The organism is Oleiagrimonas sp. C23AA, from assembly GCF_011759385.1.
Taxonomy (GTDB): Bacteria; Pseudomonadota; Gammaproteobacteria; order Xanthomonadales; family Rhodanobacteraceae; genus Oleiagrimonas.
The window spans coordinates 1-56360 of sequence record NZ_JAARLY010000013.1 but is presented as its reverse complement, the minus strand read 5'-3'; the positions used below and the strand labels follow the sequence as shown (position 1 = coordinate 56360).

The 56360-nt window shown below is 65.3% G+C and carries 48 protein-coding genes and 1 pseudogene; 20 read left to right on the top strand and 29 right to left on the bottom strand.

The features are described 5' to 3' along the window. Positions 1-64: 64 nt before the first annotated feature. The gene (polA, locus tag HBF24_RS16710) at positions 65-2800 is read right to left on the bottom strand and encodes a DNA polymerase I (RefSeq protein ID WP_167175634.1); all 2736 of its coding nucleotides are present in this window, start codon (positions 2798-2800) and stop codon (positions 65-67) included. A gap of 108 nt (positions 2801-2908) precedes the next feature. Between polA and HBF24_RS16705 the strand changes: the two genes are divergently transcribed. Together HBF24_RS16705 and HBF24_RS16700 are read left to right on the top strand one after the other, a co-directional pair. Beyond that, positions 2909-3394 (top strand): DUF2782 domain-containing protein, encoded by a 486-nt coding sequence (locus HBF24_RS16705; RefSeq protein WP_167175631.1) that lies wholly within the window; start codon positions 2909-2911, stop codon positions 3392-3394. Then, positions 3363-3791 carry an NUDIX domain-containing protein gene (locus HBF24_RS16700; RefSeq protein WP_167175628.1) on the top strand — a complete coding sequence of 143 codons (429 nt, stop codon included), beginning with the start codon at positions 3363-3365 and terminating at the stop codon, positions 3789-3791. Before HBF24_RS16705 ends, HBF24_RS16700 begins: the two co-directional genes overlap by 32 nt. Positions 3792-3869: 78 nt before the next feature. Here the strand turns inward: HBF24_RS16700 and purH are convergent, their stop codons facing one another. The 10 genes from purH to cutA form a co-directional block, all read right to left on the bottom strand. After that, on the bottom strand, positions 3870-5456 hold the full coding sequence (gene purH / locus HBF24_RS16695; RefSeq protein ID WP_167175625.1) for a bifunctional phosphoribosylaminoimidazolecarboxamide formyltransferase/IMP cyclohydrolase: 1587 nt from the start codon (positions 5454-5456) through the stop codon (positions 3870-3872). 124 nt (positions 5457-5580) lie between these two features. After that, positions 5581-5868: a helix-turn-helix domain-containing protein gene (locus HBF24_RS16690; protein WP_167175622.1), complete on the bottom strand. Its 288-nt coding sequence runs from the start codon at positions 5866-5868 to the stop codon at positions 5581-5583. A gap of 245 nt (positions 5869-6113) precedes the next feature. Next, positions 6114-6899, bottom strand: a complete 786-nt coding sequence (locus HBF24_RS16685; RefSeq protein WP_167175619.1) for a zinc-ribbon and DUF3426 domain-containing protein — start codon at positions 6897-6899, stop codon at positions 6114-6116. Positions 6900-6962: 63 nt separating this feature from the next. Next, positions 6963-7862, bottom strand: a complete 900-nt coding sequence (gene prmA, locus HBF24_RS16680) for a 50S ribosomal protein L11 methyltransferase (protein ID WP_167175616.1) — start codon at positions 7860-7862, stop codon at positions 6963-6965. 59 nt (positions 7863-7921) lie between these two features. Continuing rightward, positions 7922-9289 (bottom strand): acetyl-CoA carboxylase biotin carboxylase subunit, encoded by a 1368-nt coding sequence (accC, locus tag HBF24_RS16675; RefSeq protein ID WP_167175613.1) that lies wholly within the window; start codon positions 9287-9289, stop codon positions 7922-7924. A gap of 119 nt (positions 9290-9408) precedes the next feature. After that, positions 9409-9891 (bottom strand): acetyl-CoA carboxylase biotin carboxyl carrier protein, encoded by a 483-nt coding sequence (gene accB, locus HBF24_RS16670; protein ID WP_167175611.1) that lies wholly within the window; start codon positions 9889-9891, stop codon positions 9409-9411. Positions 9892-9934: 43 nt separating this feature from the next. After that, positions 9935-10375 (bottom strand): type II 3-dehydroquinate dehydratase, encoded by a 441-nt coding sequence (gene aroQ / locus HBF24_RS16665; RefSeq protein ID WP_167175608.1) that lies wholly within the window; start codon positions 10373-10375, stop codon positions 9935-9937. A gap of 150 nt (positions 10376-10525) precedes the next feature. After that, on the bottom strand, positions 10526-11146 hold the full coding sequence (locus HBF24_RS16660; RefSeq protein WP_167175605.1) for a TlpA disulfide reductase family protein: 621 nt from the start codon (positions 11144-11146) through the stop codon (positions 10526-10528). Then, entirely contained in the window at positions 11146-13335 is a 2190-nt protein-coding gene (locus tag HBF24_RS16655) for a protein-disulfide reductase DsbD (RefSeq protein ID WP_343162791.1), read from the bottom strand. The genes HBF24_RS16660 and HBF24_RS16655 overlap by 1 nt, the downstream gene beginning before the upstream one ends. 73 nt (positions 13336-13408) lie before the next feature. Further along, positions 13409-13744: a divalent-cation tolerance protein CutA gene (gene cutA / locus HBF24_RS16650; protein WP_167175599.1), complete on the bottom strand. Its 336-nt coding sequence runs from the start codon at positions 13742-13744 to the stop codon at positions 13409-13411. Between the two features lie 275 nt (positions 13745-14019). On the opposite strand from cutA, the gene groES reads away from it, so the two are divergent. Then, complete coding sequence (groES, locus tag HBF24_RS16645) at positions 14020-14313, top strand: co-chaperone GroES (protein WP_167175596.1); 294 nt, start codon at positions 14020-14022, stop codon at positions 14311-14313. 61 nt (positions 14314-14374) lie between these two features. Further along, complete coding sequence (gene groL / locus HBF24_RS16640) at positions 14375-16027, top strand: chaperonin GroEL (protein WP_167175593.1); 1653 nt, start codon at positions 14375-14377, stop codon at positions 16025-16027. A 303-nt stretch (positions 16028-16330) separates the two neighbouring features. Here groL and HBF24_RS16635 read toward each other — a convergent pair whose 3' ends face one another. The 3 genes from HBF24_RS16635 to HBF24_RS16625 all read right to left on the bottom strand — a co-directional run bounded on the left by HBF24_RS16635 (position 16331) and on the right by HBF24_RS16625 (position 21727). Further along, a complete protein-coding gene (locus tag HBF24_RS16635) occupies positions 16331-17563 on the bottom strand; it encodes an FtsX-like permease family protein (protein WP_167175590.1) in 1233 nt (410 codons plus the stop codon). An 11-nt stretch (positions 17564-17574) separates the two neighbouring features. Then, the gene (locus HBF24_RS16630; protein WP_167175587.1) at positions 17575-18888 is read right to left on the bottom strand and encodes an ABC transporter permease; all 1314 of its coding nucleotides are present in this window, start codon (positions 18886-18888) and stop codon (positions 17575-17577) included. Between the two features lie 919 nt (positions 18889-19807). Beyond that, positions 19808-21727: an LTA synthase family protein gene (locus HBF24_RS16625; RefSeq protein ID WP_167175584.1), complete on the bottom strand. Its 1920-nt coding sequence runs from the start codon at positions 21725-21727 to the stop codon at positions 19808-19810. 180 nt (positions 21728-21907) lie between these two features. On the opposite strand from HBF24_RS16625, the gene glnE reads away from it, so the two are divergent. Next, entirely contained in the window at positions 21908-24763 is a 2856-nt protein-coding gene (gene glnE / locus HBF24_RS16620) for a bifunctional [glutamate--ammonia ligase]-adenylyl-L-tyrosine phosphorylase/[glutamate--ammonia-ligase] adenylyltransferase (RefSeq protein ID WP_167175581.1), read from the top strand. Here glnE and HBF24_RS16615 read toward each other — a convergent pair. Beyond that, a complete protein-coding gene (locus HBF24_RS16615) occupies positions 24730-25713 on the bottom strand; it encodes a mitochondrial fission ELM1 family protein (RefSeq protein ID WP_343162790.1) in 984 nt (327 codons plus the stop codon). The genes glnE and HBF24_RS16615 overlap by 34 nt on opposite strands. Before the next feature lie 196 nt (positions 25714-25909). On the opposite strand from HBF24_RS16615, the gene HBF24_RS16610 reads away from it, so the two are divergent. From HBF24_RS16610 to HBF24_RS16590, 5 genes are all read left to right on the top strand, one after another. Continuing rightward, positions 25910-26494, top strand: coding sequence for a YceI family protein (locus HBF24_RS16610; RefSeq protein ID WP_167175575.1), 585 nt, complete (start codon positions 25910-25912; stop codon positions 26492-26494). 123 nt (positions 26495-26617) lie between these two features. Beyond that, complete coding sequence (locus HBF24_RS16605) at positions 26618-26827, top strand: zinc-finger domain-containing protein (protein ID WP_167175572.1); 210 nt, start codon at positions 26618-26620, stop codon at positions 26825-26827. 162 nt (positions 26828-26989) lie between these two features. Then, complete coding sequence (locus HBF24_RS16600) at positions 26990-28138, top strand: glycosyltransferase (protein WP_167175567.1); 1149 nt, start codon at positions 26990-26992, stop codon at positions 28136-28138. 61 nt (positions 28139-28199) lie between these two features. Next, positions 28200-29465 carry an O-antigen ligase family protein gene (locus tag HBF24_RS16595; protein ID WP_167175565.1) on the top strand — a complete coding sequence of 422 codons (1266 nt, stop codon included), beginning with the start codon at positions 28200-28202 and terminating at the stop codon, positions 29463-29465. Next, a complete protein-coding gene (locus tag HBF24_RS16590; protein WP_167175562.1) occupies positions 29462-30229 on the top strand; it encodes a glycosyltransferase family 2 protein in 768 nt (255 codons plus the stop codon). The genes HBF24_RS16595 and HBF24_RS16590 overlap by 4 nt, the downstream gene beginning before the upstream one ends. Here HBF24_RS16590 and lpxL read toward each other — a convergent pair. Then, positions 30223-31149: an LpxL/LpxP family Kdo(2)-lipid IV(A) lauroyl/palmitoleoyl acyltransferase gene (gene lpxL / locus HBF24_RS16585; protein WP_167175559.1), complete on the bottom strand. Its 927-nt coding sequence runs from the start codon at positions 31147-31149 to the stop codon at positions 30223-30225. The genes HBF24_RS16590 and lpxL overlap by 7 nt on opposite strands. A gap of 337 nt (positions 31150-31486) precedes the next feature. Between lpxL and waaA the strand changes: the two genes are divergently transcribed. Beyond that, entirely contained in the window at positions 31487-32755 is a 1269-nt protein-coding gene (waaA, locus tag HBF24_RS16580; protein ID WP_167175556.1) for a lipid IV(A) 3-deoxy-D-manno-octulosonic acid transferase, read from the top strand. Positions 32756-32848: 93 nt separating this feature from the next. Here waaA and HBF24_RS16575 read toward each other — a convergent pair whose 3' ends face one another. From HBF24_RS16575 to HBF24_RS16565, 3 genes are all read right to left on the bottom strand, one after another. After that, the gene (locus HBF24_RS16575; protein ID WP_167175553.1) at positions 32849-34219 is read right to left on the bottom strand and encodes a TolC family outer membrane protein; all 1371 of its coding nucleotides are present in this window, start codon (positions 34217-34219) and stop codon (positions 32849-32851) included. Between the two features lie 43 nt (positions 34220-34262). Next, positions 34263-34922, bottom strand: a complete 660-nt coding sequence (locus tag HBF24_RS16570; RefSeq protein WP_167175550.1) for a protein-L-isoaspartate O-methyltransferase — start codon at positions 34920-34922, stop codon at positions 34263-34265. A 166-nt stretch (positions 34923-35088) separates the two neighbouring features. Beyond that, the gene (locus HBF24_RS16565; protein WP_167175547.1) at positions 35089-35418 is read right to left on the bottom strand and encodes a hypothetical protein; all 330 of its coding nucleotides are present in this window, start codon (positions 35416-35418) and stop codon (positions 35089-35091) included. A gap of 88 nt (positions 35419-35506) precedes the next feature. Between HBF24_RS16565 and HBF24_RS16560 the strand changes: the two genes are divergently transcribed. The 3 genes and pseudogenes from HBF24_RS16560 to HBF24_RS16550 all read left to right on the top strand — a co-directional run bounded on the left by HBF24_RS16560 (position 35507) and on the right by HBF24_RS16550 (position 38178). Further along, on the top strand, positions 35507-36157 hold the full coding sequence (locus tag HBF24_RS16560) for a TetR/AcrR family transcriptional regulator (RefSeq protein ID WP_167175544.1): 651 nt from the start codon (positions 35507-35509) through the stop codon (positions 36155-36157). A 142-nt stretch (positions 36158-36299) separates the two neighbouring features. Beyond that, positions 36300-36863: pseudogene (locus HBF24_RS16555) on the top strand (DUF892 family protein); the annotation flags it as partial. Positions 36864-37131: 268 nt separating this feature from the next. After that, positions 37132-38178, top strand: a complete 1047-nt coding sequence (locus tag HBF24_RS16550) for a DUF2333 family protein (protein WP_240922650.1) — start codon at positions 37132-37134, stop codon at positions 38176-38178. 75 nt (positions 38179-38253) lie between these two features. Here HBF24_RS16550 and ppa read toward each other — a convergent pair whose 3' ends face one another. The 5 genes from ppa to HBF24_RS16525 all read right to left on the bottom strand — a co-directional run bounded on the left by ppa (position 38254) and on the right by HBF24_RS16525 (position 45414). Beyond that, entirely contained in the window at positions 38254-38787 is a 534-nt protein-coding gene (gene ppa / locus HBF24_RS16545) for an inorganic diphosphatase (RefSeq protein WP_167175533.1), read from the bottom strand. A gap of 98 nt (positions 38788-38885) precedes the next feature. Next, positions 38886-39743: a 2OG-Fe(II) oxygenase gene (locus HBF24_RS16540; protein ID WP_206064401.1), complete on the bottom strand. Its 858-nt coding sequence runs from the start codon at positions 39741-39743 to the stop codon at positions 38886-38888. A gap of 63 nt (positions 39744-39806) precedes the next feature. Next, complete coding sequence (locus HBF24_RS16535; protein ID WP_206064400.1) at positions 39807-41927, bottom strand: prolyl oligopeptidase family serine peptidase; 2121 nt, start codon at positions 41925-41927, stop codon at positions 39807-39809. 96 nt (positions 41928-42023) lie between these two features. Then, positions 42024-44057 (bottom strand): sodium-translocating pyrophosphatase, encoded by a 2034-nt coding sequence (locus tag HBF24_RS16530; protein ID WP_167175530.1) that lies wholly within the window; start codon positions 44055-44057, stop codon positions 42024-42026. A 100-nt stretch (positions 44058-44157) separates the two neighbouring features. Next, positions 44158-45414, bottom strand: coding sequence for a 6-phosphofructokinase (locus HBF24_RS16525; protein ID WP_167175527.1), 1257 nt, complete (start codon positions 45412-45414; stop codon positions 44158-44160). A gap of 214 nt (positions 45415-45628) precedes the next feature. On the opposite strand from HBF24_RS16525, the gene HBF24_RS16520 reads away from it, so the two are divergent. Both HBF24_RS16520 and mpl read left to right on the top strand, forming a co-directional pair. Next, positions 45629-46213: an adenylate kinase gene (locus tag HBF24_RS16520; RefSeq protein WP_167175524.1), complete on the top strand. Its 585-nt coding sequence runs from the start codon at positions 45629-45631 to the stop codon at positions 46211-46213. Between the two features lie 73 nt (positions 46214-46286). Further along, positions 46287-47657 carry a UDP-N-acetylmuramate:L-alanyl-gamma-D-glutamyl-meso-diaminopimelate ligase gene (mpl, locus tag HBF24_RS16515; protein ID WP_167175521.1) on the top strand — a complete coding sequence of 457 codons (1371 nt, stop codon included), beginning with the start codon at positions 46287-46289 and terminating at the stop codon, positions 47655-47657. A 21-nt stretch (positions 47658-47678) separates the two neighbouring features. On the opposite strand, the gene HBF24_RS16510 is transcribed toward mpl, so the two are convergent. Beyond that, entirely contained in the window at positions 47679-49070 is a 1392-nt protein-coding gene (locus tag HBF24_RS16510; RefSeq protein WP_167175518.1) for a hypothetical protein, read from the bottom strand. Then, positions 49067-49954, bottom strand: coding sequence for an ABC transporter ATP-binding protein (locus HBF24_RS16505; RefSeq protein ID WP_167175514.1), 888 nt, complete (start codon positions 49952-49954; stop codon positions 49067-49069). Before HBF24_RS16505 ends, HBF24_RS16510 begins: the two co-directional genes overlap by 4 nt. An 85-nt stretch (positions 49955-50039) precedes the next feature. On the opposite strand from HBF24_RS16505, the gene HBF24_RS16500 reads away from it, so the two are divergent. The 3 genes from HBF24_RS16500 (at position 50040) to HBF24_RS16490 (ending at position 52428) form a co-directional block, all read left to right on the top strand. Next, complete coding sequence (locus tag HBF24_RS16500; protein ID WP_167175511.1) at positions 50040-50645, top strand: LON peptidase substrate-binding domain-containing protein; 606 nt, start codon at positions 50040-50042, stop codon at positions 50643-50645. Between the two features lie 93 nt (positions 50646-50738). Next, positions 50739-51980 carry an acetylornithine/succinylornithine family transaminase gene (locus HBF24_RS16495; protein ID WP_167175508.1) on the top strand — a complete coding sequence of 414 codons (1242 nt, stop codon included), beginning with the start codon at positions 50739-50741 and terminating at the stop codon, positions 51978-51980. 25 nt (positions 51981-52005) lie between these two features. Next, complete coding sequence (locus HBF24_RS16490) at positions 52006-52428, top strand: VOC family protein (RefSeq protein ID WP_167175505.1); 423 nt, start codon at positions 52006-52008, stop codon at positions 52426-52428. An 8-nt stretch (positions 52429-52436) separates the two neighbouring features. Here HBF24_RS16490 and HBF24_RS16485 read toward each other — a convergent pair whose 3' ends face one another. From HBF24_RS16485 to thiE, 3 genes are read right to left on the bottom strand one after another with little or no spacing between them, the layout of a single operon-like run. Further along, the gene (locus HBF24_RS16485) at positions 52437-53294 is read right to left on the bottom strand and encodes an ion transporter (protein WP_343162789.1); all 858 of its coding nucleotides are present in this window, start codon (positions 53292-53294) and stop codon (positions 52437-52439) included. Between the two features lie 14 nt (positions 53295-53308). Next, positions 53309-54604 carry a glutamate-1-semialdehyde 2,1-aminomutase gene (hemL, locus tag HBF24_RS16480; RefSeq protein ID WP_167175499.1) on the bottom strand — a complete coding sequence of 432 codons (1296 nt, stop codon included), beginning with the start codon at positions 54602-54604 and terminating at the stop codon, positions 53309-53311. Between the two features lie 12 nt (positions 54605-54616). After that, entirely contained in the window at positions 54617-55240 is a 624-nt protein-coding gene (thiE, locus tag HBF24_RS16475; RefSeq protein WP_167175496.1) for a thiamine phosphate synthase, read from the bottom strand. Positions 55241-55323: 83 nt separating this feature from the next. Between thiE and HBF24_RS16470 the strand changes: the two genes are divergently transcribed. Next, entirely contained in the window at positions 55324-55518 is a 195-nt protein-coding gene (locus tag HBF24_RS16470; protein WP_277344558.1) for a rubredoxin, read from the top strand. Positions 55519-56360 lie beyond the last annotated feature (842 nt).

Sequence of the window (56360 nt, the reverse complement as noted above, 5' to 3'; positions counted from 1 at the left end):
TAGATTGTATTCACTTTGAGGTCGTTTGTGCAGTCGATTTTGGCATGTGCGCCTACATTCTCATTCAATGCGCCTCATCCCAATTGGCCCCGACGCCGGCTTCGACCAGCAGCGGTACCGCCAGCGTCGCCGCGTTCTGCATGCGTTCGACGATGCCGGCGCGTAGTTCCTCGGCGTGCCCGGCGCGCACTTCAAACACCAGTTCGTCGTGTACCTGCATGAGCATGTGTGCGTCATCACGATCGCGCAGCCAGCTGGCCACGGCGATCATGGCGCGCTTGATAATGTCGGCGGCGGTGCCCTGCATCGGCGCGTTGATTGCCGCACGTTCCGCACCGGCGCGACGCGCGCCATTGCGCGAGGCGATCTCGGGCAGATAAAGGCGGCGCCCGAACAGGGTTTGCACGTAGCCATCGCGATGGGCCTGCTCGCGGGTGGCTTCCATGAAATCGCGCACGCCCGGGTAACGGGCAAAATAGGTGGCGATGTAGTCCGAGGCCTCGCCGCGGCCCACGCCCAGCTGGCGAGCAAGGCCGAATGCGCTCATGCCGTACATCAGGCCGAAGTTGATGGCCTTGGCGGCGCGGCGCTGGTTCGGCTCCACCTTCTCGGGCCCCACACCAAACACTTCCGCAGCGGTAGCGCGATGCACGTCGGCGCCTTCCTGGAAGGCTTTCATCAGGCCCTCGTCGCCGGAAAGATGCGCCATGATGCGCAGCTCGATCTGCGAATAGTCAGCTGCCAGTACCTGCCAGCCAGGTGGCGCCACGAAAGCCTGGCGAATGCGACGGCCTTCCTCGGTGCGCACCGGAATGTTCTGCAGGTTCGGTTCGGACGAGGAAATACGCCCGGTGGCCACTGCGCCCTGGTGATAGCTGGTGTGCACGCGACCGGCGGCGTCGGCGATGCCGGCCAGCTTGTCGGTGTAGGTGGAACGCAGCTTGGCCATGCCGCGGTACTCCAGGATCAGCCGCGGCAGCGCGTGGTCGTCGGCAATCGCGGCCAGCGCCTCCTCGTTGGTGGAGGGCTGGCCCTTGGGCGTTTTTACCTTGGCGGTCAGGCCCAGCTCGTCGAACAGCACGCCCTGCAGTTGCTTGGGCGAGTCCATGTTGAACTCGTGCCCGGCGGCGGCGTAGGCGGTGTTCTGGATCTCCAGCATGCGCTTGCCCAGTTCCTGGCTCTGGCGGCGCAACACGTCGGTATCGATCAGCACGCCGGTACGCTCCATCGCTGCCAGCACCGGCACCAGCGGCATCTCGATGTTCAGATACACATCGCGCAGGCCCGGTTCGGCCTCCAGCCTGGGCCACAGCACGTGGTGCAGGCGCAGGGTGATGTCGGCATCCTCGGCGGCGTAGGTGCAGGCGGTGTCCAGATCCACCTCGTCAAAGCCGATCTGCTTGGCACCCTTGCCCGCGACCTGCTCGTACTTGATGGTCTCGTAGCCCAGGTACAGTTTGGCCAGCGAGTCCATGTCGTGGCGCGTGGCGGTGGCGTTGAGCACGTACGATTCGAGCATGGTGTCGTGCGCCACGCCGCGCACGGCGATGCCGTGGTTGGCCAGCACGTTGATGTCGTACTTGGCGTGCTGGGCAAGCTTGGGACGTGATGCGTCTTCCAGGAACGGCTTCAGCGCGGCTAGTGTGGCCTCGCGATCCAGTTGCTCGGGCGCGCCGGGGTAGATGTGCTTGAGCGGGATGTAGCAGGCCTTGCCGGCCTCCACCGCCAGCGACACGCCGACCACCTCGGCCACCATCGCGTTGAGCGAGGTGGTTTCGGTATCAAAGGCCACCAGCGGCGCCTGGCTTATGCGTTCGAGCCAAGCGTCGAGCTGTGTCTGCGTGGTGACCAGCTCGTACTCGCCCTTGGCCGCCAGTGCCGCATCGGGCGCCGCCATGGCCGCTTCCAATGTGCGCGTGGCCGGCGGCTCGGCAGCCGCCGGTGCCGGCGCGGCAGCCTCGCCGTCCAGTTCCTTCAGCGCAGCCTTGAACTCGTAGCGCGTGTAAAGCTCGCGCAGTGCCTCGACATCGGCCTCGCGCAGGCCCAGGTCGTGCGGGCCGACATCCAGCGCCACGTCGGTCTTGATGGTGACCAGTTCGCGCGACAGCGGCAGCTGTTCCAGCGCATCGCGCAGGTTCTGCCCGATCTTGCCGCCGACCTCGTCGGCGCGCGCCATCAGCGTGTCCAGATCGCCAAACTGGCTCAGCCATTTGGCGGCCGTTTTCGGCCCGCACTTGGTCACGCCGGGCACGTTGTCGATGGCATCGCCGGTCAGCGCCAGGAAGTCGATGATGCGCTCGGGCGGCACGCCGTATTTCTCGACCACCGCGTCGTGATCGGTGCGCGTGTTGGTCATGGTGTTGACCAGCGACACGTGGCCGTCGACCAGCTGTGCAAAATCCTTGTCGCCGGTGGAGATGATCACCTCGATGCCTTCGGCGGCGGCCTGGCGCGCCAGGGTGCCGATCACATCGTCGGCCTCCACGCCCGGTACGCGCAGGATCGGGAAACCCAGCGCGCCGACGATGGCCAGCATCGGCTCGATCTGGCTGCGCAGCTCGTCGGGCATCGGCGGGCGGTTGGCCTTGTACTGCTCGTACATCTGGTCGCGGAAGGTGGGCCCGGGCGCGTCCTGCACGAAAGCCACGTAGGTGGCGCCGGCCTTCAGCGTGGCGCGCAGCATGTTGACCACGCCAAACAGCGCGCCGGTGGGTTCGCCCTGGGCGTTTGTCAGCGGTGGCAGCGCGTGGAAGGCGCGATACAGGTAGGAGGAGCCGTCAATCAGGATCATCGATTTCATGCGCCTGATTTTCGCACGGCTGGCGCCTTCGCGCGTGGGCCAAGCATTCACGCTGTGTGGTCGGCCCGCGCTGCTATGCTTGCCGCCACGCCAACGCGGAGATGTCCCATGAAATTGAGCTACCTGTTCATTGCCGGCGTCACCGCCGCCCTGGCCACCACGCCGGTACTGGCGCAGCAGGATACCCAGCCGGCACCGCCTCCGCCGGGTCTGAACGATCCGGGCGTGAAGGCCAAGGCGCCGCCGCCGCAGCACACGCATACGCCACCCCCGCAGAGCGCGCGGCAGATCCAGAAGCAGTCGCTGCAGCCGGAACTGCCGGCCAAGATCAAGAGCGGCCAGCCGATGCCCGATGTGAAGGTGCACAACGAGGGCGACAAGACGGTCGAGGAATACAGCCGCAACGGTCAGGTCTACATGGTGCGGGTGACGCCCAAGCACGGCGTGCCGTACACCTACATGGTCGGCAACGACGGCAGGCTGCATGGCCAGAACGGCGCGCCGCCGGTCACCCCGACCATGTACAAGGTGCTTGAGTGGGGCAAGCCGCCCAAGCCGGTCGATGACGGTGATCAAGGCGACGGCGATCAGTGAGAGCGCGACACCGCTGATCCATACCGTGGCCGCGGTCATCCGCGATGCGTGCGGTCGCGTGCTGCTGGTGCAAAAACACGGCAGCGACTACTGGATACAGCCTGGCGGCAAGTGCGAACGTGGCGAGTCGCCAACGCAAACCCTGCGCCGCGAATTGCTCGAGGAACTGGGCTGCGCGCCACGGGAGGCCTCGGTGCGTGCACTGGGCCAGTTCGAGGATGCGGCGGTGCATGAACCGGGCTGGCGCGTGCGCGCGCAGGTATTCGAGGTGGTGCTGGATGGCGAGCCACGCGCCGCGGCGGAAATTGCCGCCCTGCACTGGGTCAGCTTGCCGCCTGATCCGGCGTTGCCGATTGCGCCATTGAGTCGCCGGCACATTCTGCCGCGCCTGGCCTGAGATCTCATTGCCAGTGACAAAAAAGCCCGCCGGATGAAGGCGGGCTTTGTTTTGCGTCGATTGGCCGCAGGCCGCGCCTTAGTGACGGAAGTGACGCATGCCAGTGAACACCATGGCCATGTCGTGCTCGTCGGCGGCGGCAATCACCTCCGCGTCGCGCATCGATCCGCCAGGCTGGATCACCGCGGCAATGCCGGCCTGCGCGGCCGCGTCGATGCCGTCGCGGAACGGGAAGAACGCATCGGACGCCATCACGCTGCCGGGTACGGTCAGGCCGGCCTCCTCGGCCTTCATGGCGGCGATCCTGGCGCTGATCACGCGGCTCATCTGGCCGGCGCCAATGCCGATGCTCTGGCTGTCCTTGGCGTAGACGATGGCGTTGGATTTCACATACATCGCCACATGCCAGGCAAACAGCAGGTCCTTGAGCTGCTCGGCGCTGGGCACGCGGTTGGAGACCACCTTCAGGTCGTCGACCAGCAGCGTGTCGCGATCGGTATCCTGCACCAGCAGGCCGCCGGCCACGCGCTTGTACTCGAAGCTGTGCGCCGGCTGCTCCGGCCAGGCGCCGGTGGCCAGCACGCGCACATTGGGCTTCTTGGCGAAGGCGGCCAGGGCATCGTCGGCCACGCTGGGCGCGATCACCACTTCGACAAACTGGCGCGACAGGATGTGCTGGGCGGTCTCGGCGTCCAGCGCATGGTTGAAGGCGATGATGCCGCCGAACGAGGACACAGGGTCGCAGGCGAAGGCGCGGTCGTAGGCTTCGCGGATGTTGGCGCCCAGCGCCACGCCGCAGGGGTTGGCGTGCTTGACGATGACGCAGGCCGGCACGCGCTGGAATGCCTTCACGCACTCCAGTGCGGCATCGGCATCGGCAATGTTGTTGTACGACAGCGCCTTGCCGGCCAGCACGCGGGCGTTGGCGATGATGCCCTGCGCCGGTGCGTCCGCTTCCAGGTACAGCGCGCCGCCCTGGTGCGGGTTTTCGCCGTAGCGCAGCGTCTGTGCGCGCTTGAGCGCCAGATGCAGGGTCGGCGCGAACGGCGAGGCCTGCTCTTCTTCACCCACCCGCGCGCCCAGCCAGTCGGCGATCATGCCGTCATACTTGGCGGTGTGCGCATAGGCCTTGGCCGCCAGGCGCCGGCGCAGCGCCTCGGTGGTGCCGCCGTGCGTGCGCAGGGTGTCGATCAGTTCGGCGTAATCGCCCGGATCGACCACCACCAGCACGCGATCATGGTTCTTGGCCGCCGCGCGCAGCATGGCCGGGCCGCCAATGTCGATGTTCTCGATGGCATCGCCATAGCTGCAATCGGGCTTCGCCACGGTCTTGGCGAACGGGTACAGGTTGACCACCAGCAGGTCAATCGGCTCGATGCCGTGCTCGGCCATGACCGCATCATCGGTCTGGCGTCGGCCCAGCAGGCCGCCGTGGATGGCCGGGTGCAGCGTCTTGACGCGCCCGTCCATGATCTCGGGAAAACCGGTGACGGCGCTGACATCGGTGACCGGCACCTCGGCCTCGCGCAAGGCGCGGGCACTGCCGCCGGTGGAGATCAGGCTGACACCCAGGGTGTCCAGGGCGCGACCGAGATCGGTCAGGCCGTGCTTGTCCGAGACGCTCAAGAGGGCGCGGCGAACCGGGATGATGCGCTGGTCGGTCATGGAGGCTTCCCGTTGGAAAGCGCGAAATTATAACCGCATGCGCTGCCGTGCTGGTGGATCGATATCGCGTGGTGGTCACAAAAACGGACGGCCAAACGCGATTCGCCCACGCCAGTAGCGGGATTCAGATGATGCCGTACAGCGCCAGCTTCTTGCGCAGCGTGGCTCGGTTGATGCCCAGCGCGGCGGCGGCGCGGCTCTGGTTGCCCTCGTGCCAGGCCAGTACCTCGCGAAGCAGTGGCGCCTCGACCTCGCTCATGACCAGCGAGAACAGGCCTTCGCTGCATTCGGTATCCCCGATGTCGTCCAGATAGCGGCGCACGGTACGGGTGACACACTCACTGAGCACGCTCTGCGTCGAGGTCTCGGCCTCATCCCCGGCATGAGGCAGTCTGACGGCATTCACTCCCATATCCCTTCAAGTTCTTGCGCTGCTGCCGGCACGATGGATGTGTGCGGCGCGCGCTTGTTGTTGTGTGAGACGGCGATGGTGGTTCGGTCGGTGCACACCCGACGCCAACGGCCGGGCGAAGGATCGAGTTTACCCGCCCGGGCGCCGGTTTTTAAGTGCCGCGTCGTCGATGGCTGTGACATGGACGGCCAAACGCACCCGTTCGGGCATGCCCAAAGCGCCCGCTGGTGCGGCAAACAAGCCCTTTAGCGGAAGGCAAATTCGAAGGCCACGGCGCGGTGGCCGGGGTCCTTGACCTCGAACACCAGTGCCGCGCTGGCGCCCGGTGCCAGCCCGGCCGCCCGCACCTGCGGGTCGGCGATGTATTCGCTTGGCCTGAAGCGGCGCATGGCCACCCGGTGTTCGTTCAGGTCGGACAGGGTGATCGAGACCACCGGGTAGGGCTGGGTGAAGCCGGCATCGTTGCGCATGGTCGCGCTGATGATCAGCGCGCCGGGCACCGAGGGGTGTGGGCGGATGTCGCGCGAGACCATCTGTAGCTGCGCCAGATCGCGTGTGGGCGGCAGGTTGCAGCCCAGGCGGTCGCACAGCTGCTGGGCAAAGCCACGTGCGGCGGGAAATTCGCCCCAGTGCGCACGTTCGGCCCAGGTCAGTTGTGCCGTCAGCACCAGGGTCAGTACAAGGCAGCCGAGAGCCCAGCGCATCCCGGAACCCGCCCGCCTGCGGCGGGTTCGGCGCGCGAAGGAGGGGTGCATCACGCCGGATCCATCCGACGCCGCCGGGAGGGGCTCGGCCGGCGTGTCCTGCGCGGCGCCGGGCCGATAAACCGCCGATATCAGCATCGCCGGTGACGGGCTGCCCGGATGGCGTTCCAGTGCGTCAAACGGTTCCGGCGGCAGCGCCTCGGCCAGGCTGGCCAGGCCGTCAAAGGTGGCGCCGCAATGCCCGCAGGCCACGCTGCCGCGCGCTTGCGCCAACTCGGAGGCGGTCAGCGCATAGATGGTCTGGCACTCGGGACACTGCGTGTACATGGGCCGATTCTAAGCGCAGCCGGTGGCTGCTGGCATGTCGGCGCAGGTCGCGCCGTGTGGACGTCAGGCCTTGCGCCGGCCGCTGATACGCACCCAGTCCTCGCGCATCTCGGTGGAAAGATCCTCAAACCACGGCGCGTAGGCTTCCAGCAATTCCTCGTGCTGGCCGTTCAGGATGCCCGACAGCGCGAACGGCGCGCCGGCACCGGTCAGCTCGGCAAAGCGCGGCACCAGCTCCAGTAGTGGGCCGGCCAGGATGTTGGCCACGAACACATCGGCCGGCTCGGTCGGCGCGTCTTCCGGCAGATACACCGACAGGCGCTCGCCGACACCGTTGCGGCTGGCGTTGTCGGCCGAGGCCGATAGTGCCTGCGGATCATTGTCGACGCCGATGGCTTGCGCCGCGCCCAGCTTCAGCGCCGCCAGCGCCAACACGCCCGAACCGCAGCCATAGTCGATCAGACGCTTGCCGGAAAGCGCCAGGCCATCGAGCCATTCCAGACACAGCGCCGTGGTCGGATGCGTGCCGGTGCCAAAGGCCAGGCCCGGGTCCAGATGCACCACCACTGCGCCTTCGGCGGTGTCGCCCTCGTAGTTCCACGGGTGGATCCACAGCCTGTGGCCAAAGCGCATGGGCTGGAACTGGTCCATCCAGGCGCGTTCCCAGTCCTGGTCCTCGACGCGGCGAAAGCTGATCTGCTCGGGTGAAAGCCCGGCTACCTGCGCGCCCAGGGCATCGCTCAGGGCGCGCTGATCGGCATCGGCGTCGAACAGCGCGTTGAGCACCACGCCCTGCCACAGCGGCGTTTCGCCCACGCCCGGCTCGAAGATGGCGCGCTCGTCCGGTGTCTCGGCGTCGGCATCGGCCAGGGTGATGGCCTGCGCGCCCAGTGCTTCCAGGGCAGATTCCACCGCCGGTTGCTGCGCCGCGGTCACGGTGAGGGAAAGTTCAAGCCAGGGCATGGTATCGGCCAGTATTGCGTGCGAAGCGGGGCGACCAGGGAAGCCGCCCCGCGTGTCCATCAACCTAGGTTGATGGCCTTTTCCTGCTGTTCGGCGATGCGCTTTTCCAGGTAGTGGATGTTCTGGCCACCGGCCTGGAAGCCGCCGTCATTCATGATGCGCTGCTGCAGCGGGATATTGGTCTTGATGCCTTCCAGCACCATTTCCGACAGCGCGATGCGCATGCGCGCGATAGCCGTTTCGCGATCCTGCCCGTGCACGATCAGCTTGCCGATCATCGAATCGTAGTTGGGCGGAATCTTGTAGCCGTCGTACAGGTGCGTATCCACGCGCACACCGGGGCCGCCGGCGGCCTCGAAACGCTTCACCGTGCCCGGCGAGGGCATGAAGGTGTCCGGATCCTCGGCGTTGATGCGGCACTCGATGGCATGACCGGTGATGGTGACATCCTCCTGGCGGATCGAGAGTTTCTCGCCGCTGGCCACCAGCAGCTGCTCGCGCACCAGGTCGACGCCGGTGATCAGCTCGGTGACCGGGTGCTCGACCTGGATGCGAGTGTTCATCTCGATGAAGTAGAAGCGCCCGTCCTGGTACAGGAACTCGAAGGTGCCGGCACCGCGATAGCCGATGCGCAGGCAGGCGTCGGTGCAGACCTTGCCGATCTCGGCGCGCTGCTCGGGTGTGATGCCCGGCGCCGGCGCTTCCTCGACCACCTTCTGGTGACGACGCTGCATGGAGCAGTCGCGCTCGCCCAGATGGATGGCGTTGCCCTGGCCATCGGCCATCACCTGGATTTCCACATGGCGCGGATTTTCCAGGAATTTCTCCATGTACACCTGATCGTTGCCGAAGGCCGCCTTGGCCTCCTGCTTGGTCAGGGTGATGGCGTTGTGCAGGTGTGCCTCGGTGCGCACCACGCGCATGCCGCGCCCACCGCCGCCGCCGGCCGCCTTGATGATCACCGGGTAGCCGATGTCACGGGCGATGCGGCCGTTCTCGTCCATGTCCTCGCCCAGCGGTCCGCCGGAGCCGGGCACGCACGGCACGCCGGCCTGCTTCATGGCGCGGATGGCTTCGACCTTGTCGCCCATCATGCGGATGGTGTCGGCCTTGGGGCCGATGAATATGAAGCCGGACTGCTCCACCTGCTCGGCAAAGTCGGCGTTCTCGGAGAGAAAACCGTAGCCGGGGTGGATGGCGGTGGCGTCGGTGACTTCGGCCGCGGCGATGATGGCCGGAATGTGCAGATAGCTCTGCGCGCCGGCCGGCGGGCCGATGCACACCGACTCGTCGGCCATGCCGACGTGCTTGAGATTGCGGTCCACGGTGGAATGCACGGCCACCGTCTTGATGCCCAGCGCATGGCAGGCACGCAAAACGCGCAGTGCAATTTCGCCGCGATTGGCGATGAGTACTTTGTCTAGCATGGGAGATCAGGCCTCGCTGTGGCAGTGCCAGTCCGCGTTGCGCCATTTCGGCGCGAACCGCGCTGCGCCAGCCGTGTCATCGGTGGCGCGAGCGCTGGCAGACGGCCGTCATGTCGTGATCAGGCAATAACGAACATGGCTTCGTCGAATTCGACGGGCTGGCCGTTTTCCACCTGGATGGCGACGACCGTGCCGCTGACCTCGGACTCGATCTGGTTGAACATCTTCATCGCTTCGATGATGCCCAGCGTATCGCCGGCCTGGACCTTCTGGCCGACCTCGACGAACGGCTCGGCGTCCGGCGAGGACGATGAGTAGAACGTGCCGACGATCGGCGCACGCACCACGGTGCCGGCCGGCAGGTCATCACCCTTGGCCGGTGCGGCCTCGGCGGTGGCCGGTGCTTGCGCCGGTGCGGCGGCGGGCTGGGCCTGCGGCGCGACCTGCTGCGGTGCCATCGCGGCCGGCTGTGCGGCAACGGCGACGCCGCCCTTGGGCACGCGCGACAGGCGCACCACTTCCTCGCCTTCCTTGATTTCCAGCTCGGCGAGGTTGGATTCCTCGAGCAGGTCGATCAGCTTCTTGATCTTGCGTAGATCCATGGGACAGGGCCTTGAGAATGTCAGTGGATACGAAAACCGTGCGTCAGACCGACAGACGGTTCAGCGCCGCTTCCAGTGCCAGCCGGTAGCTGTCGGCACCGAAGCCTGCGATCACGCCGATGGCGAGATCGGAAAAATACGAGTGGTGGCGGAACGGTTCGCGCGCATGCGGGTTGGACAGGTGGATTTCCACAAACGGAATATCCACCGCCGCCAGCGCATCGCGCATGGCCACGCTGGTGTGGGTGAAGGCGGCCGGGTTGATCAGGATCACCGCCACGCCTTCGTCGCGCGCCTGGTGGATGCGGCTGATCAGCTCGTGCTCGGCATTGGACTGGTACCAGCCCAACTCGTGCCCGGCCGCTTCGGTGCGACCGGCTAGCGCGGCGTTGATCTCGGCCAGGTTCTCGCGGCCGTAGATCTCCGGCTCACGCACGCCGAGCAGGTTCAGGTTGGGTCCGTGCAGGACAAGGATCTTGGCCACGGGCACTCACTTCACGTCAGGCGGAGGGGCCGCCAAAGTGCAGAGTGTGCGCGCGATGATTTCGATTGTCCAGATCGGCGCAGATCGGCGACGTTCATTGACGTTCGAACCATTGTTTGAATTTGGGCGGCCAAATGGTCTCGCTGGGCATCAATCCAGCCACCAGTGCAACTGCACGGCCACCAGCGGACCGTAGTGGGTCGCCTTGATGCGTCCGTCCGGGGCCACCAGCACGCTGAAGGGCAGTGCGCCCATGGTGTCGCCGAAGCGGGCGCTGAGTGCGCTGTTGCCGGTGCCACCCAACAGCACCGGGTAGTTCAGCGGGTGGGTGGCCAGAAAAGCGTGCACCGCCTGCGGCGTATCCAGGGCGATACCGACGATCTGCACCGATCCGGCCAGGCGCTTCTGCGCCGCGATCAGATGCGGCATCTCGCGCCGGCACGGCTGGCACCAGGTGGCCCAGAAATTGATGAGCACGGTCTTGCCATGCCACTGGTCCAGCCGGTAGCGCCGCCCGTCGGCGCCGGTGAAGGCAAGTGCCGGCAGCCGGTCGCCCTTGCCGAGCATGGTTGTGCCTTTCGGGGCGGCCGGTTGCTGATGGCGCAGCGCCGCCTGCAGCAACTGGTCGCCGAGGCGGGTCTGGACAAGCAGCCGCATCAGTGCCGGCGGCGGCCCGCCATAGTGTATCCAGCTGCCGGCGAAAGCGACGGCGCCACCCACCACGACCGCGGCCAGCACGATCAGCAGGTGACTGTGGCGCCGCCAGCCCATCAGTGTGCCGCGGCCTTGGTCAGCGCCTCGCGCACGATGCCCATGGTCAGCACGTTGGGCAGCTTGGTGCCCTCGCTACCATCGGCCGGAAACACCACGTACACCGGCACGCCGGGCGAGTGATAGCGCTGCAGGAAGGCGGTGATGGCCGGATCTTCATTGGTCCAGTCGCCCTTCATGTAGATGGCGCCGGTCTTCTTCAGCAGCTGTTTGAAGCCATCGGTATCGAGCACCGCGTGTTCGTTGGCCTTGCAGGTGATGCACCAGTCGGCGGTCATGTCCACGAACACCGGCTTGCCACTCTTGCGCAGTTGCGCAAGCTTGGCCGGGGTGAAGGCGACCACGCCCTGCTGCGCCGCCTGCGTGTGGCTGGGTGCCGGCATGCGCGCGATCATCACCAGCGGCACCAGCGCGATCAGCAGCAGCACGCCAGCAGTCACCTTGCTGCCCGCACCGCGATGGCGCGAGCGCTCGAACCACCACAGGCCCAGTGCCAGTAGCACCGAGCCGACCAGCAGCAAACCGACACCGTCGGCGCCGCGCTGGTGGGTCAGCACCCAGGCCAGCCAGGCCGCCGTCAGGTACAGCGGGAAGGCCAGGATCTCCTTGAGCGTTTCCATCCAGGCGCCCGGCTTGGGCAGCCAGCGGCCCAGTGCCGGCACAAAGCCGATCAACAGGAACGGCAAGGCCAGGCCAATACCCAGGGCCAGGAACACCAGCAGCGCGTACAGCGGCGGTGCGGCGAAGGCGAAGGCCAGCGCCGTGCCCATCGCCGGCGCCGTGCAGGGGCTGGCCACCACCACTGCCAGCACGCCGGTGAAGAAATCACCCGAGGCGCCCGAGCGCGAGGCCAGTGATTGGCCGGTGCCGGCAAGGCCGGCGCCAAACTGCACCACACCCGAGAACGACAGGCCCATGGCCAGGATGATGTAGGCCAGAATGGCCACGAACACCGGTTGCTGCAGCTGGAAGCCCCAGCCGTAGGCCATGCCGGCGGCACGCAGGCCCAGCACGGCCAGACCGACCACGGCGAACGAGACCATTACGCCGGCGGTGTAGAACAACGCATGGCGGCGCGAAGCGGCCTTGCCTTCACGGCTTTCCAGCAGGCCAATGGCCTTGATCGACAGCACCGGCAACACGCACGGCATCAGGTTCAGCAGCAGGCCGCCGCCCAGGGCCAGCAGCAGTGCGCTGAGCAGTGAAGTTTGCGGCGCGGTGGGCGCGGTCTTGGCGTTGGCGGGGGCCTTGCCGGCGGCCATGGCGCTGCCGCCATCCAGCGGCACCGAAACCTGGCGCGTCATCTGCGGATAGCAGGTGCTGTGCTCCAGGCAGCCCTGGAAGGTGGCCTGTACGGTCACGGCCTTGGCCGCATCGGCGCTGCGGGTCAGCTTCACCGGCACATCTACCTCGTTGAAGTAGACGATGGCATCGCCGTTGAATTGATCGTGGTGTGCCGTGCCCGAGGGCCACTGCAGCTGGCCCAGGGTGATGCCCTTGCCGGCCAGCTTGATGATCTGGGTCTTGTCGCGATACAGGTAGTAGCCCGGCGGCATCACCCAGCGCAGCATCAGCTGGGTGGGCGAGGTGGCGATGGCGTCGAACTTGAAAGCCTGGTCGGCCGGCAGTGGCTGGCCATTGCCGGCTTGCGTGCTGCGCGCCGGCAACAGGCCCGCACCGGATGACTTGCCCGCGTCCTGCTTGTTGGCGGCGTCCGTCCCGGCGCCAGTAGCCGGCAGCTTCAGCGACAGGTGCATGGTGTACGGCGGGTAGCAGATCTTCGGATCGACCTCATGACAGCCTTGCACGCGCACATCCAGCTTGGCCGTGCGCACGCCGTCTTGGGCGACCGTGTACGGCAGCGTGGCGTCGATCTGGTGGTGATAGATCTCGATATTGCCCAGGTACTCATCGTGCTCTTTCTGCCCGTCGGGCAGCTGCAACTTGCCCAGCTTGAGCACGTCATCGGGCGAGCTGACTGCAAAGCGCGCGCGGTACAGGTAGTAGTGGTCGGCCAGCGTGAAGTGCAGGGCGATGCTGCCCGGCTTCTCGATCTTGGCACTGACCTTGTAGGCCTGTTCGACCGGCAGCAGGCCATCTTGCGCCTGCGCCGGCAGCGCGACGGCGAGCAGGCCCACGATGGCGGTGACAGTGAGCAGCGCGCGGCGGCTCCAGGTGGTGAGACTCATCATGACTCCAGGGCGAGACCATCGCGGGCGATGATCGACGGGGACGGCAAGCATCGACGGGCGTCAATGGCGCTCATGTGGGGTTGCCGACAGCGGCCTGCAACCAGGCCAGATACGGCGTGTGACCGGCCTCGATGGGCAGCGCGATCAGCTCCGGCACATCATACGGATGCAGCGCCAGCACGGCCTTTTCGAGGGCTTCAAGACGTGCGGCGGTGGTCTTGATCAGCAGCAGGTGCTCGGCGTCCTCCTCGATCTGACCCTGCCAGGCGTAGGTCGAGACCAGTCCCGGCACGCGGCTGACACAGGCGGCCAACTGCCGCTCCACCAGGGCGCGCGCCAGCGTGGCGGCCGAGTCCTGGTCCGGGCAGGTGCAAAGCACCAGTTGTGCGCGATCGCTCGATGACATGCAGGTGTTGATTCACAGGGACGGATGGACGCCGAGCATAGGCATGGTGGGTCCGGAACGGCAAAGGTCGAAAGTTCAGGTCATCGTTCCAGACCGGCCTTTTCGGCAAAAAATTTCACCCTGTGCTCTTGAAAGGGCTCGGCGCGTCCGCATCTGCCATGTCAGACACGGATCTTGCGAAGATCTCGTGCGCGACTAAAATTGGCACTCAGCACCATCGAGTGCTAACAAGATGGTCTTTTTTCTTTAAACCTCAGACTGTTGGTGGAATTGTCATGAGCAAACTGCGTCCGTTGCACGATCGCGTCATCGTCAAGCGCCTGGAAGAAGAGAAGGTCTCGGCCGGCGGCATCGTCATTCCCGATTCGGCCACCGAGAAGCCGATCCGCGGCGAAGTGCTGGCCGCCGGTGAGGGCAAGATCCTGGATGACGGCAAGGTGCGCCCGATGGCCGTCAAGACCGGCGACAAGGTCCTGTTCGGCAAGTACTCGGGTACCGAGGTGAAGGTCGAAGGCGAAGAGCTGCTGGTTCTGCGCGAAGACGACATCGTGGCGGTGATCGAGGGCTGAGCGTCCGCTCGCCGCATCGCCGTTGAACCTGTTCTCATCCAAGATTTGAAGGAATCATCCCATGGCAGCTAAAGAAGTACGTTTTGGCGAAGACGCCCGCGCCCGCATCCTGAAGGGCGTCAACACCCTGGCCAATGCGGTCAAGGTCACGCTGGGCCCGAAGGGTCGCAATGTGGTGCTGGAAAAGAGCTTCGGTGCTCCCACCATCACCAAGGACGGCGTTTCCGTCGCCAAGGAAATCGAGCTTTCGGACAAGTACGAGAACCTGGGCGCGCAGATCGTCAAGGAAGCTTCGTCCAAGACCTCCGACGTGGCCGGTGACGGCACCACCACCGCCACCGTGCTGGCGCAGGCGTTCATCCGCGAGGGCCTGAAGGCCGTCGCCGCCGGCGTCAACCCGATGGATCTCAAGCGCGGCATCGACAAGGCCGTGATCGCCGCCGTCGGTGAGCTGAAGAACCTGTCCAAGCCCACCGCCGACGACAAGGCCATCGCCCAGGTCGGCACCATCTCGGCCAACTCCGATGCCAACATCGGCGACATCATTGCCGATGCCATGAAGAAGGTCGGCAAGGAAGGCGTGATCACGGTCGAGGAAGGCTCGGGCCTGGAGAACGAGCTGGACGTGGTCGAGGGCATGCAGTTCGATCGCGGCTACCTGTCGCCGTACTTCATCAACAACCAGCAGAGCCAGCAGGTCGAGCTGGACGACCCGTTCATCCTGCTGCACGACAAGAAGGTCTCCAATGTGCGTGACCTGCTGCCGGTGCTCGAGGCTGTCGCCAAGGCCGGCAAGCCGCTGCTGATCGTGGCCGAGGAAGTCGAAGGCGAGGCGCTGGCCACGCTGGTGGTCAACACCATTCGCGGCATCGTCAAGGTCGCCGCCGTCAAGGCGCCGGGCTTCGGTGATCGTCGCAAGGCCATGCTCGAGGATATGGCCGTGCTGACCGCCGGTCAGGTCATTTCCGAGGAAGTGGGCCTGCAGCTGGACAAGACCACCATCAACGACTTGGGTCGTGCCAAGCGCGTGGTCATCACCAAGGAAAACACCACCATCATCGACGGTGCCGGCGACGCCGAGAAGATCGAATCGCGCATCGGCCAGATCAAGGCGCAGATCGAGGAGACCTCCTCCGACTACGACCGCGAGAAGCTGCAGGAGCGTGTGGCCAAGCTGGCCGGTGGTGTGGCCGTGATCAAGGTCGGCGCTGCCACCGAGGTCGAGATGAAGGAGAAGAAGGCGCGCGTCGAAGACGCCCTGCACGCCACCCGTGCGGCCGTCGAGGAAGGCGTGGTGCCGGGCGGCGGTGTCGCCCTGATCCGTGCGCTGTCCGCCGTCGAGGGCCTGACCGGCGACAACCAGGACCAGAACCTGGGTATCGCCATCACCCGTCGTGCGCTGGAAGCCCCGCTGCGTGAAATCACCGCCAACGCCGGTGACGAGCCGAGCGTGGTCGTGAACAGGGTCAAGGAAGGCTCCGGCAACTTCGGCTACAACGCCGCCACCGGTGAATTCGGCGACATGATCGAGTTCGGCATCCTGGATCCGACCAAGGTGACCCGTTCGGCGCTGCAGAACGCCGCTTCCGTGGCCGGCCTGGCCATCACCACCGAGGCCATCGTCGCCGAGTTGCCGAAGAAGGACGACGGCGCCGATGCCGCCGCCGGCATGGGTGGCATGGGCGGTATGGGTGGCATGGGCGGCATGATGTAAGCCCAGCTGTTCCCGGTAGTAAACGAGAAAACCCCGCCTTGTGCGGGGTTTTCTTTTGTCCGGTCCTCGCCGCCGGGACAAGCTGTTCCGGCGATGGTCGCTTCCGGCATGCCCCGTACAACTCCGATTGATTTGAGTGGGTCTGGTGTATTGGCGCGGTGCGGTCTGATGGAAGCACCTGGTCTTGCCATCGATCCGGGTGTGAAGGTGTCTTAACTAGTGGGAGCGTGTGCCGGTCAAGAGCGGTGGCTTTTGAATGGCGCCACCGCCCCGCCGACCCTGCGCGCCTACGCCGAGGCCTTCTCAGACGCTCCTGGTCGCCACGACCGGCGCTACGGCTGCGGCGCGACGTGCCGGACCCAGCACCGCCAGCTGCCCCAAGGCATACAGCATCAATGCGCCAAGCGGCAGGTAGTACAGCGGCAGGCGGGCCAACTCGTAGTGCTTCATCAGCAGCAGGTTCAACAGCATCGCCAGCAGCACGCCTAGCACGATACCGGCGCTGACGATCAGGAAGTTCTCGGCCTGGAAATAGCGCAGTATGTCGCCGCGTCGGGCGCCCAGCGTACGGCGGATGCCGATGCTGCGCGTGCGTTGCTGCACCCAGAAGTTCGCCAGCCCGCTGACGCCCAGTGCCGAAACGAACAGCAGCCCCAGCGCCGAGGCGAGCAGCAAGCCGATCATGCTGGTATCGCGTTGGAAATAGCTGGCGCGTATCTGCGTATACGTCTGCATGCCATGCGTCTTGAGTAGGCGGTTGGGATTGATCTTCATCAGCGCGGCCGCGGCGGCCTTCATCACAAGCTGACGATCCTGTGGTGAGCTGCGCATCACGTACAGCACGCTGGAGCCGTCCGGGCGCTGAGGCCAGATCATGCTGTAGTTGTCCACGCGCGGGGAACGCAGTCGGGGCCGCAACAGGTGGTCGACGATGCCGACAATGCGCACATAGCTGTCGCCGTCGTACATGCTTTGCCCAAGCGCCTGTTTGCCGGGGTACAGATGCCGTGCCAGCGCCCGGGTGATGACGGCGACGGCGGGTTTGCGTGCGCTAACGTACTCATCCTGCTGGAAGTCGCGACCCGCGACCAGGCGCAGGCCCAGGGTGGCGATCAGGCCAGGCGTGCCGTCGTAGATGCTTGGAGTCACGCAACCGCTGCCTTTCAGCGAATTGAGCTTTATCGCCAGGTCCAGGGCCTGCTTGCTGGGGCAGGTGCCATGGGTGGATTCATTCTGGTTCAGCGGCATGGAATAGCTCACCGCCACCACCGACTCAACGCCATGAATCGCCCGCAACGCGGCCAGGTCGGTGCGGTGCTGGACCAGTGGATGGTCGTCCCTGTCGATGCTCCTGCTTTGAATGACCGACAGCTGGTTCTCGGCGATGCCGGTGGACACACTGATCCGCTGAACGCGGTTGACGATCATGAAGGCCACGTTGCAGACGATGGCGCAGGTAAAGGCCACCTGCAGGGTCAGCAAGGTGGCCGTGAGTTTGTGTCGACGCAGGGTCGAAAGTATCGGTCGCAGCTGCATGTCATGATTCCTTATACGGTCTTTAGCTGCAGCGCCGGCGGTACCCGGCAGGCGCGCCATGCGGGCAAAAGGCCGGCCAGCACGCTGGCGACGATCGCCAGTACAAGTGTGCCCAGCAGCATGGGCACATCCATTTGTGCCAGGTGGGCGTAGTCATCTGGCCGATGGCGCACGTTCCATAGGCCAATCTGGGCGATCATCAGCCCCAGTACGCCCCCGGTGACACCGACCACGCACGATTCGATGCCCAGTTGCAGGAAGATGTCGCTGCGCCGCGCGCCAAGCGCCCGGCGCACGCTGATCTCGCCACTACGGCGCAAGAACTTGGCCAGCAGCAAGGCAACGATGTTGAGCATGCATACGCCCAGAAAGCCCAGTGCCAGCCATAACTGCAGACGCACGTCGTCGGGCACCAGATTCTGATGCGCCAGCCAGCCCATCAGGCTGTAGAGCCTGGCCTCGGTGGGTGGGCGCTGGAAGCGACCCAGCGATTTCTGCTGTGCGGAGTAGTCGACCAGGAACTGGCGATATGCCCGCGCCTGTGCCGGGCTGTCCAACTGCACCCAGAACTGAAGCCAGGTCAGGGTGGCGCTGGTCAGGTTGTTGGCGCCATCGCCGCGTTGCCAGCTCGATTGATTGCCATTGACTGGCAGACCCATATCCATGGCCGCGGAAAGCGGCAGAAAGAACTGGTCGCCATCGCTGTAATGCGGGGCTACCAGATCGGCGTAAAACATCGGCCTGGGCTGCCAGTGGGCAGTGACGCCGACGACGCGGAAGTCGTGGTCGCCCAGTCGAACCATCTGGCCGATACCGTGGCCGTGACCGAAGAGCTTGTGGTCCAGCGTGTCGCTGAGCACCACCACCCGGGCGCGCGAGGCGTCATCTGCCGCCGACCAGCCCTGTCCATGGGCGAATGGCACGCCGAACATCTTGAAAAAGTCGGCCGTGGTGTAACGCCCGTCGGCCGTGAACGGTCGCAGGCGGGTGTGCGTGGGTCGCACCAGCAGGGTGCCTCCCGCCATCGCGGCCTGCCGCACGCCCCGGTGTGCATCGAGCAGCGCCATCGCATCCGGCCAGGTGAAGTTGTCGGTGGGGTCGGGACTGTCATCGCGCTGCCTGTAGTTCAGCGGCAACGGATCCAGATGCGGGGTGAACAACCGCGCGCTGCGTTCCGGCAGTGGATCGTCCGTCAGCACATGCAATACGGTGATCATCGTCATGCTGGCGCCGATGCCCAGCCCGATCGCCAGCACCATCAGTGCGGTGAGCACTTTATTGCGCGCCAGACTGCGCAGCGCCAGATCAAGGTAGTAGCCAAGCATTGAAAACTCCTGTGAGGGGACGGTGCACGGATTCCGGCGCCTGGAGTATTCAAGGCGAATATCGTGCCAAAGGAGTAATCCTGTTTTTTCACTTTATTTCAAAGCATTACTTCTCTCATTCAGCGCCTGTGTTGTCCGCGGACAGCATTCGGACGCTTGACGGACACCTCCCGGCATGGGGACGGGGGCCGTTTTTGCCGAGGGACGGCAACAACGACTCCATGTCTCACTCTCTGAACGTGGGCCGTCGCCCATCGAACGGTGTGGGGAAGAGAACAGCTCGGAAATGGAGCGATCTGGACGAAAGTGGGAATAAGGCCGCGTGTCGTTTGGCCGCCAATACTGCCGCTTTCTGTTTCGTCCTCGCTTATTGCCGTTGCAGTTTGAGCGGCGTACGGCTGTACATCGGCTTGCGATGTAACACGCCGATCGCACGAAGGTGGTCTGCAACCCGCAGTACGCCAGGTAGGCCAGGAACAGCACCATCGCCGGCCTGGCCACGCGTCGGTAGCAGCGCAGCCGTTAAAGCGCGTCCCGGTGGGCATGAAGCTCTGTAATTCGGCGTGTGGCCGACACGGCTGCGATTCGGACAGGATGAAAAGGTCGCACAAAAAAGTTGCGCGGTGGCGATCGGAAACGACAGGTGCAGGCCGATGCAGCTCGGCCTTCACCTACCCTCCGGCCGCTTAGCCTGCGCGATCTGCGCACATGGCTGGAGATGCTCCAGATCCAAGAAAGGCCAGCGCTTTTCATCACGCCGTGGCATGGCCCATGTGGACAGCAATATCACATCACAACGGCGGCGAGAGTCGTTCGCAGATTGGGGTCACCAGGGCCTCGACCGCTGCGCGCACCCAGTGGCGGTATCCACTCCATGCCTCCGCTGGAATTTGGCTAAAACCATCTATTGGAGCTCTTCCTAGAGCCGCGCATGTTGGGAGGGCATGGCGCGGGATGATTTGTCGTTGTTAGTTGGTTGCTGAGCTGTTTGTGCCGCCTCATTGGTGGCCGGGCCGGCATCGACATCGACCTTGGTCCAGACCGCGTCGAGCTTGCCCTTGAGGCGCAGCATGGCCGCCGCGGCCATACCCTTGTCCAGCGACTTTTGCTGCTCATCCTCGCTGGCCTGAGGCGCATCCGGTGCGCGGGTCAGCGCGGCCAGTTGCGGCGCCACCACCTGGGTCAGCGCAAACCACGGGTCATGGATGTCGGTGTGCGCCAGCACCATGCCCGGAAGCTCCCAGGCCGCCGCATTGCGGTCAACCGGCGTCGGGTTGCCGGTGTCGTACAGCAGATACGGCACGGTCTGGGTCAGAAAGCCCTGGCCGTTCTTGAAGCCGGCCTTCTGGAAGGCCGGCACCAGTGCCGGCAGGTGATCGCCGAAGAACAGGACGATGGCGCGGCGCTTGCGTCCCTTGAGCGTATCGATCAGGCGGCCCAGCTGCTGATCGGCGTGGCGCGTGTGGTAGATATAATTTTGCAGCTGCGTCTTGTCGTTGCCGGTGACGCCGGCCGGCACCGGCATCTGGTCACGCTCGGTCAGGTTGGCCGGGGGAATGTCATACGGGCCATGTGCCTCGATGCTGATGCCGAGCACGAATTTCGGCGGCCCGGAGTCCGGCAGCTGGCGCAGCAGTTCGTCGGTGAACGACTTGTCGGACATGTACTTGCCGTCGGTGATCGAATCGTCGGCGGGAAACTGGCTGCGCGAGACGAAGCGGTCAAAGCCCAGCGCCTTGAAGGCACTGGCGCGGTTCCAGAACTGCGGGTCATTGCCGTGCACGGCCAGGGTTTCGTAACCCTGGGCCTTGAGCAAGCGCACCATACCCGGGATCACCTTGGCATGGATCTGCAGGTACGGAAAGCGAATGTCGCGGAAGTAACGTAGTGGCAGACCGGTCAGCACCTCGAACTCGGTGCGGATGGTGCCGCCGCCGAAGGTGGGTACATGCAGCCAGCCGGAGGTGCCGGTCCTGGCCAGACGATGCAGATTGGGCGCCAGATCGGTGCCGTCCGGGTAACCCTTGAGAATGGTCGGATCGAAAAACGATTCGCTCAGGATCACGATGATGTCCGGCTTGGCCTGCTCACTGGCCGTCGGCATCGCCTGCAGCCGTTGGCGAATGGCCTGGTCGTATTGGCTCATCAGTGCCATGGCGGCCTTGGTGTCGGGCTTGTCGTGCTCGTTGCCGTATTGCAGATGAAACAGCATCAGCGAGCTGATCAGGCCGGTGGTCTTGGTGGTGGCCGAGGCCGACCACGGCTGCATGCCCATGCGCGGGCCGTTGTAGACCAGTTTCCAGGCCGGCATCGCGGCCAGCAGCGTCACCAACAGTACGGCGCTGACGCCGGCCAGCGACCAGCGTGCGGCTCTGGCGCGCCGCGCGAAAAGGGGCGGTTCGAGTTTGGCCAGCGCAATGATGATCGCGATCACCGCCAGTATCGCCAGGTACGGCCACGGGCTGTGCGGCAGGTAGCCGGCCAGCAGCTCGCCGCCACCGCCTTCCAGCTGGCCGACCATGCGAAAGTCCGCCGGCATCAGCGGCGTGCCCAGGTTGGCCACCTTCAGCGCATTGACGCCATAGATCAGGCCTTCCACCAATAACGCCAGCACGAACGACAGCAGCGCGCGACGCGTCAGCGCAAGCAGCAGCAAAGCCAGCAGGATGCCTGGCAGGGCATTGGCCAAGACCATGAACGGTGCATGGAATGCGGTCATCGGCGCCACGCCCGGATGACCATCAATCAGCGCCGTCGCCAGCGCAAAAAGTAATGCCAGCACCACGACTGCGCCCACACGGGCGGGGGTGGAGCCGGGGAAACGGGGTGATTCCTTCATGGCAAGCAGCGCGATTCAGTGAGAGTGGGCACAACAGCCGGTAGCGGACTGTAACCGTTCCGACATTAACCGGGCTTCCTTCGCGACGCACCTTTCAGCGCAGTGTCATGCTGCATTCATTTCGAGGACGTTGTCGCCGGTTGGCCTTGGGCTGGGCGGGTCCGTAGGCATAATGGGACCATGAATGAAGACTGCTCCCTGCTGCCGCCGGACCTGCGCGAGCTGATCGACGAGCGCACCACCGCACTGCATGCCTGTTGCGACCAGGTCGACGTGCCCTGGCCGTCGGGGCTGGGGCTTGCCAGATTGCGACGCGTGTTGCTGGCCAGCGACTTTGTTTTTGATGCGCTGCGGCGTCAGCCGGCGGCGGCGATTGCGCTGCTGGAGGTGACCGGAGGCGCCGATCTACGACGTGATGCGCTGGCCTTGCCCGACGACGAGGCCGGCGCGTTACGTGCGCTGCGCCAGTTTCGCCATCGCGAGGCGGCGCGGCTGGTGTATCGCGATGTGAACGGTCTGGACCAGCTGTCGACCACGCTGGCCGAAACCTCGGTGCTATACGAGGTGCTGCTGCAAGCGGCGCTGGCCTGGGCCGAGGCACAACTGCAGCGCCGCTATGGCGTGCCGCGTGATGGCGAGGGCCAGGCGCAACGGCTGGTGGTACTGGGCTTTGGCAAGCTCGGCGGCAATGAGCTCAATTTTTCCTCCGATATCGACTTGGTGCTGGCCTATCGCGAACCGGGGCAGACCGATGGCACGCGGGCGCTGGACAACAGCGAGTTTTTCGTGCGCCTGGGTCGCCAACTGGTGCGCCTGATGGCCGAGCCTGGTGCCGATGGCATTGCCGCACGCATGGACTTGCGTTTGCGGCCGTTCGGGCAGGCCGGGCGTCTGGCGCTGCCATTCGGTGCCATGGAGCAGTATTACCAGCGCGAGGGTCGGGACTGGGAGCGCTACGCTTGGATCAAGGCCCGTCCGGTGGCCGGCGATCTGCAGGCCGGTGACGAGTTGCTGGATATGCTGCGCCCGTTTGTCTATCGCAAGTATCTGGATTTCACCGCCTTCGCCGGTCTGCGCGAGATGAAGGCGTTGATCGACGCCGAGGTGGCGCGCAAGGACCTGGCGGACAATCTGAAAACCGGCCCGGGCGGCATCCGCGAGATCGAGTTCATCGTGCAGCTGGCGCAGCTGATTCGTGGCGGCCGCGAGCCGGCGTTGCGAGTGCGCGGGTTGCTGCCGGCGTTGGCCGAGTGCGAGGCGCGCGGGCACATTCCCAAGGCACGCACCGCCCACTTGCGCGAAGCCTATGTGTTCCTGCGCCGGCTGGAAAACCGCGTGCAGATGCTGCGCGATGCACAGACTCACTCCATTCCGGACGATGCCACTTTGCGCGAGCGCGTGGCACGGGCGCTGGATTATGCCGACTGGGCCGCGCTGGAGCGAGAACTGGCCGAGCATCGCCAGACGGTGACCGATGCCTTCGCCGCCACCTTGCTGCCGCACGCCGGCGGGCACGCCGAGCCGATGGCGCACGATGTGGCCTTGTGGCATGCCGCCGAGGCCGGATCGCTGGACGAGGCGGCGATGGAAGCGGCCGGTTTCGTGCCCGGCTCGGCTGCGCTCAGTGCCTTGCAGCAGGTGCCGCAGGCGGCCTCGGTACGGGCCATGTCCGCGCGCGGCCGGGAACGTCTGCAACGGCTGATGCCGCAGTTGCTGGCGGCGGCACGCCAGACCCGCGAGCCGGCGCTGGGCCTGTCGCGGTTGTGCAAGCTGGTGCAGTCGGTGGCACGCCGCTCGGCGTATCTGGCACTGCTGGAGGAACAACCGGCGGCGCGCCGGCGCGTGGCCGAACTGTTCGCCCGTCATGCCTTCCTGGCCGAGCGGGTGATCGAACAGCCGCTGCTGCTGGATGATGTGCTCGACCCGCGCATTGATCAGCTGCCGTTGCGTCGTGCCGATCTGGCCAAGGAAATCAGCCACGCGCTGGACAGCCTGGACGAGCGCGACGCCGAGCAGGAGCTGGAGCGCATCAACGAGTTGAAGGCATCGCTGGCCTTTCGTCTGGGGCTTGCCTTTCGCGATGGCCGCGCCGATGCCGAGGCCACGGCGCGACGCCTGGCTGCGCTGGCCTCGGCGGTGTTGGGCGCGCTGATCACCCTGGCTGAGCGCGAGCTGGCCGCCCAGCACGGACATCTTCCCGGTGAGGGCAGCGGCTTTGCCGTGCTTGGCTACGGCAGTCTGGGCGGCGAGGAGCTGGGTTTTGCCTCGGATCTGGATCTGGTGTTCGTGTTTGATGGCGCGCGCGCCACGGCCATGAGTGACGGCCGCCGCGCCATCGATGGCATCCGCTACTACCAGCGCATGGCGCAGCGGGTCATGCACTGGCTGTCGGTGCTGACCCGGGGCGGGCGCCTGTACGAGGTCGACACCCGGCTGCGCCCGGATGGCTCCAAGGGATTACTGGTGACCAGCCTGGACGCGTTCGAGGCCTACCAGCGTGGCCGGGCCTGGACCTGGGAGCATCAGGCCTTGCTGCGCGCACGCCCAGTGGCCGGCGATCCGGTGCTCGGGGCGCGCCTTGCCACGGTGCGCGAAACCGTGTTGCGTCAGCCGCGCGAGGCCGATCATATTCGTGTCGAGGTGGCCGCGATGCGTCGGCGCTGGCGGCACGAGCGTGATCGCTCCGATCCGGCCCAGGTCGATCTCAAGCAGGGCCATGGCGCGCTGCTGGATATCGAGTTTCTGCTGCAGGGACTGGTACTGGCCCATGCCTCCGAGCAGCCATCGCTGCTGGCGGCTACCTCCACGTTGGGGCTGATCCGGGTCTGCGCCAAGCACGGCTTGCTGTCCGGCGAGCAGGCCGATGACCTGCGCCAGGCCCATCGCGTATTACTGGAGTGTGCGCTGGCCTGCACGCTGGACATGCGACCGCGGGTGATTGCGCGCGACGCCAGTGTGGCGCGGGCCTGCGCTGCCGTGCAGAGCGTGTGCGAGGCGCTGGGTTACGCTTTCGTACCCGAGCCCGGCGGTGGCTGAGGCGCCGGAATACTCAGCCGCCAGCGCACCTGTTCGGCCACGCGCACGCTTTCACGCAGCGCCGGCTGTTGCGTCGGCGTGCTGGCGTCGATGTCATGCAGCAGTCCGCGTTCACGCAGGCGCCCGTGGAAGCGCGCCAGTTTCTCCGGCAGTTCGCTCTCGACCAGGGAGTGTACCGCCAGCCCGGTGGCGCAGGCCTCGGAGAGCATGTTCACCGAATCGGGCGTCACCACCAGCCGGTGGGCCCAGCCCATGGCGCCGGCAAACGGGTTGGCGCCGTCATCCTGGTGGCGCCAGTGCAGGCCGGGAATGTCGGCCAGGTGCGACTTGACCGCGTCGAACAGCGCCGGTGGTGTGCGCCGAGAGGCCAGCAGCAGCACCGAGCCGCCATCGGCGCGCCAGCGCGCCCGCAGTGCCTGGCCCAGCCGCTCGGCGTAGGCGGCGTCCATCTTCACGCCGCGTCGGGGGCCACCCAGCAACACGGTCAGGCGCGGCGCAGGCAGCTCGCCGATAGCGGCAAAATCCATGCGCCCATTGCGCAGCCACTCGTCATCGATCGGGTTGAGCGCACCCAGGGTGGTGATCACGTTGGCGCCCTGCAGGCGATCGTGCTCGGGGGCGACCACCACATCCCAGTGGTGCGGGTCGGCGCGCGGATCGAGAATCTGTACGGCGCGGCAGTGGCCTTCGCGCTTGAGCCAGCGCGTATACAGCGCCGCGTCGCGGCCGCAGCCGATGGCCAGCGCCGGCCATGGCGCCTGGAACGCGCTTTTCTGCAATGCGTTGAGTGCGTGCGGCGCGCGTTGCACCAGATGCGGCGCCAGCCACGACCAGGGCGGTCCGGGCTGGACCAGGTGCGGGTTGGCGCGCAGGCCCATGGCGCGGGCCAGGGCGCGCGCCTGTCGATCGTTGCCGGCAGCGCCGTTGGTCAGTGTCCAGCAACGGTTCACGGGCTTGTTGTCGATCGCTGCACAGTGTGTTCCTTCTTGCGTGCTGGCGGTGCGCCTTGGCATCACTACACTTGGTGGCACACGCCACGGTGACCGTTTCATGGTGCCGCAAGCGGACCGACGATGTCGATGCGTCCTGTCTGCGCGCCAGGCGTGCATCCACTTAAAACCGTTCTGTCGCCCAAGGAGTCTGATGATGCGAGTGCGTTCCCTGTTTGCCGTCGCTGCCCTGGCGCTTGCGCCTGTGGCCGCCTTCGCCGCGCCGAAGACCTACACGCTGGACCCGGGCCATACCCAGGTGATGTTCAGCTGGAATCACTTCGGCTTCTCCAATCCCACCGCCAACTTCAACACCGTCAAGGGCACGCTGGTGTACGACGCCGCCGATCCGGCCAAGTCGCACGTACAGGTGACCATGCCGATGTCTAGCCTGGATACGCACGTGCCGGCTCTGGACGAGCACCTGAAGGGCGCCGATTTCTTCAACGCCGCCAAGTACCCCGATGTCACCTTCAAGAGCACCAAGGTGATTCCCGAGGGCGACCAAAAGCTCAAGGTGATCGGCAACCTCACCGCACACGGTGTGACCCATCCGGTCACGCTGCAGGTCACGCTCAACAAGATGGGCATGCATCCGATGATGAAGGTGCCGGCGATTGGCTTTGATGCCACCGCCACACTCGAGCGCAAGGACTTTGGCGTGGGTGCCTACGTACCGATGGTCAGCAACCAGATCAAGGTGCGCATCACCGTCGAGGCCGATGCCAAGGGCGCCAAGTAAGGTGTCAGGCCGGGCGGCATCGGGGAATCTGCCCGCCGCCCGGGCCGTTTCGGGCATACGCCTGAAACCGGTGCTGCTGGTACTATGCGCTTCTATCAAAGCATCGCCAGATCTGGAGTACCCATGTCGCGTCCCGACCCGACCGCGGAAAAGCTGATTCCCGCCAATGCCGAAAACCGTTACGAAGTGACGCGTGCGGACCTTCCGTTGTCGTGCCCGATGCCCGGCATGTACCTGTGGAACTCGCATCCGCGCGTGTATCTTCCGATCGAGAACGAAGGCGGTGAGTCCACCTGCCCCTACTGCGGTGCGCATTACATCCTCAAGGGCTGATATCGCCCGGAGGGCCGTCAGCGCCGATTCACTTTCGCGCCTCCTGATGGCATGCAATCTGCTTAGAATATCGATAGCCGGCGTACCCTGACACGCTGGCCGTCGCGGCCTGGTCGCGGCCTTCCCGCCTGTTGCAGGCGCCGCCGATGAATCTGCCCGCGCATGCCATCTTCGCTGTCCACGTCGCTACCGCCAAAGGACGCCGGTCGCCCACTGACCGTGGTGCAGCTGATCCCGGCCATGCACTCGGGCGGCGCCGAGCGCACCGCTCTGGAAATGGCGCGTGTGCTGGTCGAGAACGGCCATCGCTCGGTGGTAGTGTCGGCCGGTGGCCGCCTGGTCGAGGCGTTGCAAGCGACCGGCAGCCGTCACATCAGTCTGGCGATTGGCGCCAAGTCGCTGCGCACGCTAGGCACCATCGCCCCGCTGCGGCGCCTGCTGCGCGAGCTGCAGCCGGACATCGTGCATGCGCGCTCGCGCCTGCCTGCATGGATCGGTCTGGCCGCGATGCGGCGGTTGTCGCCCCGGCCACATTTTGTCACCACTGTTCACGGACTCAATTCGCCAGGTCGTTACAGCGCGGTGATGACCCGCGGCGATCGCATCATCGTGGTTTCGCAGACCGTGCGCGACTATGTGCTCACGCATTACCCGACGGTGGATCCGGCGCGCTTGCGGGTGATCTCGCGCGGCGTGGATACGAATGAATTTCCCTACGGCTACCGCCCCGGCGAGGGCTGGGTGGCGGCATTCTTCAATCAGTATCCGAACCTGGCTGGCGCGCCATTGCTGGTGCTGCCCGGCCGCGGCACGCGGCTCAAAGGGCATCATGACGCCATTGAGCTGGTGGCCGACCTGGCACGGCGGGGCATCGATACGCGCCTGCTGCTGCTGGGCGTGATCGAGCCGGGTCGCGAAGCCTATGTCGAGGAACTGCGCGCACTGATTGCCGAACGAGGGCTTCAGCGGCAGGTGGTGCTTAGCGAGCCGCGCCCGGACGTTCGCGATGTGTTCGCGCTGTCGGCGCTGGTGCTGCAGCTTTCCAACAAGCCTGAATCCTTCGGGCGCACCGTGGTTGAGGCGCTGTCGCTGTGTCGTCCTGTGCTCGGCTACGCACATGGTGGCGTCGGTGAACTGCTGGCCGAACTGTATCCGGCCGGCCGCGTGCCGCTGGGTGATCGCGAGCGGCTGGCTGAGCGTGCCGCCGAGCTGCTGCGCGTGGCGCCGCCGATTCCACCGCTGTCCAGCTATCGCATGATTGACATGCAGGCCGCCACGCTGGCTGTGTACCGGGAGCTGGCCGGCCACTGATGCCGAGCGTGCCGGCGATGCCTACAATGGCCGCTTCGGTTACTTTTCCGCGGATGTATCGATGAATCTTGCCGTGCGCCTGAAGCAGGCATTGCGCTCGCCGTTGCTGCCGGTGTGGCTGGTGCCGGCGCTGCTGCCGATCGGGCGTAGCTCCGAGCTGGGCACCTTGCTGTGCACCATCGGCGCGGTGCTGTTGTTGGCGCGCGTGCCACGGGCCTTGGCCGGCCATCCCGGCGCACGTTTGATGCTGTGGCTATTTGCGGCGTATTTTGCGGCGGCCCTGGTCTCGGCCTTCGATGCGGTAGCGCCGGGAAAGACTTGGGGTACGGTCGCCGCCATCCTGCGCTTTGCACCGCTGGGCGTGTATATCTGCTTTGCGGTGCGCCGGCGTTCACGCTGGCAGGTGCTGCAGTTGGCCATGGCCGCGCTGGTGGCGTTCTGGACGCTCGATGCTTGGGTGCAAATGCTGACCGGGTGGAGCCTGGGCGGGCACGCCGGGCCTGAGCGCATTACCGGCATTTTCGGCGCCGGCGACATGAAGCTGGGACCGGTGCTGGCCTCGCTGTCGCCATTCGTGCTGGCCGAGGCGCAGCGGCGCTGGGGCTGGCGTGGACTGGGCCTGGCAGTGGTGTTCGTGTTGGGGCCGATTCTGATGGCCGGTTCACGCGCGGCCTGGTTGACCTACGCGCTCGCGGTCGTGATGTTCGCCTGGCGCGCGGCAGGCTCCATCCGGCGTTTTGCGCTGTGGGCCGTGCTCGCATTGCTGGTGGCAGGGACGGGTGGCGCACTGGCCTGGAAAACCTCGCCGCGTTTCGAGGCGCGCATGCAGCGCACGCTGTTGGTGTTTGCTGGTTCCGAGCAGGCCATCAACACAGCTTCCAGCGGGCGGCTGGATATCTGGTCTACGGCCTGGCGCATGTTCAAGGCGCATCCGATCAACGGCGTGGGGGTTCGCAGCTTCCGTTACGCCTATCCGCACTACGCGCCCAGTAACGATCACTTCGTGGTCAGTGAGGAATCGTGCGGCAAGGGCCAGGGTGCCTGTCATGCCCACCAGCTGGTGCTGGAAGTGGCTACCGGCAGTGGTGTACTGGGGCTTCTTATGTGGCTGGCTGGCGCCGTTCTGGCGCTGCGCTGCTGGCGCCAGGTGGGGCCGATGGCCCGCGCGCAGGCGTTTCCGGCCACGGTGGCATTGGCGGTCACGGTGTTTCCCTTGAATACGCACCTGGCCTTCTATTCGGCGTGGTGGGGGCTGTTGTTCTGGTGGCTGTTGTCGCTGTGGTGCGCAGCGCTGACCGTGCAGCCGGATGAGGCGTTTGACGCATGAAGGTGCGTGAACCGCTGTCGGTGGTGCTGATCACCTTCAACAACGCCGACACCCTGGAGCGTTGCCTGGTCGAGGTCGACTGGGCCGAGGAGATCGTGGTGCTCGACTCGGGCTCCACCGACGACACGCTGACGATCGCCGAGCGCCATGGCGCTCGCATCGAGCATCACCCGTTTGACGATTTCGGCCCGCAGAAGCAGCGTGCCATCGACATGGCGCGCCACGATTGGGTGCTCAATCTGGATGCCGACGAAGTGCTGTCGCCGGGCACGCGGCAGGTCATCGAGCAGGCGCTGGTGGCGCCGCGCGTGGCGGGCTTCCGTCTTCCGCGTCGCGAACGCATGTTCTGGGGCGTGCAGCATCGCTTGAGCCATCGCAACGGGCATCTGCGCCTGTTCGACCGCCGCCGCGCGCGCATGAACGCCACGCCGGTGCATGCGGCTGTCGAGGCAACCGGTCCTGTGCGCACGCTGTGGTGGGCCGACTTCGTCAACGACGGTGATGCCGACATCGAAACACGGGTGGAGAAGATCAACCGTTATTCATCCGGTCTGGTGGTGGACAAGCTGCGCCGTCGCCAGCGCTTCACCGGGCTGCGCATGGTGTTCTATCCGCCGGTGTTTTTCCTGCGCCAGTACCTGATCAAGCGCTATTTCCTGAGCGGCTGGGCCGGATTCATTGCCAGTGTCAGTGGCGCGTTCTATGTGTTTTTGAAATACGCCAAGTTGCATGAGGCACGTCGCGCACGGCGCCGCGGTCAGTAGACCTTCGGCGCGCCCGGCGGGCGCGTCTTGAAGCGCTTGTGCACCCACAGGTATTGCTCAGGGGCCTCGCGCACCATCTGCTCGATGGCGCGGTTGACGCGCGCCGTGTCCGCGCGCGCGTCACCGGTGGGAAATGGCTCCAGCGGAGCTTCCAGTCGCAGCACGTAGCCACCCTTGCCGGGCAGGCGACGATGGAAGAAGGGGATCACCTGCGCACCGGAAAGCCGCGCCAGATGATGGGTGGCGGTGATGGTGGCCGCCGGCACGCCCAGAAAGGGCACGAAAACGTTGTCCTTGCTGCGCATGTCCTGGTCGGGCGCGTACCAGAGCGTGCCGCCTTTTTTGAGGTAGCGCACCGTGCCGCGCAGGTCGTCCTTGTCGAACATGGCTTCGGCGTACCCCAGGCGCGCGCGAAGCACGGTCCACTCGAACACGTCGGAGTCCATGCGCCGATACATGCCGGCGATGCGGATGCGACTGGAGACCAGCCGCGCGCACAGCTCCAGATGAGAGAAGTGACCGCCGACCAGCAGCACGCCACGGCCCGCGCGGCGCGCTTGCTCGAGGTGCTCCAGACCCTCTACGCGCACCGGAATGCGCGCCACCGCCTTGTCGCTGGCGAGCCAGCCCAGCGCAAATTCCATCAGCATCAGGCCCACATCACGCAGGTTGGCGCGTACCAATGCCTGTTGTTGCCGGGTCGAAAGCTCGGGAAAGCACAATTCGATGTTGCGTCGTGCGATATGCCGACGCTGTCGGTTGAGCACCCGCGCCAGCGTGCCCAGGCCGCGCCCGAGTGCCATCAGCGCGCCAAACGGCAGGCGTGCCAGTAGCCATAGTAGACCCACGCCAATCCAGGCCGGCCAGTGTTTCGGGGCCAGCAGGGCGGCTTGGAATGTCGGTCGCTTGGCACCAGGCATGGATCGGCGATTGTAGCAGCGTGCACGCTTGTTCCCGGCATAAAAAACGCCGCCGGGAGTCACGGTGGCGTTAAAGGTCTGGGGAGACGTGTCCACGAGTCACGCCGATGGTTTTATGGGTGTTGCCAGCGTGGAAACCAACCTTCCGCGCCTCACGGCGGGGCGGGGCGGTCGGGTCGGGTGCAGTTGGCACACGAACCGTGCGCATCGGGTGCGATGCACAGGCTCGACGATGCGCTGTCATTGGCCGAATGTCAACATGATGAGGTCATGACGGCCCTTCATGCTTACCATGGCGCCGTTATACTGGCCCGTCATCCGACTCCGGGGCACCTGCTTGCGATTGCTGTATACCCTGGCCATGTACCTGGCCACGCCGCTGTTTTTGCTGCGCCTGATGGCGCGGGGCGTGCGCTATGGCGATTACCACAAGCGCTGGCGCGAGCGCTTCGGGTTGTTCCGCCGTCCGCGCTTTACTTCCAGCCTCTGGGTGCATGCGGTGTCGCTGGGTGAGGTCAATGCTGCCGAGCCGCTGATCAACGCCATGCTGGCGCAGTATCCGGATTGGCCGCTGGTGGTGACCACGGTGACGCCGACCGGCTCGGAGCGTGTGCGCCAGTTGTTTGGCGAGCGCGTATTCCACGTCTACCTGCCCTACGATCTGCCGTTTTCGGTACGCCGCTTCCTGCGCCGGGTGCGACCGCGCCTGGGCGTGATCGTGGAAACGGAAATCTGGCCGAACCTGTATTTCGCCTGCCGTGATCACGGCGTGGCGCTGATGATCGCCAACGCGCGCCTGTCGGCGCGCTCGTTGCGCGGCTATGCGCCGGCGCGCGGGCTGGTCCGTGATGCGCTGAGCTGCGTCACCTATGTGGCTGCGCAGTCGCGCTGTGATGCGGCGCGCTATCGGTTGCTGGGCGCCGATCCAGGTGGTTTGACGGTGGCCGGCAATCTGAAGTTCGACATGCCATTGCCGCGCGAGGCCATGCTGGAAGGTGCCGAGTTGTGTGAGCGCTGGGGTCGGACGCGTCCGGTATGGATGGCGGCGAGCACGCACGAAGGCGAGGAAGTGGCTGTACTGCAGGCGCATCGTCGCGTACTACAGGCGCACCCGGATGCGTTGCTGTTGCTGGCGCCGCGCCATCCCGAGCGCTTTCGCGGTGTCGAGCAGGTGGTGCGTGAGCATGGCATTGCCCTGGCCACGCGCAGTGGTGATGGCGAGCCGGGGCCGGGTACACAGTGCTTCCTGATCGATGCCATGGGCGAGCTGATGCGTTTTTACGCAGCCGCGGACGTTGCCTTCGTTGGCGGCAGCCTGGTCGCCATCGGCGGTCACAATGTGCTGGAGCCGGCGGCACTGGGGCGACCGGTGCTGGTCGGGCCTTATACCTTCAATTTCGACAACATCACCGAAGCGCTGGTTGATGAAGGTGGCGCGCGGCGCGTGGCCGATGCCGATGCCTTGGCTGGAGCCGTGCTGTCACTGTTGGAAGATACGCTATCACGTGAGCGCATGGGGGAAGCTGCCTGCGTGGTGTTCGATCGCGAGCGCGGCGCGGTCGGGCGCATTATGGGGCTGGTCGAACAGGTACTGGCAGCGCGCTGACAGTCGTGCACCGAGAGCGTTTGGCAGATACAAAAAAAGGGCGCCGCGGGGCGCCCTTTTTCATGCCGCGCAAAGCGCGGTCGGACTTCATGCTTACTGCAGCAGTGCGTTGACCGACTGCAGATCCTGCGGCTGAAGCGTGCCGGCGGCCTGTTTGAGCAGCAGTTTGTCCAATACGTACTGGTGACGGGCCTGCGAGTAGTTGCTCTGCGCGTTGGTCACTTCCTGCTGCGAGTTCAGCACGTCGACGATATTGCGCGTACCAACCTCGAAACCGGCCTGGGTGGCATCCAGCGCGCTCTTGGAGGAAGTCACCGCAGCCTTGGTGGCGCGCACCTGGCTGATGCCAGCCAGCACCGAGCGATAGTAGTTGCGGGTGTTGCGCACCGTCAGGCGGCGCTGGGCCTCCAACGCGTCCTTGGACGAGTCGCGGCTGTAGATTGCCTGACGCACGCGTGATTGCGTGTAGCCGCCGGAGAAGATCGGCACGCTCAGCGTCAGCCCGATGGTGGTGTGGCTGGGCGTATGCGAGTGGTAGTCGCCGTTTTCGGTCCAGGTGGAGGACTTGCCATAGCTGACCGAGGCGCTGATCGTCGGCAGGTGGCCGGCACGCGCCGCGTCGATGGAATGATCGGCGGCATCGACGTTGTACTGCTGCGCCTGCACTGACGGGTTGTTGCTCAATGCGGTCTTGACCCAGTCCGACAGCTTGTTCGGCGCCGGCGGCGTCAGCGGCAGGTCATCGCGCAACTGTTTCAGGTGCTCGGCCGGCTGGCCGGTGATCTGCGTCAGCGCCTCACGTGCATCGTCCAGCGAGTTCTTGGCGGCGATCACCTGGGCCACGGCCGAGTCGTGCTGGGCCTTGGCATCCTGCACATCGGTGATGGCCGAAAGGCCCACCTTGAAGCGCTGGCGCGCCTGCTCCAGCTGACGGTTCAGCGACTGCTCGTAGGCCTTGGCGAACTTCAGCGAATCCTCGGCCGTCAGTACATTGAAGTAGGCTTCGGCCACGCGCACCATCAGATCCTGCACGGCGGCGTTGTAGCTGGCCGTCTGTGCCTTCTGCGAGGACTTGGCGCTGGCCAGGTCCGCCCATTGGCTCAGATCAACAATGCTCTGGCTGAGCGTGCCCGAGATCGAGCGCTGGCGCGTATGTCCGTAATCGGTGGTCGGCTGGTTGGACAGTGGCAGGCCGGTGCTCGGGTCAATGACCACGTTGCTGCCGTAATTGCTGCTGCCGGTACTGCTGCTCTGCTGCAGGCTCATCCCGGCGCTGATCTGTGGCAACAGCACCGATCGGGCCTGCACCACACCTTCGTGGCTGATTTTCTGTTCGGCGCTGGACTGGGCAAGCGTCGGGTCATTGGCCAGCGCCTGACGGTAGGCCTGCATCAGGTCCTCGCCATGCGCAAACATGGGGGCCACGGTCAGGGCCAGGGCAATGGGCAGCAACTTAAAGCGCATGATCGGCCTCATCGGCATTGTGTCACTTTGTCAGTGCCACCGGTCAGAGCGTGAAACGCTTTGGCTCGGCAGCGTGGGCAAGGTAGGGAAGATCGGTCTCGAACAGGCTTTCGATACGGAAGCGGCCTTCGCCTTCATGGTGCAGCAGCACCGCCTCCATTGCTGGCGAGGTGCCGCGGATAACGAACATGCGGCCGCCGGGCTTGAGCCAACGGACGAACTTCTCGGGAATGGTGTATACCGCGCCGGTCACGGCGATGACATCGAAAACGCCGTCAGGCGTGTAGCCGTTGACCGCTTCGGCCACGCTCAACGCGACATTGTCGATGCCGGCCTGGGCCAGGCGGGTCTGCGCGGCGTCAACAAAATCGGCATGCATGTCGACGCTGGTCACGTGCTTGGCCATGCGCGCCAGGCAGGCGGTCAGGAAGCCCGAGCCAGTGCCGATTTCCAGCACGCGCTCTTCGTCGGTCGGCAGCAGCGCCTGCAGCACGCGGCCTTCGAGCACCGGCTTCATCATGACTTCGTTGTGGCCCAGCGGCAGCGTCACGTCGGAGAACGCGGTGTTGCGGTAGGCGGTCGGAACGAAATCTTCGCGACGCACGTCGGTCAGGGTGTTCAGCACGCGGTGGTTGACCACCTCCCAGGTGCGTACCTGGTTCTCCACCATGTTCTGTCGGGCAAGGTCGAAATTCATCGTCATCGTTCAAGCTTCCACGCGCGGGGAAAAGGCCAGAAATCATAGGATTTTACGGCCCTTCCGGCAATGTCAAAGGCTGCCGGGTGAATGCTCGCACTCGAAGTGCCACAAGTCATCGCGCGTACCTGACGTAAGTCATGCGTGACTTGTTACCCCTTAAATTTCCGGCTCAGGCGCTACGGCGCATGGGCAAGGTTACCTCTGCGGCCAATGGCAGGCGCATCAACTGGGTCTTGACTCGTGCCGCCAGCTCGCCATCCAGGCGTTGGATGCGCGAGAGCAGCGAAACGTTGCCTTGGCTGTGCGCGGCCAGGCATTGCCATGCCAGCCAGCGCGCCAGACGCTCCCCGTCCACCAGTGTCAGATTGGCCAGCGCGCTGCGAGCGGCAAAAGCGGCGCGGCGGGCATCGCCACCGGCGCGCTCGAGCCAGGTCGCTACACTGCGAAGTGCCTGCCGATAGGCCGGCTCCAGTTTGATTTCCGTATACGTTGTAGACATATAGGATAGAAGCAGGGCATTTACGTGCCCTGGAAATAATTGAACCAGTGCGTATACTAAAGGTAGTCCAGTGAATTGTGAAGTCGCCATGAGCCGTGTTCGATCCAAGACCGCCGGACCCGGCCGTCCGAAAGACATGGAAAAGCGCGCCGCTATCCTGGAGGCCGCCAAACGCCTGTTTACCGAAAAGGGCTTTGAAGGCACCAGCATGGATGCGGTCGCGGGTGCTGCCGGCGTCTCCAAACTGACCGTGTACAGCCATTTCGGCGACAAGGACACGCTGTTTCGCGAAGCCATTCGCCAGCGTTGCCAGGAGGTGCTGCCCGATCATCTGTACGCGGTGCCCGAGGAGGTGTCCCCGCGCGAGGCGTTGCTGGAGCTGGCACGCCATCATGCGCGGGTGGCCACCAGTCCGGAGTCGATCGGTGTATGGCGCGCCATCACCAGTGACTGCCGCAATGGCAGCCCGAGGATGGGCCGCCTGCTGTGGGAAGAAGGTCCCGAGCGGGCACACGTGCTGATGAAGGGTTTTCTCGATCGCCTGGTTGAGGCCGGCAAGCTGGATATTGCCGACACCTCCCGTGCGGCCGCACAGTTCCATGCGCTGGTGAAGGGTGATCTGCACTTCCGACGCATGTTTGGCTGCGTGGAAAAGTCCTGTCAGGACTTCGAAGGCGAAGTGATGGCCAATGCCGAAGCCGCCGTCGAGATGTTCCTGCGCGCCTACACGCCGCGCTGATCGGCACCGACGCTCGCACGCGGCGCAAGGCGCCGTTCACGTTTGTTTGCCTTGGCCTGCCTATGATGGGTGTCGACGCTTTGACGGCGCTTGACCGACAAAGTCCATGCATACCCACCCACTCGCACCGAGGAGGCAGGCCATGGCGGCGAAGCCGTTCCTAACCGATATCCAGACCATCCGACGTCGTGCCCGCGAGCACATCGAGCGCGGCGCGGTCACCGATGGCTACCAGGCCGATCGTGAGACGGTCATCAAGATTCTCAACGAGGCGCTGGCCACCGAGATCGTGTGCGTGCTTCGCTACAAGTACCACCACTACATGGCCGCGGGCATTCACGCGCAGAGCGTGGCCGCCGAGTTCCTGCAGCATGCGCAGGAAGAGCAGGCGCATGCCGATCGCATCGCCGAGCGCATCACCCAGCTCGAGGGCACGCCCAATTTCTCGCCCGAGGGCCTGCTCACGCGCAGTCACTCCGATTACGTCGAAGGTGAAGACCTGGTCGACATGATCAAGGAGAACCTGGTCGCCGAACGCATTGCCATCGACAGCTATCGCGAGATCGTGCAGTACCTGGGCAATGACGATCCGACCACGCGCCGGTTGATGGAAGACATCCTGGGGCAGGAGGAAGAGCACGCCGAAGATATGTCCACGCTGCTCGAACAGCTGGGCAAGAAGGGTGAGCCGGCCAAATCGGCTCCTGCGCGTGGCGCCGCCAAGAAGGCGCCGGCCAAGAAGGCCGCCAAAAAGGCGGTGAAGAAGGCCCCGGCTCAAAAAGCTGCGAAAAAGGCGAGCAAGAAGACGGCCAGCAAGGTGGTGAAAAAAGCCACCCGCTGAGGCCTGGAGCCAAGGCGTCCCGGCGGGCGCCATCGGCCGATACGCCCGTTACCGGCCCCGGTAGGCGCCATCCGTGATGGACGCTGCCGGGGCCGGTGTATGCTGGGACCACGCTCGTTGCTGGGGAACGATGATGACGCCTTCTTCTGCTTCCGGCACTCACCGCGCCCGCTGGGGTTGGGGCCTGGGCGCCGTGCTGGCCGTAATGGTGGTGCTGGTACTGGCCATGATGTGGTGGTGGGATACCGAGCCTTCACCCTTCGCCCCTGACCAGGTGACCCGCACTACGCTTGCCGACATGCACGCGCACGCCGTGCCCGGTGCGGAGACCACGATCACGCTGATGCATTCGGTCGACACGCTGCTGGACAAGCGCGGCGGCTATCTGAGCAATGATGTGCTGCCCCCCGGCGTGTTCATGGACAATGTGCCGCACTGGGAATATGGCGTCCTGACGGCCTCGCGCGATCTGGTGCGCGCCATGCGCAACGATTTCTCACGCTCGCAGGCGCAGTCGACCGAAGACGCCGATCTGGCCAAGGCCGACCCGCTGCTGTCCAGCCCCAACAATCGCTGGCTGCTGCCCAGTTCGGAAAGCCAGTATGGCAAGGCGGTCGATCACCTGCGTGCCTACCTCAAGCGTCTGACCGACGGGCACGATGGCGATGCCAACTTCTACGCGCGGGCTGACAATCTGGCCGATTACCTGCAGGTGGCTTCCTCGCGATTGGGCTCGCTGTCGCAGCGGCTTTCGGCCAGTGTCGGCCAGATCCGGCTGGACGAGAGCCCGGGCAATGGAGCACCGCCGAGTGCGTCGACATCGGCACCAGCCATGGCCGGCGCCGATGCAGCCGATACCCGGGAGCAACGGGTGAAAACGCCTTGGAGTCAGATTGACGACAACTTCTACGAAGCGCGCGGCTACACCTGGGCGCTGCTGGTGCAATTGAAGGCTTTCCGGCACGATTTTGCGCCGGTGCTGCGCGACAAGCAGGCGCGCATCAGCCTGGACCAGGTGATCCGCGAGCTGGAGGAGGCGCAGCACCCGCTGGGCAGTCCGGTGGTGCTCAACGGCTCGCCTTTCGGCCTGTTTGCCAATCACTCTCTGGTGATGGCCAATTACATCTCGCGAGCCAATGCCGCACTGATCGATCTGCGCGAACTGTTGCGTCGCGGCTGATTTTCCCATCACGAAAAAGGCCGGGCGCACTGGGGTGGCCCGGCCTTATTTGCGCGTTTTGAATGACAGACCGCGTCAGGCGCCGTTCTTGTAGCGCTCGATGCCAGCATGGATCTCGGCAATGGCCTCTTCGGCACCGACCCAGCCCTCGATCTTGACCCACTTGCCTTTCTCGAGATCCTTGTAGTGCTCGAAAAAGTGACCGATGCGCTCCATCCAGTGGTTGGAGACCTGATCCATGGTTTCGATGTGCGCGTAGCCGGCGAAGGTCTTGGCGTTGGGCACCACCACCAGCTTCTCGTCCGAGCCGGCCTCATCGGTCATGCGCAGCATGCCCACCGGACGGCAGCGGATTACCGCGCCGGGCACCAGCGGCAGCGGCAGGATCACCAGCGCGTCCAGCGGGTCGCCGTCGCCGCCCAGCGTCTGCGGCACGTAGCCGTAGTTGCACGGATAGCGCATCGGCGTGGACAGGATGCGATCGACGAAGATGGAACCGCTTTCCTTGTCCACTTCGTACTTGACCGGTTCGGCATCCTTGGGGATTTCGATAACGACATTGATGTCGTTCGGCACGTCGCGACCAGCGCTTACCAGGTCCAGACCCATGGAGCTGTACTCCTTCAACTTCGAATTTTGGAAAACGCGAAGGATACGCCAAATGCCGCTGCACCGCAGCACGCCTGGGCCCGGCCGGTTATGCCGGTTCAGATATACGGGCGCTCACGCAACCACTTGGTGGCGATCCATTTTTCGCCTTCCAGCACCGGCAATCCGGCATGCAGCGATGGCTTGTCGCCACCCTCGTAGGCGAAGTAGACAGCCGAGCCGCGACGTGCGGTGACGGTCAGATCGACGTGCGGAAAATGCGTACCGCCGCCACGCGTCGGCGTATTGAGGTACATGATGATGCTGGCCACGCGTTGCCCGCCGTGCGCGGTCACCTGCGAAAAACCCTGCTGCTTGGGATCGAACCAGTCCCAGTGCGGCTCGTATTGCTGGTGGCGCTGGTAGTTGAGAATCTGCATGCCCTCGCCGTGCGAGACCGGCAGTTCCACCAGCTCGGCGATGCGCTGCTCGATGCGTTCGAGCAGTTCGGTTTCGCCCAGATTGAAGAACATGCCGTTGTTGGTGCGGCGCGGATCGAGCTGCTGGCGGCCCTCGGCATCCAGCGTGAGGGCGCGCTGCATGCGTGGTCGCGATTGCTCGATCAGCGCATCGCATTCCTCATCGGAGAGCAGGTTGTCCAGCACGCGAATGATCGGCGTTTCCACCGCTACCGATACGTTCACCTGGCGTCCGTCGACCTCGACGAACGGTGGCGTCGGGTGCTTGGTGCGTGCGCCGGAGGCACCTTTGAATGACAGGTCCATGCCCAGGCCGGGGCGGTCGAGCACCTTGGACAGAATGCGCTTGGCCTGGCCTTCGGCGTAGCCGGCGTTGCGCATCAGGTGCAGCATGCCGGCGATATCGACGCCGGAGCGGGCCGAGCCGAGGATCCAGTCGCGCAGCTCCGGCGTGATGGCCACTTGCGGTGTGATCGGGGCGTGTTTTCGCTTGCTCATGTCTCTCTTGAGTCGGGCCGTGCGTGGACGCGGCCGGATAGGTCGGCCGCGTCCCGATGGCGATTATTTCAGTTGATCCCAGAGGAACGTGTATGCCAGAGCGTGCATGAATGCCGACTGCCTGTTGTCGGCTGCCGCGCCGTGGCCCCCCTCGGTATTTTCGTAGAACCAGGCTTGGCTGTAGCCCATGGCCTGCATCTTGGCGGCCATCTTGCGCGCCTGTACCGGGCCGACGCGATCGTCGCTGGTGGCGGTGTAGAACAGGATCGGCGGATAGGCCTGGCCGGCCTTCACGTTCTGGTAGGGCGAGAAGGTCTTGATATAGGCCCACTGGTCCGGTTTGTCCGGGTCGCCGTATTCGGCAATCCAGGAAGCGCCGGCCGACAGATGCGTGTAGCGCTTCATGTCCAGCAGCGGCACTTCACAGACGATGCCGCCGAACAGCTGCGGATAAGTGGTGAGCATGTTGCCCATCAGCAGGCCGCCGTTGCTGCCGCCCTCGGCGCCCAGGTGCTTGGCCGAGGTGACGCCGCGATGGATCAGGTCTTGGGCCACCGCGGCAAAGTCCTGGTAGGCCTTGGGACGGTTGGCCTTGAGCGCAGCCTGGTGCCAGCGCGGGCCGTATTCGCCGCCACCGCGGATGTTGGCGACCACGTACACGCCGCCACGGCTGAGCCAGGCGCGGCCGATACTGCCCGAGTAATGCGGCTCCAGCGAAATCTCGAAGCCGCCATAGCCGTACAGCAGGGTGCGATGGCTGCCATCGTGCTTGATGCCCCTGGGCGCAATCTCGAAGTAGGGCACACGGGTGCCGTCCTTGGAGGTGGCAAAGTGCTGGCTGACGGAGTACTTGCCAGCGTCGAAAAAGGCCGGCTCGTGCTTGAGCGTCTTGGCCGGCTGCTCGCCGATGACGCCGCGCTGCAGGCTGGAAGGGGTCAAAAAGCCGGTCACCGACAGCCAGTATTCGTCGCTGTGGTCCGGATCGGTGTCGACCACGCTGACCGTGCTCATGGCCGGAGCGCCCGGCATGGCCTGGCGTTTCCAGTCGCCTTCGTCGGTCGGCGTCAGGATTTCCAGCTGGCTTTTGACGTCGTGCAGCGTGTCCACAATCAGGTGATGACGCGTCCAGCTGTAGGACGCCAGCGAGGTGTGCGCATCGGGCGTGAACAACGGCACCAGGGTGCCGTGGCCGGCCATGAAGGCATCAAAGTGCGTGGCCAGCAGCGAGCCACCCGGGTAGGTTTTGCCGTTCACCGTCCAGTCCGAGCGCAGCTCGATCAGCAGCCACTGGCGATGCGGCGCGGCCTGGGCGTCGTCGGGAATGGGCACGCGGATGCGCTGGCCATCCTTGAGCTGGTACATCTGCGCGTGGAAGAAGTCCTTGGCCACCTCGACAAAGTCGCGCTCGAAGCCGGGCGTGCGGTCATGCATGGCACTGACGGCAAGGTCTGTGGGCTTGCCCTCGTACACGGTCTTGGCATCGGCCAACGGCGTGCCGCGTGTCCAGATCTTGGCGATGCGCGGATAACTGGATTCGGTCATCGAGCCGGGGCCGAAATCGGTGCCGACGTAGATGTGGTCCTTGTCGATCCAGTCGACCTGGCTCTTGGCCGTGGGCAGTTCGAAGCCATCCTTGACGAACTGGCGCGTGGCGACATCGAACTCGCGCACGGTGACCGCATCGCCGCCGTCGGGCGACAGCGACACCAGGCAGCGGTTGTAGTCCGGCTCAAGGCACTGCGCGCCCTTGAATACCCACTTCTTGCCTTCGGCCTTGCCCAGCGCATCGACGTCGATCAGCACCTGCCACTTGGGCTGCGCGCTTTCGTAGTCGGCCAGCGTGGTGCGCCGCCACAGTCCGCGCGGGTGCTGCTTGTCGCGCCAGAAGTTGTACAGGTACTGGCCGCGCCGGCTCACATAGGGAATGCGCGCATCCGAATCGAGCACTTCCAGAATCTGCTGCTCGGTGTGCTGGAAATCGGCGGTGTCGGCAAAGCGCTTGGCAGTGCGGGCGTTTTCCCTGTGCACCCAGTCCATCGAGCGCTTGGCGTGGATCTTCTCCAGCCACAAATAAGGATCGGTGTTGGCGGTATCGGTCATCGTGGACGTCTTGGCAAAGGCAAAGTGCAGCGGCGCGGCAAGCAGCAAACCCGCCAGCGCGGCGCAGGCAAACGATCGGTGCATGGATTTCATCCCCCAGGGTGAAGGTTCTTCTATGCCAAAGCCACCGGCCGCTTGTCTATGGGCCGATGGCTTGGGTGATGACCTGGCGGCTGTCCGCTACAGCAGCGGGATCATCAGCAGCGCGACAATGTTGATGATCTTGATCAGCGGATTGATGGCCGGGCCGGCGGTGTCCTTGTAGGGATCGCCCACGGTGTCGCCGGTGACGGCCGCCTTGTGGGCTTCCGAACCCTTGCCGCCGCAATGGCCGTCCTCGATGTACTTCTTGGCGTTGTCCCAGGCGCCGCCGCCGGTGGTCATCGACAACGCCACGAACAGTCCGGTGACAATGGTGCCGATCAACAGGCCGCCCAGCGCCACCGGGCCCAGCAGGAAGCCGACCAGGATCGGCACCAGCACCGGCAGCAGCGAGGGCAGCAGCATCTCGCGGATGGCGGCGCGGGTCAGAAGGTCCACCGCGCGCGAGTAATCGGGCCGCGTGGTGCCTTCCATGATGCCGCCGATCTCGCGAAATTGGCGCCGCACCTCCTCGACCACCGCGCTGGCCGAACGCCCCACCGCTTCCATCGCCATCGCGCCAAACAGATACGGAATCAGGCCGCCGATCAATAGCCCAATGATCACCATGTGATCGGACAGATCGAACGCGAACGAGGCGCCGGGGTGCTCGACGCGAAGGTTGTGCGTGTAGTCGGCAAACAGCACCAGTGCGGCCAGCCCCGCCGAGCCGATGGCGTAGCCCTTGGTCACCGCCTTGGTGGTGTTGCCCACCGCATCCAGCGGGTCGGTGATGCCGCGCACCTCGGCCGGCAGTTCGGCCATTTCGGCAATGCCGCCGGCGTTGTCGGTGATCGGCCCGTAGGCATCCAGCGCCACGATCATGCCGGTCATCGACAGCATCGCGGTGGCGGCGATGGCAATGCCGTAAAGCCCGGCCAGCGCATAGGCACCCCAGATCGCCGCGCACACCGCCACCACCGGCAAGGCGCTGGATTTCATCGACACCGCAAGGCCGGCGATGATGTTGGTGGCGTGGCCGGTGGTCGAGGCTTGCGCCACATGTTTGACCGGCGCGTATTCGGTGGAGGTGTAGTACTCGGTAATCACCACGATCAGCGCGGTCAGCAACAGGCCGATCAGGGCCGCGCCATACAGATGCCCGACACCCAGGCTGACGCTGCCCATAAAGGCTTGCGTGATCGGCCAGAAAGCGATGGCCGCCAGCACGCCGGAAACGATCACGCCGGCATACAGCGCGCGCATGATGCGACCGCCACTGGCCCGCACGAAGAAGGTGCCAATCACCGAGGCCAGAATCGAGGCGCCGCCCAGCACCAGAGGATAAAGTGCGGCCTGGTGCAGGCTCACGCCCATGTCGGAGGCGGTAATGCCGCCCAGCAGCATGGTGGCGATCACCGTGACCGCGTAGGTCTCGAACAGGTCGGCCGCCATGCCGGCGCAATCGCCGACGTTGTCGCCCACGTTGTCGGCAATCACCGCCGGGTTGCGTGGGTCGTCCTCCGGAATGCCTGCCTCGACCTTGCCGACCAGGTCCGCACCGACATCGGCGCCCTTGGTGAAAATGCCGCCGCCCAGACGCGCGAAGATGGAGATCAGCGAGGCGCCGAATGCCAGGCCGACCAGTGCATGCAGGGCCGCCATGCCGGTGACGCCGCTGCCCAGCAGCAGGCCGTAATAGCCGGCCACGCCCAGCAGCCCTAAGCCGACCACCAGCATGCCGGTAACCGCGCCGCCGCGAAACGCCACCGCCAGCGCGGCGGCCAGGCCCGAACGGGCCGCTTCGGCGGTGCGCACATTGGCGCGGACCGAGACGTGCATGCCGATGTAACCGGCGGCACCGGAGAGGATCGAGCCAATCGCAAAGCCGATCGCCGCCAGCCAACTGAGCGCCACGCCCAGCACCAGGAACAACACCACGCCGACCAGCGCGATGGTGCGGTACTGACGGTTGAGATAAGCGCGCGCGCCCTCCTGGATGGCCGCGGCAATTTCCTGCATGCGTGCGTTGCCGGCGCCCTGCGCCAACACCCAGCGCACCGACCATGCCCCATAGAGAACTGCCACCACCGCGCATGCCAGCGCGATCCATAAACCGTACTGCTGCAGCATCGGAGCCTCCCCATGTTGTGACCCACCGGCTAGCGGGTGCCCTGAGTATAGGCACGGATCACAGCGTGAGCCTTTGTGCGCCGCAACGCGTTGATGTCGCTCAAGAAGCGTGCCAGTCCTGCAGCTTGCGCGGCACGGCCACGTTTTTCAGCGTGACGTACTCGGGCAGACCGTTCTTGCCGAAGGGTGGGAAGGCCTCGCCCTGGATCAATGGCGCCAGGTAGCGTCGCGCGGCGGCGGTGATGCCAAAGCCATCGCGGCGGATGAAGCCGGCGGGCATCTTCTTTTCGCGATTGGCGATTTTGGCCAGCGGCGCCGGTTCGATCTTCCAGCGATAGGGCGCATCGCTGCTGCGTACGATTACCGGCATGTGCGCGTTGCGGCCGGCCAGCGCGTAGTCGACGGCAGCGCGGCCAACCGCCTTGGCCTGTTCCAGATCGGTGGCCGAGGCGATGTGGCGTGCCGAGCGTTGCAGATAGTCGGGCAGTGCCCAGTGGTACTTGTAGCCGAGCTTTTCCTTGATCAGTGATGCCAGCACCGGCGCCACGCCGCCCAGTTGCGCATGCCCGAACGCATCGCGGCTGCCGCCTTCGGCCAGGAAACGTCCCTCGCCATCGCGCACGCCCTCGGAGGCCACCACGGTGCAGTAGCCCACGCGCTCGACCGTGGTTTTGACCTTGGCCAGGAACGCGGCCTCGTCCAAGCGCCTTTCGGGGAACAGGATCACATGCGGTGGTGCGTCGGCTTGGTCACCGGCCAAACCCGCGGCAGCGGCAATCCAGCCGGCGTGACGACCCATCACTTCCAGAATGAATACCTTGGTCGAGGTGTCGGCCATCGAGGCCACATCCAGGCTGGCCTCGCGCACGGCCAGCGCGGTGTACTTGGCCACCGAGCCGAAGCCCGGGCAGCAGTCGGTGACGGCCAGGTCGTTGTCCACGGTCTTGGGTATGCCCACAGCAGTGAGCTCATAGCCCAGCGTCTGGCTGATCTTGGAGAGCTTCAGCGCGGTGTCGGCCGAGTCGTTGCCACCGTTGTAGAGGAAGTAGCGGATATCGTGCGCGCGCAGCACCTCGATCAGGCGCTCGTACTCGGCGCGCTGGCTATCCAGGTCGCGCAATTTGTAACGGCATGAGCCAAATGCGCCGCCGGGCGTGTGTGCCAGCGCGCGGATGGCGCGAATGGGTTCTTTCGAGGTATCGATCAGGTCTTCGCGCAGCGCGCCCAGGATGCCGTTGCGGGCGGCGTAGACCCTTACACCGTTCGTGCGGGCCGTTTCGATCACGGCCGAGGCGGTGGCGTTGATCACCGCCGTGACGCCGCCCGATTGCGCGTACAGCAACTTGCCCTTGCTCATGGCTTCCTCCTCCCCGGTGTTTCGTGATCGCCAACCGGCCACACCATGCGCCGGCGTACTCTATGAAATGCCAGCTGCGACAGTGCCCTAGCGCCACAGCGTCAATTTTCTGGTTTGACTGGCGGGGCGCCAGCGGCTACTTTGAAACCCATTTCCTGGAAGTCTACCGGCCTATGGCGATTCCCGCCGTAAGCCGCAGACATTGTGGAGCGATATGCGACTTGTGCTACTAGGTGCGCCCGGCTCGGGCAAGGGCACCCAGGCTGCCCGACTGAAGTCGGAACTGGATGTGCCGCACATCTCCACCGGTGACTTGCTGCGCGCGGCCGTGGCTGCCGGCACGCCGCTGGGCCAGAAGGCCAAGGCGGTGATGGATGCCGGCCAGCTGGTGTCCGACGACATCATGCTGGGCATGCTCGAAGAGCGCCTGTCCCAGGACGATGCACGCAACGGCTTCATTCTGGATGGCTATCCGCGCAACCTGGCCCAGGTCGAGGCGCTCAATGGCTTGCTCGAGCGTATCGAGCAGCCGCTGGACGCGGTAGTCAAGCTGGAAGTGCCGGCCGAGGAAATCGTCGGTCGCTGCGAAATTCGCTTCAAGGCGCAGGGCCGCGCCGACGACAACCCGGACGTGGTGCGCAAGCGCCTTGGTGTGTACGCCGAGCAGACCGCGCCGGTCGCCGACTGGTACGCCGAGCGTGGCACGCTGAAGGTGGTCGATGGCGTCGGTCCGCTGGACGAGGTTTCCCAGCGCATTCTTGCCGCGCTGGGTTCGGCGCGTGTGCCGGCCGACAGCTGATCGACGGCATTTTCTGCAACTGATTTCACATGGCCCGCGCCGCAACGGCGCGGTGCCTTGAGCGGCAAGCGCCATGAAACTGCATATTCTGGGCATCTGCGGCACCTTCATGGGCGGTGTCGCCGCACTGGCGCGTGAGCTGGGCCATCAGGTCGAGGGCTCCGATGCCAACGTCTACCCGCCGATGAGCACGCAGCTCGAGGCGCTGGGTATCGCTCTTCACACCGGCTACGACGCGGCGGCGCTGACACCGGCGCCCGATGTCGTGGTGGTGGGCAACGCCATGCGCCGCGGTTACGAGGCGGTCGAGTACATGCTCGACGAACGCCTGCGTTATATCTCCGGTCCACAGTGGCTGGGCGAGCAGGTGCTGGCCTGCCGCGAGGTGATGGCGGTGGCCGGCACGCACGGCAAGACCACCACCTCCAGCCTGCTGGCGCACCTGATGCAGGCGGCCGGCACCGAGCCGGGTTTCCTGATTGGTGGTGTGCCGGGCAACTTCGAAACGTCCGCGCGGCTGGGCAAGGCCGAGGCGCCGTTCGTGATCGAGGCCGATGAGTACGATACCGCCTTCTTCGACAAGCGCTCGAAGTTTGTGCACTACCGTCCGCACATCGCCATTCTCAACAACCTGGAATTCGACCACGCCGATATCTTCCCGGACGTGGCCGCCATCCAGCGCCAGTTCCATCATCTGGTGCGCACCGTGCCCGGCAACGGCCGGCTGATCGTCAACGCCGAGGACGAGCATCTGGCCCAGGTGCTGGCGATGGGCTGCTGGACACCGGTGGAAACCTTCGGCATCGAGCGCGGCGACTGGCGCGCGCGCCTGATCGAAGTCGATGGCTCGGCCTTCGAGGTCTCGCGTCAGGGCCAGGTGCTGGGCCAGGTGCGCTGGTCGCAGCTGGGCCGTCACAACGTGATGAACGCGCTGGCTGCCATCGCCGCGGCTGCGGCCCACGGCGTCGATCCGGTCAGCCTGCTGCCGGCGCTGGCCCGGTTCCGCAATGCGCGTCGGCGCATGGAGCCGGTCGGCGATGCCGCTGGTGTGCAGGTGTATGACGACTTTGCCCATCACCCCACGGCGATCGCGACCACGCTGGCCGGGCTGCGGGCCAAGGTGGGTAATGCGCGCATCCTGGTGGCGCTGGAGCCGCGCTCCAATTCCATGCGTCAGGGAGCGCATGCCGCCGCGCTGGCGCCGAGTCTGGCCGATGCCGATGTCGTCGTGTTCTTAAAGCGCGCGGAACTTCCATGGAATGCGCAGGCGGTGGTCGATGCACTGGACGGGCGCGCTCAGGCCGCGCCCGATGTCGATGCCTTGCTCAATGCGCTGGCGGCGCAGACGCGCGCCGGTGACCATGTGGTGTTCATGTCCAATGGCGGCTTCGAGAACGCGCCGCGCCGTTTCGCCGAACGCATGGCCGCACGCCAGACCGGTTGAGGCCGGCGGCATGCGGGTGCGCTAGACCAGCGGCGCGTCGAAGCGCGGTACGCGGGCCATGTATTGCCGTCGTGTGCCCAGCCACACGCCGATGGCGAACGGCAGCACAATCACCACGCCCAGACTCAGCCCCAGCGCGGTGCCCAGCCAGGTGGCCAGTCCCAGCACGCCGCCATAGATCGCCTCGGCGATCAGGATCACCACGATGTGAACGCCTTGCAGGCCGCCGCGGGTGTCCGGTCCGATCATCTGTGCGCATAGGCCGGCGAAGGCGCCGCCGGCGGCGGCAATCACCAAGCTTCCAAGCAGCCGCAGCGGATGCGTGCCGCCCAGGATCGCCAAGGTCAGCAAGCCGTAACCCAGCGATTCGACCAGCACCAGCGGCACCAGCCACAGCAGGGTGTTGGCGATGGTGGCCTGAAACTGGCTTTGGCTAGGCAGCCCGAGCGTCATGTACAGTTCGGCCATGTTCGGCCGCATCTGCACCAGGCCGCGGCCGACCTGGGCCAGCCGGCTCATGCCCAGCATCAGCGCATAGGCGCCCATGCCCGCCGCACTCCAGTGCTGGGTGTGGCCGACAAAGCTCATGTAGAGCACGGCGAACAGCAGCGTCAGGCCAAAGCGGATGCCCATCGCCGCCAGGTTGTCATGCGGCAGCAGCATGGCGCGGATCAGTCGCAGCCGGTTCCAGCGACTGGACTGTTTCGAAAACGCTGCCAGCGCCAGGCGCAGTGCGCGACGCGAGGTGGCATTGAACAGCGCGTTGAGCCTTTGTGCCAGGCGACTATGCGGACGCAGACCTTCGCGGCTGGAGGCACTGTTGGTGCGAAACGGCAGTGCCTGCATCGGCGACATGGCCGCCGGACGTTCTTCCTGTTGCCACAGTGGGCGCAGCGTCAGATACAGCAGCCAGGCGGCCAGCAGTATGGCCAGCAGCGGAGCCAACGGGCTGTGCTTGATCGGCGGCATGATAACCTGCGCCACCTTCGGGAACGCCTGTAGCGCCATCATCGGCAGCCACAACAGCAGCATCACCATCATGCCGCTGCCACTGCCCAGCATCGCCGTTTCCAGCAATAACAGACCGCCCGCCGTTTGCGCCATGGCCAGCGGACCGTAGTGGACCATCAGCAGCGTCGGAATCAGCACGCCCGGAATCAGCAACCATGCGCCGGCACGCGCCAGATGGCGCAGAAAGCCGGGCAGAAGATGCACCTCGGTGCGCATCAGGCCGCGCACTGTCATGCCCAGCATCAGGCCACCGAACATGCAGCTCAAACCGATAATGACCACACCGGGCATGGTTTTGAGCATGCTCACCGCCACGCCGGCCAGATACAGCACACCCACACCGATGGTGCCCACGCGCATTTGCTGCCAGGGCAGGGCCAGCAGTCGCCATGTTGCTTTCATGCCAGCTCCACGAACACGTCTTCCAGCGTGGCCGGTGCGATCTCGAGCGAGGCACCGCTGGTTTGCGCCAGCGCCTCCAGCTCGGCGCGCGGGGTGCCGTCCAGCAGCAGCGTCAGGGTGTCGCCGTTGCTGCGTGCACGCAGCGCGCCGGCCAGTGCTGGCGTTTCCGGCCAGCCGCCGGCTCGCGTCAGCGTGGCCTGATGCATGCGCTCGCGCAGTGCCGCCAGCGTGCTCTCCAGCACGATGCGTCCGTCCTTGAGCAGCGCAATGTCGGCGCCGGCGCGCTCCAGGTCGGCGGTGATATGGGTGGAGAAAATCACCGTCTTGCCGCTGCCGGCGACCACCTGCATCAGCTCGTCCATGAACGCGCGGCGCGCCTGCGGGTCCAGGCTGGCGACCGGTTCGTCCAGCAACAGCAAATCCGGCTCCGGCGCCAGCGCGCGCACGATGGCCAGCTTCTGGCGCTGGCCTTGGGACAGCGCGCCGATGGTCTGGCTGGTGTCGATGTCCCACTCGCCGAGCACGCGCTCGACGAAGGGCGCATTCCAGCGTGTGTAAAACGCGGCGGTGAAGGCCAGAAAAGCATCCACGCGCATCCACGGAAACAGGTCGAAGGTCTGTGGCACGAAGCCAATGCGGTGCAGGCGCCTGTCGCTATCTTCCTCCAGCGGCTCGCCGAATAACGTGATCTGCCCCTCGTCGATGGGTGACAGGCCCAGCAGGCAGCGCAGCAGCGTGGTCTTGCCGGCGCCATTGCGGCCCAGCAGGCCGATCACCCGACCCGGCGCGACTTGCCAGTCGAGCCGACTGATGACCTCGCGCTTTCCAAAGCGCTTGACCAGTGCCTGCACATGCAGTGCCGCACCCATCTGGACGTGATCCATCCGTCTCCCCCTACCATGTATTTTGATCTGCGACTTTGACCACACGGGCCTGCCGTTGGCAAGGGCGCATGGTTACACTGGGCGCATGGCTTCGCGCACGTCTCTGTTAAACGATATTCCGCTGTTCCCGCTGTCGGGGGTGTTGTTCCCCGAGGCGCCGTTGCAACTGCGTATTTTCGAATCGCGCTACCTGGACATGCTGCGCGAGTGTTCGCGCACCGGTCAGGGTTTTGGCGTGTGCCTGATTCTGGATGGTCGCGAGGTGGGCGAACCGGCCACGCCGGCTGCGGTGGGTACGCTGGCCAGGGTCACCGACTTCTACACTTTGCCCGATGGCCTGCTTGGCATCACCGCGCTGGGTAGCGAGCGCTTTCGCGTGGTGCACACGCGGGTGCGTAGCAACGGCCTGGTGCGCGGCGATGTGCAGTGCTGGCTGCCGGAGCCGGTGATGCCGGTGCCGCCTGAATTCGGTTTGCTGGTGACCATTTTGCAGCGCATGGCCGAGCTGATGGACGAACGTGACCTGGAAGCGGAGCCCGAGCGCTTTGACGATGCCAGCTGGGTCGGTTTTCGTTTGGCCGAACTGCTGCCGCTGGACGTGGCTGAACGCCAGCAGATGCTGGAACTTACCGATCCGCTGGCCCGGCTGGCCGAGTTGCGGGATATTCTGCCGCGCTTTCAGAAGGGCTGAGCGCTTGCCTCCATGGTCGTGGTGGGCTGCGTCTTCGGGGGCGCAGCCGCATAATGAAAGCTTGTCCCCATTCTTGTTCGGAGCCTTACCCTGATGCACGCGCCTTCCGCCGATTCGGATCTGCTCAGCCTTGGCCAGCGCTACTGGTTGCCGGTGTATCGTCCGCGCCAACTGGTCCTTGATCGCGGTAAAGGATCGCGTCTGTGGGATACGCAGGGGCGCGAATACATCGACTTTGGTGCCGGTATCGCGGTGAACGCGTTGGGCCACCAGGATCCGGACCTGATGGCCGCGCTGACCGAGCAGGCCGGCAAGCTCTGGCACGCCAGCAATGTGTTCTACACCGCGCCGCCGCTGAAGCTGGCCCAGGCGTTGGTCGAAGCCTCGGCTTTCGCCGAGCGCGTGTTTCTTTGCAACTCGGGCACCGAGGCCAACGAGGCGGCCATCAAGCTGGTGCGCAAGTGGGCCAGCGCGCAGGGGCGTAGTGCCGACAAGCGCGTCATCGTCACTTTCCGCGGCTCGTTCCATGGCCGTTCCATGGCGGCGGTGACGGCCACGGCTCAGCCTAAGTACCAGGAAGGTTACGAGCCCTTGCCGGGCGGTTTTCGCTACGTCGATTTCAACGACGAGGCCGCGCTGGCCGATGCCATGGCCTCGGGCGATGTGGCCGCGGTGATGCTTGAGCCGGTGCAGGGCGAAGGCGGCGTGGTGCCGGCCAAGGACGGCTTCCTGAAAGCCGTGCGTGCGCTGTGCGACCAACATGAAGCCTTGCTGGTGCTGGATGAAATCCAGTGCGGCATGGGCCGTACCGGCCACCTGTTTGCGCACACGCATGATGGCGTGACGCCGGATATCGTCACCCTGGCCAAGGCGCTGGGTTGCGGTTTGCCGATCGGCGCCATGTTGGCCGGACCCCGCGTGGCCGAGGTGATGGGTTTCGGTGCGCACGGCACCACCTTTGGCGGCAACCCGCTGGTCACCGCTGTGGCGGGCGCGGGGCTGGCCAAGATCGCCTCGCCGGCCATCGCGGCCAATGTGCAGCGTCAGGCCAAGGTGTTGCGCGACAAGCTGCAGGCATTGGGTGACAAGCACGGCGGACTGTTCTCGCAGGTACGCGGCCGGGGCCTGATGCTGGGCGCGGTGTTGGCCGAGCGCCACGCCGGCAAGGCCGGCGCCATGCTCGACATCGCCGCCGCCAACGGCTTGCTGGTGCTGCAGGCCGGTCCTGACGTGCTGCGTCTGGTGCCGGCGCTCAACATCAGCGACGAAGAATGCGCCGAAGGCCTCAAGCGCCTGGACGCCACGCTGGCGCAGTTCGTGGCCGAATCGGCCTGAGATTTACCTGCTGGAGAATCAATCGATGAAGTATCTGCACGCGATGGTGCGCGTTCGCGATCTGGATGAGTCGCTGCGTTTCTGGTGCGATGGCCTGGGCCTGCGCGAAACCCGCCGCAAGGATGTGCCGCAGGGCAAGTTCACGCTGGTCTACCTGGGCGCGCCGGACAATCCCGAGTCAGAGGTCGAGTTGACCTACAACTGGGGATCGGAGGAAGACTACGGCAGCGCGCGCAACTTCGGTCATCTGGCTTTCGCCGTGGATGATATCTACGCGATCTGCGCACACCTTGAGTCGATGGGCGTGACCATCAACCGCCCGCCGCGCGATGGCCACATGGCCTTTGTGCGTTCGCCGGACCTGATTTCGGTCGAGCTGCTGCAAAAGGGCGAGGCGCTGGCACCGGCCGAGCCGTGGGCATCGATGCCCAACGCCGGTAGCTGGTAAGCGATGCTTTACGCTGGCGGCGAGGCTTTCAGCGCCTCGCCGCAGCGTTTGCAAAAGCGTGCATCGGCATCGTGGCCGTGCTGGCCGCAGCGCACGCAGGTCATGTCGCGTTGGCGGCGCAGGCCCGAGGCCAGCTCGGCCGTGAAAATGCCCGTCGGCACCGCGATGATGCCGTAGCCGACCAGCATGATCAGCGAGGTGACCAGCTGGCCCAGCGGCGTCTGCGGCGTGATATCGCCAAAGCCCACCGTGGTCATGGTCACCACCGCCCAGTACATCGAGCGCGGGATGGAGGTAAAACCGTGCGCCGGTCCTTCGATCAGGTACATCAACGCGCCGAAGATCAGCACCAGCGTCAGCACCGTGCTTACAAACACTAAAATCTTGCGGCGGGCGCGAATCAGCGACGACCACAAAAGATCGGCCTCGCCGATGTAACGGGTCAGCTTGAGCACCCGGAAAATGCGCAGAATGCGCAGCGCCCGCACCACCAGCAGATACTGGCTGCCGACAAACACCAGGCTCAGCCAGGTCGGCAGCACCGAGAGCAGATCGACCAGGCCGAAGAAGCTGCGCGCGTATCGCGCCGGGCGGTCCACCACCAGCAGCCTGAGCACGTACTCGGCACTGAAGGCGGCGGTAAACAGCCATTCGGCCGCGTAGAGCCACGGCCCCCAAGTGGTATGGAGGCTACTCACCGAATCGAGCACGGTCACCGTGATCGAGGCGATGATGGCCAGGATCAGCACGACGTCGAACAGGCGTCCGGCGCGCTGCTCGTGGCCGAAGATGATATGGAACCAGCGTACGCGCCAGGCCGCTCCCCGGGCCGGGCCCAGCGGAGCGGCACGCTGGCGCGTATGCACGTGCATCTACTGCGTCAGCCGGCCGCGACCACGGCGAAGGCTTCCTTGGCGGCGGCCAGCGTCTGTTCTATCTCGCGTTCGCCGTGCGCGGCCGACATGAAGCCGGCCTCGTAGGCACTGGGCGCCAGGAACACGCCGCGCTCGAGCATGGCGTGGAAGAAGCGCTTGAAGGCATCGATATCGCAGGCGGTGGCCTGGGCGAAGCTTTCCACTTTTTCGGCGGTGAAGAACAGGCCGAACATGGCGCCGACGCGGTGCGTGCTGAATGGCACGCCGGCCTCGTCGGCGAGCGCCTGCAGGCCATCGGTCAGTGCCACTACCTGGTCGGAAAGCTCGGCATAGAAGCCCGGTCGCTGGATCAGTCGCAGCGTGGCCAGGCCGGCGGCCATGGCCACCGGGTTGCCGCTGAGCGTGCCGGCCTGGTAAATCGGTCCGGACGGGGCGACCTGCTCCATCAGGTCGCGGCGCCCGCCGTAGGCACCCACCGGCATGCCGCCGCCGATGATCTTGCCAAAGGTGCTCAGGTCCGGCATGACGCCGTAATGGGCCTGGGCGCCACCGGCGGCGACGCGAAAGCCGGTCATCACTTCATCAAAGATCAGCAGCGTACCGTGCGCACTGCACAGCTCGCGCAGACCCTGCAGATAGCCTGGGCGCGGCGGCACGCAGTTCATGTTGCCGGCGACCGGCTCGATGATCAGGCCGGCGATGTCGGCACCGTGTTCATCGAATAGGGTGCGGGCCGCCTCCAGGTCGTTGTAGGGCAGGGTCAGGGTGAGGTCGGTTGCCGCCTTGGGCACGCCCGGCGAGGTCGGCACGCCCATGGTCAGTGCGCCGGAGCCGGCCTTGACCAGAAACGCGTCGCCGTGGCCGTGATAGCAACCCTCGAACTTGACGATCTTGCTGCGGCCGGTGGCACCACGCGCCAGCCGGATGGCCGACATGGTGGCCTCGGTGCCGGAGTTGACCATGCGCACCATCTCCACCGACGGCACCATGTCGCAGATGGCCATGGCCATGCAGATCTCGCTCTGGCACGGCGTCCCGAACGAGAGTCCGTCGTTGATGGCCTCGCTGACCGCTTCGCGGACATCCGGGTGGTTGTGGCCGACGATCATCGGTCCCCAGGAGCCGACGTAGTCGATGTACTCATTACCCTCCACATCCCACAAGCGCGCACCGTTGGCGCGGCGTGTGAAGAAGGGCTCGCCGCCCACCGAGTTGAAGGCGCGTACGGGTGAGTTCACGCCGCCGGGCATCAGTTGGCGGGCGCGTTCGAACAGGTCGTGGTTGGTATGACTCGTGGACATGGCAGGATCTTGTCAGGCAAACAGTTGGCTGAAACGGTGGGCCGTGGCGCGCGGGTCCTCGGCGTCGAACAGGGTAGAGATCGACGCCAGCATGTCCGCGCCGGCAGCCACCAGCGGCGCCCCATTGTCCGGGGTGATGCCGCCGATCGCCACCCGCATCACGTCCAGTGTCGCAGCGCGGCCGAGCAAGTCCGGTGATACCGGCTTGGCATGCGGCACGGTGGGTGAGGGGAAGAACACGCCGAAGGAGATGTAGTCGACCCCTTCGCCCACCGCCCGACAGGCGCGTTCAAAGTCATCCACGCAGGCGGCACCGATAAGGGCCTCGGGCCCCAGCGTCTGGCGCGCGTAACTTACCGAGTCGTCGTCCGGGCCCAGATGCACGCCGTCCGCTTGCACCCGGCGCGCCAGAGTGATGTCGCGCTCGATCAGAAACGGCACCTGATGACGTCGACACAGCTCGCCTATGGCCTTGGCTTCGGCCGCACGCCGGGTGTGTTCCTGCGTGGTGTCGCGATACTGCAGCAGCTTCGCGCCACCGGTCAGTACCGCATCCACGCGTTCAAGCAGGTCGGGACGTGGGCCATTGGTGATGGCGTAAAGGCCGCGCTGAAGTGGGCGTTTGCGATAACTCATGCGTCGACGATCCTTGGTGTGCGATCCGGGTGGGGAGCTGCAACAATACGGCACTCTCCTTCTCAAACCTTTATGTAGCCATCATGACTGTTCCCCAAGCCAACATGGCCGCCCGCAAGTGGATGTGCGTGGTGTGCGGCTTCATCTACGACGAGGCCGAAGGCCTGCCCGAGGAGGGCATTGCGCCGGGTACGCGCTGGGAAGACATTCCCGATACCTGGACATGCCCGGACTGCGGTGTGACCAAGGATGACTTCGAAATGGTCGAGATGGACTGATCCATCCCCGATGGCTCGCTTCGCGCCGGTCTGTGCCCGCGCAGTGCCATAACTTGCCCGACCCATGGCTCTCCTGGCCGTTTCAATTAGGCTGCCTTCAAAGCCACCAGGAGACGCTCATGAAACAGTTCGTCCCGTTCTCCGACGACTGGTTCGATCATCCCAGTGCCATGCCGGGGCCTCTGGTGCCCTACCAGCCCGGCATGGCGTGCGGCTCGCGGTCCCCATCCGTTCCCTCCAGCAAGCCTCGTCCGATAACGCCCTCATCTGGGCACGCCCATGAGCGCGTCTCCCGCCGGGCCGGCACCCGCTACCGGTGATGCCGGGCAGTGGCCGTGTCCCGGGACGGTGAACGCCTCGGACATGTCGGTTCTTACGAAGTGGGCATGGGCATGGCGCGACGCCGTATGGTGATCATGGCGTCGCGCCATGGACTACTTTGTCCATCCATCGGTGCGGTCGCCGTGCTGTCGTAGCGTCGGCCGACTTGGATCCAGACGCTATACGCGGGATTGCGAGCTCGATCTACCTGTTGGCGTCGCCCCCACAAGAGCGCGTCGCAAGTCGCTCACCACCCCAAAAGTGACCTTATATATGCAAGGGACAGTTTTGGACGCTTTGTGCAGGCCATGTGAAATTTTTTTGCATTGACCCCTTCCCAAATCGGATCGACCGACGTATATTTGTCGGCCCGCAGACGACGAAGGTCGCCGACGGGGCCGGTTTTCGAACCGCGCAGCACCACGTTGGCTTTGGTCAACGGCACGAAAAAAGATTTCGAAAAGGTGTTGACGGCAACGGAATCTGGTGTAAGATAAGCGGCTCACCTCGGACGAAATGTT

Excerpts from the sequence above, each read along its gene's own strand:
- polA (WP_167175634.1), bottom strand. The coding sequence starts at position 2,800 with ATGAAATCGATGATCCTGATTGACGGCTCCTCCTACCTGTATCGCGCC.
- HBF24_RS16705 (WP_167175631.1), top strand. The coding sequence starts at position 2,909 with ATGAAATTGAGCTACCTGTTCATTGCCGGCGTCACCGCCGCCCTGGCC.
- HBF24_RS16700 (WP_167175628.1), top strand. The coding sequence starts at position 3,363 with ATGACGGTGATCAAGGCGACGGCGATCAGTGAGAGCGCGACACCGCTG.
- purH (WP_167175625.1), bottom strand. The coding sequence starts at position 5,456 with ATGACCGACCAGCGCATCATCCCGGTTCGCCGCGCCCTCTTGAGCGTC.
- HBF24_RS16690 (WP_167175622.1), bottom strand. The coding sequence starts at position 5,868 with ATGGGAGTGAATGCCGTCAGACTGCCTCATGCCGGGGATGAGGCCGAG.
- HBF24_RS16685 (WP_167175619.1), bottom strand. The coding sequence starts at position 6,899 with ATGTACACGCAGTGTCCCGAGTGCCAGACCATCTATGCGCTGACCGCC.
- prmA (WP_167175616.1), bottom strand. The coding sequence starts at position 7,862 with ATGCCCTGGCTTGAACTTTCCCTCACCGTGACCGCGGCGCAGCAACCG.
- accC (WP_167175613.1), bottom strand. The coding sequence starts at position 9,289 with ATGCTAGACAAAGTACTCATCGCCAATCGCGGCGAAATTGCACTGCGC.
- accB (WP_167175611.1), bottom strand. The coding sequence starts at position 9,891 with ATGGATCTACGCAAGATCAAGAAGCTGATCGACCTGCTCGAGGAATCC.
- HBF24_RS16660 (WP_167175605.1), bottom strand. The coding sequence starts at position 11,146 with ATGGGCTGGCGGCGCCACAGTCACCTGCTGATCGTGCTGGCCGCGGTC.
- HBF24_RS16655 (WP_343162791.1), bottom strand. The coding sequence starts at position 13,335 with ATGAGTCTCACCACCTGGAGCCGCCGCGCGCTGCTCACTGTCACCGCC.
- cutA (WP_167175599.1), bottom strand. The coding sequence starts at position 13,744 with ATGTCATCGAGCGATCGCGCACAACTGGTGCTTTGCACCTGCCCGGAC.
- groES (WP_167175596.1), top strand. The coding sequence starts at position 14,020 with ATGAGCAAACTGCGTCCGTTGCACGATCGCGTCATCGTCAAGCGCCTG.
- groL (WP_167175593.1), top strand. The coding sequence starts at position 14,375 with ATGGCAGCTAAAGAAGTACGTTTTGGCGAAGACGCCCGCGCCCGCATC.
- HBF24_RS16635 (WP_167175590.1), bottom strand. The coding sequence starts at position 17,563 with ATGCAGCTGCGACCGATACTTTCGACCCTGCGTCGACACAAACTCACG.
- HBF24_RS16630 (WP_167175587.1), bottom strand. The coding sequence starts at position 18,888 with ATGCTTGGCTACTACCTTGATCTGGCGCTGCGCAGTCTGGCGCGCAAT.
- HBF24_RS16625 (WP_167175584.1), bottom strand. The coding sequence starts at position 21,727 with ATGAAGGAATCACCCCGTTTCCCCGGCTCCACCCCCGCCCGTGTGGGC.
- glnE (WP_167175581.1), top strand. The coding sequence starts at position 21,908 with ATGAATGAAGACTGCTCCCTGCTGCCGCCGGACCTGCGCGAGCTGATC.
- HBF24_RS16610 (WP_167175575.1), top strand. The coding sequence starts at position 25,910 with ATGCGAGTGCGTTCCCTGTTTGCCGTCGCTGCCCTGGCGCTTGCGCCT.
- HBF24_RS16605 (WP_167175572.1), top strand. The coding sequence starts at position 26,618 with ATGTCGCGTCCCGACCCGACCGCGGAAAAGCTGATTCCCGCCAATGCC.
- HBF24_RS16600 (WP_167175567.1), top strand. The coding sequence starts at position 26,990 with ATGCCATCTTCGCTGTCCACGTCGCTACCGCCAAAGGACGCCGGTCGC.
- HBF24_RS16595 (WP_167175565.1), top strand. The coding sequence starts at position 28,200 with ATGAATCTTGCCGTGCGCCTGAAGCAGGCATTGCGCTCGCCGTTGCTG.
- HBF24_RS16590 (WP_167175562.1), top strand. The coding sequence starts at position 29,462 with ATGAAGGTGCGTGAACCGCTGTCGGTGGTGCTGATCACCTTCAACAAC.
- lpxL (WP_167175559.1), bottom strand. The coding sequence starts at position 31,149 with ATGCCTGGTGCCAAGCGACCGACATTCCAAGCCGCCCTGCTGGCCCCG.
- HBF24_RS16575 (WP_167175553.1), bottom strand. The coding sequence starts at position 34,219 with ATGCGCTTTAAGTTGCTGCCCATTGCCCTGGCCCTGACCGTGGCCCCC.
- HBF24_RS16570 (WP_167175550.1), bottom strand. The coding sequence starts at position 34,922 with ATGACGATGAATTTCGACCTTGCCCGACAGAACATGGTGGAGAACCAG.
- HBF24_RS16565 (WP_167175547.1), bottom strand. The coding sequence starts at position 35,418 with ATGTCTACAACGTATACGGAAATCAAACTGGAGCCGGCCTATCGGCAG.
- HBF24_RS16560 (WP_167175544.1), top strand. The coding sequence starts at position 35,507 with ATGAGCCGTGTTCGATCCAAGACCGCCGGACCCGGCCGTCCGAAAGAC.
- HBF24_RS16550 (WP_240922650.1), top strand. The coding sequence starts at position 37,132 with ATGACGCCTTCTTCTGCTTCCGGCACTCACCGCGCCCGCTGGGGTTGG.
- ppa (WP_167175533.1), bottom strand. The coding sequence starts at position 38,787 with ATGGGTCTGGACCTGGTAAGCGCTGGTCGCGACGTGCCGAACGACATC.
- HBF24_RS16540 (WP_206064401.1), bottom strand. The coding sequence starts at position 39,743 with ATGAGCAAGCGAAAACACGCCCCGATCACACCGCAAGTGGCCATCACG.
- HBF24_RS16535 (WP_206064400.1), bottom strand. The coding sequence starts at position 41,927 with ATGCACCGATCGTTTGCCTGCGCCGCGCTGGCGGGTTTGCTGCTTGCC.
- HBF24_RS16530 (WP_167175530.1), bottom strand. The coding sequence starts at position 44,057 with ATGCTGCAGCAGTACGGTTTATGGATCGCGCTGGCATGCGCGGTGGTG.
- HBF24_RS16525 (WP_167175527.1), bottom strand. The coding sequence starts at position 45,414 with ATGAGCAAGGGCAAGTTGCTGTACGCGCAATCGGGCGGCGTCACGGCG.
- HBF24_RS16520 (WP_167175524.1), top strand. The coding sequence starts at position 45,629 with ATGCGACTTGTGCTACTAGGTGCGCCCGGCTCGGGCAAGGGCACCCAG.
- mpl (WP_167175521.1), top strand. The coding sequence starts at position 46,287 with ATGAAACTGCATATTCTGGGCATCTGCGGCACCTTCATGGGCGGTGTC.
- HBF24_RS16510 (WP_167175518.1), bottom strand. The coding sequence starts at position 49,070 with ATGAAAGCAACATGGCGACTGCTGGCCCTGCCCTGGCAGCAAATGCGC.
- HBF24_RS16505 (WP_167175514.1), bottom strand. The coding sequence starts at position 49,954 with ATGGATCACGTCCAGATGGGTGCGGCACTGCATGTGCAGGCACTGGTC.
- HBF24_RS16500 (WP_167175511.1), top strand. The coding sequence starts at position 50,040 with ATGGCTTCGCGCACGTCTCTGTTAAACGATATTCCGCTGTTCCCGCTG.
- HBF24_RS16495 (WP_167175508.1), top strand. The coding sequence starts at position 50,739 with ATGCACGCGCCTTCCGCCGATTCGGATCTGCTCAGCCTTGGCCAGCGC.
- HBF24_RS16490 (WP_167175505.1), top strand. The coding sequence starts at position 52,006 with ATGAAGTATCTGCACGCGATGGTGCGCGTTCGCGATCTGGATGAGTCG.
- hemL (WP_167175499.1), bottom strand. The coding sequence starts at position 54,604 with ATGTCCACGAGTCATACCAACCACGACCTGTTCGAACGCGCCCGCCAA.
- thiE (WP_167175496.1), bottom strand. The coding sequence starts at position 55,240 with ATGAGTTATCGCAAACGCCCACTTCAGCGCGGCCTTTACGCCATCACC.
- HBF24_RS16470 (WP_277344558.1), top strand. The coding sequence starts at position 55,324 with ATGACTGTTCCCCAAGCCAACATGGCCGCCCGCAAGTGGATGTGCGTG.